Source organism: Capnocytophaga granulosa ATCC 51502 (assembly GCF_000411115.1).
GTDB classification, from domain to species: Bacteria; Bacteroidota; Bacteroidia; order Flavobacteriales; family Flavobacteriaceae; genus Capnocytophaga; species Capnocytophaga granulosa.
The window spans coordinates 472,903-530,186 of sequence record NZ_KE150242.1 but is presented as its reverse complement, the minus strand read 5'-3'; the positions used below and the strand labels follow the sequence as shown (position 1 = coordinate 530,186).

At 40.0% G+C, this 57,284-nt stretch carries 59 protein-coding genes and 1 tRNA gene (2 of these 60 only partly in view); 19 read left to right on the top strand and 41 right to left on the bottom strand.

Going from position 1 to position 57,284, the window contains the following annotated elements; all coding sequences use genetic code 11:
• The 7 genes from lepA to HMPREF9331_RS02315 form a co-directional block, all read left to right on the top strand.
• A protein-coding gene (gene lepA / locus HMPREF9331_RS02345; protein ID WP_016419560.1) for a translation elongation factor 4 crosses the window boundary here: on the top strand, positions 1-662 show its final stretch. 1,135 nt of this gene lie to the left of the window's left edge; 662 of the gene's 1,797 nt are visible here — the last part of the coding sequence; its start codon lies beyond the left edge, outside the window; its stop codon occupies positions 660-662.
• Between the two features lie 70 nt (positions 663-732).
• On the top strand, positions 733-1,734 hold the full coding sequence (locus tag HMPREF9331_RS02340; RefSeq protein ID WP_016419559.1) for an NHL repeat-containing protein: 1,002 nt from the start codon (positions 733-735) through the stop codon (positions 1,732-1,734).
• Between the two features lie 241 nt (positions 1,735-1,975).
• Positions 1,976-2,344 carry a DUF6331 family protein gene (locus HMPREF9331_RS02335; RefSeq protein ID WP_016419558.1) on the top strand — a complete coding sequence of 123 codons (369 nt, stop codon included), beginning with the start codon at positions 1,976-1,978 and terminating at the stop codon, positions 2,342-2,344.
• The gene (locus HMPREF9331_RS02330) at positions 2,341-2,724 is read left to right on the top strand and encodes a hypothetical protein (protein WP_016419557.1); all 384 of its coding nucleotides are present in this window, start codon (positions 2,341-2,343) and stop codon (positions 2,722-2,724) included. The genes HMPREF9331_RS02335 and HMPREF9331_RS02330 overlap by 4 nt, the downstream gene beginning before the upstream one ends.
• Before the next feature lie 2 nt (positions 2,725-2,726).
• The gene (locus HMPREF9331_RS02325; RefSeq protein ID WP_016419556.1) at positions 2,727-3,251 is read left to right on the top strand and encodes a hypothetical protein; all 525 of its coding nucleotides are present in this window, start codon (positions 2,727-2,729) and stop codon (positions 3,249-3,251) included.
• A 5-nt stretch (positions 3,252-3,256) separates the two neighbouring features.
• Positions 3,257-4,387: a DUF8184 family protein gene (locus tag HMPREF9331_RS02320; protein WP_016419555.1), complete on the top strand. Its 1,131-nt coding sequence runs from the start codon at positions 3,257-3,259 to the stop codon at positions 4,385-4,387.
• A 2-nt stretch (positions 4,388-4,389) separates the two neighbouring features.
• Positions 4,390-5,157 carry an NYN domain-containing protein gene (locus HMPREF9331_RS02315; protein WP_016419554.1) on the top strand — a complete coding sequence of 256 codons (768 nt, stop codon included), beginning with the start codon at positions 4,390-4,392 and terminating at the stop codon, positions 5,155-5,157.
• A gap of 9 nt (positions 5,158-5,166) precedes the next feature.
• On the opposite strand, the gene HMPREF9331_RS02310 is transcribed toward HMPREF9331_RS02315, so the two are convergent.
• The 3 genes from HMPREF9331_RS02310 to HMPREF9331_RS02300 all read right to left on the bottom strand — a co-directional run bounded on the left by HMPREF9331_RS02310 (position 5,167) and on the right by HMPREF9331_RS02300 (position 8,786).
• On the bottom strand, positions 5,167-6,834 hold the full coding sequence (locus tag HMPREF9331_RS02310) for a DUF6909 family protein (protein WP_016419553.1): 1,668 nt from the start codon (positions 6,832-6,834) through the stop codon (positions 5,167-5,169).
• A 17-nt stretch (positions 6,835-6,851) separates the two neighbouring features.
• Complete coding sequence (mgtE, locus tag HMPREF9331_RS02305; protein WP_016419552.1) at positions 6,852-8,207, bottom strand: magnesium transporter; 1,356 nt, start codon at positions 8,205-8,207, stop codon at positions 6,852-6,854.
• Between the two features lie 186 nt (positions 8,208-8,393).
• A complete protein-coding gene (locus tag HMPREF9331_RS02300; RefSeq protein ID WP_016419551.1) occupies positions 8,394-8,786 on the bottom strand; it encodes a hypothetical protein in 393 nt (130 codons plus the stop codon).
• A 189-nt stretch (positions 8,787-8,975) separates the two neighbouring features.
• Between HMPREF9331_RS02300 and HMPREF9331_RS02295 the strand changes: the two genes are divergently transcribed.
• On the top strand, positions 8,976-9,335 hold the full coding sequence (locus tag HMPREF9331_RS02295; RefSeq protein WP_009641487.1) for a copper resistance protein NlpE: 360 nt from the start codon (positions 8,976-8,978) through the stop codon (positions 9,333-9,335).
• A gap of 82 nt (positions 9,336-9,417) precedes the next feature.
• Here HMPREF9331_RS02295 and odhB read toward each other — a convergent pair whose 3' ends face one another.
• The 8 genes from odhB to HMPREF9331_RS02255 all read right to left on the bottom strand — a co-directional run bounded on the left by odhB (position 9,418) and on the right by HMPREF9331_RS02255 (position 17,196).
• Positions 9,418-10,662, bottom strand: coding sequence for a 2-oxoglutarate dehydrogenase complex dihydrolipoyllysine-residue succinyltransferase (gene odhB, locus HMPREF9331_RS02290; protein WP_016419550.1), 1,245 nt, complete (start codon positions 10,660-10,662; stop codon positions 9,418-9,420).
• 131 nt (positions 10,663-10,793) lie between these two features.
• Positions 10,794-11,501 (bottom strand): RluA family pseudouridine synthase, encoded by a 708-nt coding sequence (locus tag HMPREF9331_RS02285; protein ID WP_016419549.1) that lies wholly within the window; start codon positions 11,499-11,501, stop codon positions 10,794-10,796.
• A 4-nt stretch (positions 11,502-11,505) separates the two neighbouring features.
• The gene (gene panB / locus HMPREF9331_RS02280; RefSeq protein ID WP_016419548.1) at positions 11,506-12,324 is read right to left on the bottom strand and encodes a 3-methyl-2-oxobutanoate hydroxymethyltransferase; all 819 of its coding nucleotides are present in this window, start codon (positions 12,322-12,324) and stop codon (positions 11,506-11,508) included.
• A 137-nt stretch (positions 12,325-12,461) separates the two neighbouring features.
• A tRNA-Thr gene (locus tag HMPREF9331_RS02275) sits at positions 12,462-12,535 on the bottom strand.
• Positions 12,536-12,593: 58 nt separating this feature from the next.
• On the bottom strand, positions 12,594-13,556 hold the full coding sequence (locus HMPREF9331_RS02270) for a homoserine kinase (protein ID WP_016419547.1): 963 nt from the start codon (positions 13,554-13,556) through the stop codon (positions 12,594-12,596).
• Between the two features lie 11 nt (positions 13,557-13,567).
• On the bottom strand, positions 13,568-16,003 hold the full coding sequence (thrA, locus tag HMPREF9331_RS02265) for a bifunctional aspartate kinase/homoserine dehydrogenase I (protein WP_016419546.1): 2,436 nt from the start codon (positions 16,001-16,003) through the stop codon (positions 13,568-13,570).
• Between the two features lie 264 nt (positions 16,004-16,267).
• Positions 16,268-16,645: a GxxExxY protein gene (locus HMPREF9331_RS02260; protein ID WP_016419545.1), complete on the bottom strand. Its 378-nt coding sequence runs from the start codon at positions 16,643-16,645 to the stop codon at positions 16,268-16,270.
• 335 nt (positions 16,646-16,980) lie between these two features.
• Positions 16,981-17,196 carry a hypothetical protein gene (locus tag HMPREF9331_RS02255; protein ID WP_040356858.1) on the bottom strand — a complete coding sequence of 72 codons (216 nt, stop codon included), beginning with the start codon at positions 17,194-17,196 and terminating at the stop codon, positions 16,981-16,983.
• A 184-nt stretch (positions 17,197-17,380) separates the two neighbouring features.
• Here HMPREF9331_RS02255 and HMPREF9331_RS02250 point away from each other — a divergent pair, with 184 nt between their 5' ends.
• A complete protein-coding gene (locus HMPREF9331_RS02250) occupies positions 17,381-18,142 on the top strand; it encodes an endonuclease/exonuclease/phosphatase family protein (RefSeq protein ID WP_016419543.1) in 762 nt (253 codons plus the stop codon).
• A 322-nt stretch (positions 18,143-18,464) separates the two neighbouring features.
• On the opposite strand, the gene HMPREF9331_RS02245 is transcribed toward HMPREF9331_RS02250, so the two are convergent.
• The 12 genes from HMPREF9331_RS02245 to HMPREF9331_RS02195 all read right to left on the bottom strand — a co-directional run bounded on the left by HMPREF9331_RS02245 (position 18,465) and on the right by HMPREF9331_RS02195 (position 29,437).
• Complete coding sequence (locus HMPREF9331_RS02245) at positions 18,465-18,692, bottom strand: PspC domain-containing protein (RefSeq protein WP_009641445.1); 228 nt, start codon at positions 18,690-18,692, stop codon at positions 18,465-18,467.
• Positions 18,693-18,695: 3 nt separating this feature from the next.
• The gene (locus HMPREF9331_RS02240) at positions 18,696-19,973 is read right to left on the bottom strand and encodes a DUF2851 family protein (protein ID WP_016419542.1); all 1,278 of its coding nucleotides are present in this window, start codon (positions 19,971-19,973) and stop codon (positions 18,696-18,698) included.
• Positions 19,970-20,755: a diadenylate cyclase gene (locus HMPREF9331_RS02235; protein ID WP_016419541.1), complete on the bottom strand. Its 786-nt coding sequence runs from the start codon at positions 20,753-20,755 to the stop codon at positions 19,970-19,972. The genes HMPREF9331_RS02240 and HMPREF9331_RS02235 overlap by 4 nt, the downstream gene beginning before the upstream one ends.
• A gap of 325 nt (positions 20,756-21,080) precedes the next feature.
• Positions 21,081-21,701: a hypothetical protein gene (locus HMPREF9331_RS02230; protein WP_016419540.1), complete on the bottom strand. Its 621-nt coding sequence runs from the start codon at positions 21,699-21,701 to the stop codon at positions 21,081-21,083.
• A gap of 5 nt (positions 21,702-21,706) precedes the next feature.
• The gene (locus HMPREF9331_RS02225) at positions 21,707-23,881 is read right to left on the bottom strand and encodes an endonuclease MutS2 (protein WP_009641347.1); all 2,175 of its coding nucleotides are present in this window, start codon (positions 23,879-23,881) and stop codon (positions 21,707-21,709) included.
• A 158-nt stretch (positions 23,882-24,039) separates the two neighbouring features.
• Positions 24,040-24,291 (bottom strand): hypothetical protein, encoded by a 252-nt coding sequence (locus HMPREF9331_RS02220; protein WP_016419539.1) that lies wholly within the window; start codon positions 24,289-24,291, stop codon positions 24,040-24,042.
• A gap of 52 nt (positions 24,292-24,343) precedes the next feature.
• A complete protein-coding gene (locus HMPREF9331_RS13265; RefSeq protein ID WP_016419537.1) occupies positions 24,344-24,628 on the bottom strand; it encodes a hypothetical protein in 285 nt (94 codons plus the stop codon).
• A 28-nt stretch (positions 24,629-24,656) separates the two neighbouring features.
• Entirely contained in the window at positions 24,657-24,980 is a 324-nt protein-coding gene (locus HMPREF9331_RS13260; protein WP_016419536.1) for a hypothetical protein, read from the bottom strand.
• A 56-nt stretch (positions 24,981-25,036) separates the two neighbouring features.
• Positions 25,037-26,515: a cysteine--tRNA ligase gene (cysS, locus tag HMPREF9331_RS02210; RefSeq protein WP_009641463.1), complete on the bottom strand. Its 1,479-nt coding sequence runs from the start codon at positions 26,513-26,515 to the stop codon at positions 25,037-25,039.
• Positions 26,516-26,526: 11 nt separating this feature from the next.
• The gene (locus HMPREF9331_RS02205; protein WP_016419535.1) at positions 26,527-28,155 is read right to left on the bottom strand and encodes an AMP-binding protein; all 1,629 of its coding nucleotides are present in this window, start codon (positions 28,153-28,155) and stop codon (positions 26,527-26,529) included.
• A 28-nt stretch (positions 28,156-28,183) separates the two neighbouring features.
• Positions 28,184-28,963: a TerC family protein gene (locus tag HMPREF9331_RS02200; RefSeq protein ID WP_172539828.1), complete on the bottom strand. Its 780-nt coding sequence runs from the start codon at positions 28,961-28,963 to the stop codon at positions 28,184-28,186.
• 60 nt (positions 28,964-29,023) lie between these two features.
• On the bottom strand, positions 29,024-29,437 hold the full coding sequence (locus tag HMPREF9331_RS02195; RefSeq protein ID WP_016419533.1) for a helix-turn-helix domain-containing protein: 414 nt from the start codon (positions 29,435-29,437) through the stop codon (positions 29,024-29,026).
• A 132-nt stretch (positions 29,438-29,569) separates the two neighbouring features.
• On the opposite strand from HMPREF9331_RS02195, the gene HMPREF9331_RS02190 reads away from it, so the two are divergent.
• The 3 genes from HMPREF9331_RS02190 to HMPREF9331_RS13055 all read left to right on the top strand — a co-directional run bounded on the left by HMPREF9331_RS02190 (position 29,570) and on the right by HMPREF9331_RS13055 (position 31,351).
• Positions 29,570-30,649 (top strand): M14 family zinc carboxypeptidase, encoded by a 1,080-nt coding sequence (locus tag HMPREF9331_RS02190; RefSeq protein ID WP_016419532.1) that lies wholly within the window; start codon positions 29,570-29,572, stop codon positions 30,647-30,649.
• Between the two features lie 65 nt (positions 30,650-30,714).
• Positions 30,715-31,197: an Lrp/AsnC family transcriptional regulator gene (locus tag HMPREF9331_RS02185; RefSeq protein WP_009641505.1), complete on the top strand. Its 483-nt coding sequence runs from the start codon at positions 30,715-30,717 to the stop codon at positions 31,195-31,197.
• Positions 31,198-31,210: 13 nt separating this feature from the next.
• Positions 31,211-31,351 carry a hypothetical protein gene (locus HMPREF9331_RS13055; protein WP_009641377.1) on the top strand — a complete coding sequence of 47 codons (141 nt, stop codon included), beginning with the start codon at positions 31,211-31,213 and terminating at the stop codon, positions 31,349-31,351.
• A 52-nt stretch (positions 31,352-31,403) separates the two neighbouring features.
• Here the strand turns inward: HMPREF9331_RS13055 and hemA are convergent, their stop codons facing one another.
• The gene (gene hemA, locus HMPREF9331_RS02180; RefSeq protein WP_016419531.1) at positions 31,404-32,642 is read right to left on the bottom strand and encodes a glutamyl-tRNA reductase; all 1,239 of its coding nucleotides are present in this window, start codon (positions 32,640-32,642) and stop codon (positions 31,404-31,406) included.
• Positions 32,643-32,839: 197 nt separating this feature from the next.
• On the opposite strand from hemA, the gene HMPREF9331_RS02175 reads away from it, so the two are divergent.
• The 4 genes from HMPREF9331_RS02175 (at position 32,840) to sucD (ending at position 36,064) form a co-directional block, all read left to right on the top strand.
• A complete protein-coding gene (locus tag HMPREF9331_RS02175) occupies positions 32,840-33,730 on the top strand; it encodes a helix-turn-helix transcriptional regulator (protein WP_016419530.1) in 891 nt (296 codons plus the stop codon).
• On the top strand, positions 33,727-34,569 hold the full coding sequence (ybiA, locus tag HMPREF9331_RS02170; RefSeq protein ID WP_016419529.1) for a riboflavin biosynthesis intermediates N-glycosidase: 843 nt from the start codon (positions 33,727-33,729) through the stop codon (positions 34,567-34,569). Before HMPREF9331_RS02175 ends, ybiA begins: the two co-directional genes overlap by 4 nt.
• Positions 34,570-34,608: 39 nt before the next feature.
• The gene (locus HMPREF9331_RS02165) at positions 34,609-35,076 is read left to right on the top strand and encodes a DinB family protein (protein WP_016419528.1); all 468 of its coding nucleotides are present in this window, start codon (positions 34,609-34,611) and stop codon (positions 35,074-35,076) included.
• A gap of 115 nt (positions 35,077-35,191) precedes the next feature.
• Positions 35,192-36,064, top strand: coding sequence for a succinate--CoA ligase subunit alpha (gene sucD, locus HMPREF9331_RS02160; protein ID WP_016419527.1), 873 nt, complete (start codon positions 35,192-35,194; stop codon positions 36,062-36,064).
• A gap of 222 nt (positions 36,065-36,286) precedes the next feature.
• Here the strand turns inward: sucD and HMPREF9331_RS02155 are convergent, their stop codons facing one another.
• The 9 genes from HMPREF9331_RS02155 to HMPREF9331_RS02115 form a co-directional block, all read right to left on the bottom strand.
• A complete protein-coding gene (locus HMPREF9331_RS02155) occupies positions 36,287-36,802 on the bottom strand; it encodes a glutathione peroxidase (RefSeq protein ID WP_232211975.1) in 516 nt (171 codons plus the stop codon).
• A gap of 75 nt (positions 36,803-36,877) precedes the next feature.
• Positions 36,878-38,500, bottom strand: a complete 1,623-nt coding sequence (locus HMPREF9331_RS02150) for a DUF6138 family protein (RefSeq protein WP_016419526.1) — start codon at positions 38,498-38,500, stop codon at positions 36,878-36,880.
• Positions 38,501-38,561: 61 nt separating this feature from the next.
• On the bottom strand, positions 38,562-39,056 hold the full coding sequence (locus tag HMPREF9331_RS02145) for a YqiA/YcfP family alpha/beta fold hydrolase (RefSeq protein WP_040356854.1): 495 nt from the start codon (positions 39,054-39,056) through the stop codon (positions 38,562-38,564).
• Positions 39,057-39,059: 3 nt separating this feature from the next.
• Entirely contained in the window at positions 39,060-39,731 is a 672-nt protein-coding gene (locus HMPREF9331_RS02140) for a response regulator transcription factor (RefSeq protein WP_009641458.1), read from the bottom strand.
• A complete protein-coding gene (locus HMPREF9331_RS02135; protein WP_016419524.1) occupies positions 39,728-40,687 on the bottom strand; it encodes a hypothetical protein in 960 nt (319 codons plus the stop codon). The genes HMPREF9331_RS02140 and HMPREF9331_RS02135 overlap by 4 nt, the downstream gene beginning before the upstream one ends.
• A 96-nt stretch (positions 40,688-40,783) precedes the next feature.
• Positions 40,784-42,166 (bottom strand): M14 family metallopeptidase, encoded by a 1,383-nt coding sequence (locus HMPREF9331_RS02130; protein WP_016419523.1) that lies wholly within the window; start codon positions 42,164-42,166, stop codon positions 40,784-40,786.
• A complete protein-coding gene (locus tag HMPREF9331_RS02125) occupies positions 42,163-44,574 on the bottom strand; it encodes a glycosyltransferase family protein (RefSeq protein ID WP_016419522.1) in 2,412 nt (803 codons plus the stop codon). The genes HMPREF9331_RS02130 and HMPREF9331_RS02125 overlap by 4 nt, the downstream gene beginning before the upstream one ends.
• Before the next feature lie 3 nt (positions 44,575-44,577).
• On the bottom strand, positions 44,578-44,886 hold the full coding sequence (locus HMPREF9331_RS02120; RefSeq protein ID WP_016419521.1) for a DUF4834 family protein: 309 nt from the start codon (positions 44,884-44,886) through the stop codon (positions 44,578-44,580).
• 133 nt (positions 44,887-45,019) lie between these two features.
• Entirely contained in the window at positions 45,020-45,562 is a 543-nt protein-coding gene (locus HMPREF9331_RS02115; RefSeq protein ID WP_016419520.1) for a thioredoxin family protein, read from the bottom strand.
• Between the two features lie 432 nt (positions 45,563-45,994).
• Here HMPREF9331_RS02115 and HMPREF9331_RS02110 point away from each other — a divergent pair, with 432 nt between their 5' ends.
• Positions 45,995-46,888, top strand: coding sequence for a cation diffusion facilitator family transporter (locus HMPREF9331_RS02110; RefSeq protein WP_016419519.1), 894 nt, complete (start codon positions 45,995-45,997; stop codon positions 46,886-46,888).
• Here HMPREF9331_RS02110 and HMPREF9331_RS02105 read toward each other — a convergent pair.
• On the bottom strand, positions 46,877-47,956 hold the full coding sequence (locus HMPREF9331_RS02105; RefSeq protein ID WP_016419518.1) for an AMP-binding protein: 1,080 nt from the start codon (positions 47,954-47,956) through the stop codon (positions 46,877-46,879). The two genes, HMPREF9331_RS02110 and HMPREF9331_RS02105, sit on opposite strands and share 12 nt — an antisense overlap.
• A 7-nt stretch (positions 47,957-47,963) precedes the next feature.
• On the bottom strand, positions 47,964-48,830 hold the full coding sequence (locus HMPREF9331_RS02100; protein WP_016419517.1) for a CPBP family intramembrane glutamic endopeptidase: 867 nt from the start codon (positions 48,828-48,830) through the stop codon (positions 47,964-47,966).
• Positions 48,831-48,895: 65 nt separating this feature from the next.
• Between HMPREF9331_RS02100 and miaA the strand changes: the two genes are divergently transcribed.
• Positions 48,896-49,801 carry a tRNA (adenosine(37)-N6)-dimethylallyltransferase MiaA gene (gene miaA, locus HMPREF9331_RS02095; protein ID WP_016419516.1) on the top strand — a complete coding sequence of 302 codons (906 nt, stop codon included), beginning with the start codon at positions 48,896-48,898 and terminating at the stop codon, positions 49,799-49,801.
• Between the two features lie 232 nt (positions 49,802-50,033).
• Positions 50,034-50,201: a hypothetical protein gene (locus HMPREF9331_RS12900; RefSeq protein ID WP_155848670.1), complete on the top strand. Its 168-nt coding sequence runs from the start codon at positions 50,034-50,036 to the stop codon at positions 50,199-50,201.
• A 163-nt stretch (positions 50,202-50,364) separates the two neighbouring features.
• On the opposite strand, the gene HMPREF9331_RS02090 is transcribed toward HMPREF9331_RS12900, so the two are convergent.
• From HMPREF9331_RS02090 to prfB, 6 genes are all read right to left on the bottom strand, one after another.
• Positions 50,365-50,904 (bottom strand): DUF1643 domain-containing protein, encoded by a 540-nt coding sequence (locus HMPREF9331_RS02090; protein WP_081638599.1) that lies wholly within the window; start codon positions 50,902-50,904, stop codon positions 50,365-50,367.
• Positions 50,905-50,911: 7 nt separating this feature from the next.
• Positions 50,912-52,027, bottom strand: a complete 1,116-nt coding sequence (locus HMPREF9331_RS02085; RefSeq protein WP_016419513.1) for a hypothetical protein — start codon at positions 52,025-52,027, stop codon at positions 50,912-50,914.
• 54 nt (positions 52,028-52,081) lie between these two features.
• Positions 52,082-52,432, bottom strand: coding sequence for a WD40/YVTN/BNR-like repeat-containing protein (locus HMPREF9331_RS02080; protein ID WP_016419512.1), 351 nt, complete (start codon positions 52,430-52,432; stop codon positions 52,082-52,084).
• A 74-nt stretch (positions 52,433-52,506) separates the two neighbouring features.
• A complete protein-coding gene (locus HMPREF9331_RS02075; RefSeq protein WP_016419511.1) occupies positions 52,507-53,196 on the bottom strand; it encodes a leucine-rich repeat domain-containing protein in 690 nt (229 codons plus the stop codon).
• Between the two features lie 386 nt (positions 53,197-53,582).
• Positions 53,583-56,123: a type I DNA topoisomerase gene (topA, locus tag HMPREF9331_RS02070; protein ID WP_016419510.1), complete on the bottom strand. Its 2,541-nt coding sequence runs from the start codon at positions 56,121-56,123 to the stop codon at positions 53,583-53,585.
• 216 nt (positions 56,124-56,339) lie between these two features.
• A protein-coding gene (gene prfB / locus HMPREF9331_RS02065; RefSeq protein ID WP_016419509.1) for a peptide chain release factor 2 crosses the window boundary here: on the bottom strand, positions 56,340-57,284 show its 3' portion. The gene runs 153 nt beyond the window's last position; only the last 945 of its 1,098 coding nucleotides appear in the window; the start codon falls outside the window, past its right edge; it ends in the stop codon at positions 56,340-56,342.

Sequence of the window (57,284 nt, the reverse complement as noted above, 5' to 3'; positions counted from 1 at the left end):
CTGAAAAGCCTATCATTGTCAATAACCCTTCCGACCTTCCAGAGCCTTCCAAATTAGACCGCGTGGAAGAGCCTTATATCAAGGCGAGTATCATCACCAAGTCGGATTTTATAGGTCAGGTCATGTCCCTTTGTATAGAAAAGCGAGGGATCATCACCCATCAGCACTACCTTACTCCAGAGCGTGTAGAGCTGAACTTTGATATGCCCTTGGCCGAAATCGTGTTTGACTTCTACGACCGCCTGAAGACCGTCAGCAAGGGGTATGCCTCCTTTGACTATTCACCTATAGGTATGCGCGCTTCTAACCTTGTGAAAGTGGATATTCTTATCAACTCCCAATCGGTAGATGCACTTTCGGCTCTTATCCATGCCGATAATGCCTACAACATTGGCAAAAAGATGTGTGAGAAGTTGCGTGAGCTAATCCCACGCCAGCAGTTTGATATCCCTATCCAAGCCGCGATAGGCGCTAAAATCATCTCCCGTGAGACTATCAAAGCCCTCCGCAAGGACGTAACGGCCAAGTGTTACGGAGGTGATATCTCCCGTAAACGCAAGCTCTTAGAGAAACAAAAAGCTGGTAAGAAACGTATGCGTCAAGTGGGGAATGTAGAGATCCCACAAAGTGCGTTTATGGCGGTGCTCAAACTGAATGATTAGAAAACACAATACTGTAGGCATTTTTTATGTACTTTAGGCAAATAACATTTTTAATATATACAATATACAAATGAAAAAATTAGGATTATTATTTTTATTGATTGGAACATTTTTTTCTTGCCAAAAGAAAGAAGATAGTTACTTAGAAGACCCTTACAAAGGTAAATTAAAAGTTACATATATAGAAGAAGCAAAGGGTTGGGTAAAGAATATAGCACTGCATAATGAAGACCTTTATTTCATAAGGCAAGACCCTTTTATTGGAAAAATAGTTTCAAAAGGAAATACTTCTTCTGTAACAGTTACAAAATCTGAAAATTTTAATATTAACGATGATGGTTCAAGCGTTGCTTTCTCTGACAGTGGAGATATTTATTATACAAAAGGTCGTTTAGGTCCTCATAAGATTTTTAAATACACACCAAGCACTCAACAAACTACAGAAATTGAAGTAAATTACACTCCCTCATATTTTGGAGGACGTGAAGGTATCCTTGCGCTAACTCGTTACAATAGCAATGAATTTATGTTTTTTGATTTCTATTCAAAAACAATCAAAAGATATTTTCATAATTTAGGAACTATTGTTGATGTAATGGGGTCAGGAAGAGATGAAATTTCTGATGGGACTGGCATAAACGCAAGCTTTCGAGGTATTTTCCAAATGGCTGTGTTTGGAAAAGATATATATGTTATTGATGGAAAAAATAGCATTCGTAAAATAGAACCAGAAGGCACATCTTTTAAAGTTACTACTTTACTCAAAAACTACCCTGAAACCATAAACGATTTAGCTATTGATGATGATGGAGTAATTTATGTAGTAGCTCATAACCAAGGCATTTTGAAATTTAACCCAACAACTAACAAATTAGAAGACTACTTATCAGGAAAATACATTGAATTGAAAACTCCTAAAAGCGGACTGGGGTATAATGATGTAGATTTTGATGTAGATGTTATATCTATTAAAGGGAAAGATATGTATTTAGCTTTTTCTACAACTCTGATAAAAATAGCCAACTTCAAAGAGGAAATCGCTAAATATCTTTTAGAACGAGAAAGAAAGTAATCTTTATGGCTTGAATCTGCCAATAAACCAATAATTATCAAAAAGCTGTAAATTTATTTAAAAATTTATTTAGTAAAGGTAAGAAATCAAAAAAAGATTAATAATTAAAAGTTCAGATAAGGAAAATATTAAAAAGGAATTAAGAAAGTTAGGAGTAAACGAAAGCACTTTATTTCCAGAAATAGATAAAGTAGCTGATTATATTAAAGAAAAGTATACTGCTAAAAATTAAACACCCTCTATGCCCATCCTTATTGGCAATAACCTATTTATCGAAGAGCTCTCAATAGATTGCAGTGGGAAGCTGTTAGATCTCTACCCCTATATTGCACCGCTAAATGCCTTTTTTGATAAGTTGGAGGTAGAATGTGTTAGGGAGTGTTGCGGTATCGAGGCGTTTTCGTTTATGCCAGAAGATATCCAAAAGGCGCTTGTAGGACTCTCTGCTGAAACTGTGATAATACAACTCAAAGCTATGCAAACAGCTATTGAGGAACAATGGTGGAACAAGACAGTGAGTAGCACTATTCTAAACAATAATTTTGATAGGAAAGTCTTTTTACAACTATTGAGTCATATCATAAAAACAATTACAATCCTCTCACTATGAAACAGAAACTCCGAAAGTTAGTACATAAAGACAAGGAATATTTGTATCGGGTAGATACCGCTTATAATAGGAAAGGGGATTGTAACTCGCTACTTTCAGTACGTATTTTCTTGAGTGGTGAGAAGAATACGCCCTTGTGTGTTGATTTTATCACCATTGAAGATGAGTTTATGGGGCAACCTCTTAATGGGAATATCAAATTACTTAATAAAACGACACAGACCGAGGATCTCATCAACCTCAATGAACCTAAATATATCCCCAAACTTATAGATTGGGCAGAAATAAAAGGGTGGACAGGTACTCAAAAAATAGCTACCTTAAATGGCTTACTTTTCCTACAATCATTAGGATATGATATCACTCCCTTGCAAAAATAAGAATGATACAAAATGCTTTCCCCTCTCATTTGCACAAAGATGCTACTAAAATAGCAGATTTTCTACAGCAAAATGACCCTAAGGACTTTAGGACTGTAGGGAGAGAGGATGTTAGCCTCAATGGGGAAGCTTTGGAGTTGCCTCAGAGAGCCTATTTTGGGGAATACAATACCCAAAGTCTGACTTTAGTTCAGGAGCAAATGCTTAATTGCTTGTATTTGTGTAATTGCAATGGTCACTTAAGAGAACATTATCTAAGGGAATTGTTGATTGTAAAAGAGGATTTTACATTGCTCTTTATCGCCAAACTTTTGGGTGATTATGTCATAGAAATAGTAAAGGTACTCCAGAGCGAACTTCCTAATGATACTCGTGATAAATTAAGATACTTCTTTCGTGCAAATTCTCTCTACCAAAAGCGTATAGAGAGCCGTATTGCCAGTTATTGGGATCTTTTCTATAGAAATACAAACCCCAATTTTAAGAAATATATAGGCTACCAATTATTTCAAACCATTGTAAAATAAGAAACATGACCCCATTTGTTATTCAAAAAGACCAAATCATCGCGCAAATGCGTGCAGAACTCTCCAAAACTAAAGTAACTGACCGTTATTATACAGAAGCAAATATTACCGACTGTAACGCACATTTGGAGGCTTTCTTGGCACAATTGGAAAAAGCAGACCAAGCCCTTGATAAGCAAGCCTATCTCGCAGCAGCTATACAGACTCTCTGTGAGCAACTCTCTACCTTCAACAACCCTGAAGAGGAAGAAATGCCTGAGTTCCTTTGGGGTTTTCTCTACAATGGTTATACGGTAGAGCTATCTAACTTTATCCGTGAAACAGCCTTGGCATATGGGTTGGAAGTACCTGCTGCTAAGGTAATTGCACTCCATAATTGTACTTTGAAAGTAGGGGAGTACGATTGTTTCTCAGTAATTTTGGGAGCTGAAGAAAAAGAAGAACCAACTTTTGTATCTTTGGAATATGACCCTCACGCATATCAGTTCTTCTTAGATGAAAACCCTTACGGCGACCCTTACCTCATTCCTATCTATAATTTGCAAATCAATACTGATGAGACCCAGCTCTCTTTTGAAGTTCTTTTAGAGGGAAGATACCAGCATATTCAGCTAATTGCCCAATATCCACAAGATAAGCTATGGTTCAAAACAGTATACGATCTTCATACCCAGCGTGTGCTATTAGGTGAATATAAAAAGCCTTGGTCTCGTATCATCACCTTACATATAGAAGAGGGGCAGCTTAAAGAACTGCGCCCCATACAATACGATGAAAGTGGAGAGGTGATTGATATTTTCCAAGAAAACGGCGGTTTTGATGTTTTCCCAATGGGAATCAATGAAAATGGCGAACTACAAGGCAAATACGTGATTGCCGATACCAAGATTATTGAGGAAAAAGTATTCTTTGCCGACCATCGTACAGAGTGGCAACTTTATGAGTTAGGAGCTATCAGTATGCAAAAAGGTAAAATAACCCTTACCTCTACTGACAAACGCTATACTCGAGACAAAGAAGGCAAGTTACTCATTAAAGCTATCTCTCCTATATCTTTGAGTTATGAACTGAAAAACAGTGAGTTTGTATTGAACTTTGTTCAAGAGATACTTAACAAACAAGAAAAATCTATATAGTTATGGAAACAAAAAATATTGCGATTCTGTTGGATACGGATAATACGCAATTGGAGTACCTTCCTTATATCATAGAGGAAGTAAAGCAATATGGAAATCCGATTATCAAATGGGCTTTTGGCAACTGGACAAACTCACAATTCAGCTCATGGAATATCCCCTTGTCCAATCTTACCTTTAGGCTTATACAAAGCCCTACTCATGTGAAAGGTAAGAATACAACAGATATATCCTTGGTTATCAGTGCAATGGAGCTACTCTATACCCAACCCCATATTACAGGTTTTTGTATCGTCTCCAGTGATAGTGATTTTATGCAATTGGCTATGAAACTTATAGAGAGCAACAAGTTTGTCATGGGAATAGGTAGAAAACAAACGCCTACGCCCTTTGTCAATGCTTGCCATGTATTCAAATACATAGACGATTTTGCCTATCTAATTCCTGAACAATCTTCAGTTGTGGCGGAACCTCAAAAAACAGTTGTTGAAACACCTTTAAAAACGGGAGAAATTAAACTTACAGAGTATCCTAATCAGAAAATTATTACTAAGATAAAAAAAATTAAACAAATCATAACTAATATTTTAAATTCTAATAAGACACCTATATTGGCAAGGGTAGCTCAAGAAATAAAACGTATGGATCCTGCATTTACTCCTAATGACTATGGTTATACTAATTTTCTGAAGATGTTTGAATCATTATCGGATTATTTCCAAGTAGTTCCAGAAGGGACATCATCACATATCATCAAAATAAAGCAATAACCTTACAACTTATTCTTCTTTTCCTATTTGCTCTAATATTCTATGAGTAATCAAATAAGTAGGCTTGACTCCGATAAGGCCTAAGCCTCCTGAGGCTAAGGTGCTGCCTGTCTCCAAAGGATTGTCGGAGGCGTAGTAGGCGTAGCGTACTTTGACATCACGGCGGATACTCTTGCGAATCTTAGAGGCTGATTGTATGGCTTTCTGATAGTGGGCACCCTCCATTTCCAAGCCTATGACATTCCAAGTGGATTTGTGGAAGTAGGTTAGTACGTCCTTGTTCTGCAGGGAGGTACCCAATACGGTTACCATAGTCCCTTCAAAGACTCTGAGCCCGTTGCCCTCAAAATCAGAAGTAGATAGCTCATTCTCAAAAGGATAGTTGTCCGCAGTTCCCTCAAAAATATGCGCATTGGGAATCATAATATCTCCCTTTTCACCTTCTAAAATCCCTGCCTTGCCCATGATAGAAACGGATACCACGTTGAGGAAGGTACTTTTTTTCTCTGTTTTGTAAGGCTTGAGAAGCTCATCTATGGTTTCATAAGCCTGCTCTCCGAAAGCATAGTCCATCACCAAGAGTACAGGAGCCTCTCCGGTAGTGGATTTCTTGAAAAATTCATTCTCAGGAATGAGTGCCGTATCTACGATTTGCACGTCTATATTGGTGCCTGATTTGTCCTTGATAAAGAGCATACCATGAGCAAGGGCATATTGGGTAACCTGCTCGCGGAGAGCGTGGTTTTTCTCCTCACTTAGGGCAATATAAGTATCCCATGGTGTATCTTCCTTTCTTTTGATATTCAAAGCCTTAGAAGCAAACAAAGCATTCATCACACTGTGCATATTGGCACTGATGATATGTAAGGGACGCTGTAGCAGGTTATATTGGCTTAGGGTTTCTTTGAGTGTGTTTGCCCAAATCTCCCCGTAGATATGATGTCCCAAGCGTTCCCTTAGGATAGGGGAGAAGGTAATCACCCGCTTGTTGTCGGTGAGGATTTCTTCCAAAGCGATTTTGCCCAACCAGTAAATTACCTGTATAAAGCGCTCAGGATTTTTCTCAGAGGATAGTTGGTGGTAGGCAGGGAGAATTTCCTCAAAGGTACGTCCCAATACCTTACCTATATGAATCAGCGCTAATTCACGTTCGGTTTGGGAGAGTTTTTTCTTTTGGGCAAGGAGTTCTATCTTTTCCCAATCGCGGCTGATCTTGTCGCTTTCCTCATCCAAGACACTATGCGCTATCTTATGAGATTCTATAAAAAGGAAAGTCAGGTGCGTGAGTATGTCATAGATATCGGAACGGCCACGAGTAATCTCGATATTCATCTGTTCATCGTCGATACGATAGCAATTTCTACGACGCTTGGGGGGGATAATAGGGTCAAAATGAGACTGACGATACCCCTCATCAGAAATCATATTGATAAATCGGCATTGTTCTATACCGATAGGCAGGCGATCCAAGACGTAAAGCAGGCCATTGAGTTCTGTTTGTCGCTGGGCAATGCTTCCGTATATCTCAGGTCTGAGGAGCAAAAGAGACTCTCGGAGGCTTTCGCCAGAGACCCCCATAGGCTTATAGAATCCTCGGTTGAATAGGTGGCGCATGGTTGTGTAGAGCTTTTCAATGGCATCGGTAGACTCCTGTGCGCGGCTTCGTTGTGTTTGCATGGGTAATATTGTTTAGTTTAGAAACCTAAGATAATTTTAGCAATCATAAAATAGATAAGAATCCCCAAGATATCGTTGCTCGTGGTAATAAAGGGGCCTGTGGCCACTGCTGGGTCTATTCCACGGCTATGTAGGAAAATGGGGATAAAAGTACCTATAACGGCAGCATTGATAATTACTGTTACTAGGGCGGCACATACGGTAGCCGATTCCAAGTAAGAGCTACCAAAGACAAAATGGCTCATCATAAGTACTAAGGTAGCCAGTGCTAGTCCGTTGATAAGACCCAAGAGGAACTCCTTGAACAATCGTCCTAAAAGCGCCCCATCGATACTATTATTGGCCAAGCCTTGTACCACGATAGCGGAAGATTGTACCCCTACATTCCCCGCCGTGGATTGTATCAGAGGGATAAAGAGCAAAAGAGTAGGGAAGGACGTTAGTCCATCCTGAAACCCATTGATAATACTGGCTGCTCCTATCCCGCCAGCCATTCCTATTAGTAGCCAAGGCAGACGCGCACGGGTGAGCTTCCAGATAGTATCGTCGGCTTCCACATCCTCGGTAATCCCCGCCGCCATTTGGTAATCATGTTCGGCTTCTTCCTTGATGACATCTACGATATCGTCAATGGTGATACGTCCCACGAGGCGATGCATTTTATCCACTACAGGAATGGCTTCCAAGTTATATTTTTGCATCACACGGGCAACCTCCTCGGGAGTATCATGTACAAAGACAAAATCTACCTTAGGAATGTAAATATCCCTAATATGAGCCCCTTGGGGCGAGGCAATTAAGTCCTTTAGCGAGAGACGCCCCTTGAGTACCTCGTTATCATCTACTACATAGATAGAGTGTACACGAGTTACATGTTGGCCTTGATTGCGTATTTCTTTCATGCAAGTATCCACATCCCAGTTTTCATTGACTTTGATAAGCTCCTTGGCCATGAGTCCCCCTGCAGTATCATCATCATAGCGGAGTAGGTCTACAATGTCCTGTGCATGTTCCTTGTCCTCTATGTGAGAGAGAATTTGCGTTTGCCGCTCTTCGGGTAGATCAGCGATGAGGTAAGCAGCATCATCGGTGTCCAGCTCCTGCAAGTCTCGGGCAATTTCCTCATTGGAGAGGTTTTCCAAGATGTGTTCCAAGACCTCTTCATCTACCTCAGTGAGGGTTTCAGAGGCTTTTTCGCGGTTGAGGATACTCACCAAGTAAGCGGCTTCCTCCAATTCCAGTTCACTGGTAATCTCCGCAATATCGGCAAAGTGGAGCGATTCAAGGTAATCCTTGAGTTGCTGTTTCTGATCGGAGGCTATCAGTTCACGAATATGTTCAATAATCTCTTCGGTGAGTTTGAATACTTGCATCTCTTTTTTAGTGAATAGTGAATAGTGAATAGTGAAGAACTTTTTTACTCTACACTTTTCGTTATTCACTTATTGGGCGCGCAAAGATACAACATTTGAAGAGGAAAGTCAAGAAAAATAAAAGAGAGAAGTAATAAAAATACAATAAAAAAAAACTGCTCGGTAAGGAGCAGTTCTTTAAGGAGGTTATTTTTGTTTGATATAGACATCATTTAGAATACCTCTATTGGTAGTTTTCACTTTTCCTCCCTCTAATTGTTCAAATACATAAGAAAATTCAGTGGAAGCTATTTTAAAAGTAAAAGAGAAACTTTTATTAGTTGCTTTACTCTCTGTGACAGTTACATAAGGCCCCTCTAAAAAGCAATTAGAAGCTCCTCCTGCTATTTGACAAAAATTATTTGAAGTAAATTTAAATCCTGTACTATTGCTTTCATCCATCCAAGTACCAATAATCCAAGAGGGAGGATTATATCCCGCAATACTTGAGTTTCCTCCATTCTCAGAAGAACCACTATCACCTTTGCTACAAGCCACAATACCTACAAGGGCTACAAGGAATAAAAAGATTTTTTTCATATCAGTAATTTTAATTATTGGGGCAAAGGTAGTCTATTTTCGTAAAACAATTGTCTTTTTAAAAAGAATTTAACTATAAAAATAAAGCTAAGTAAGAAAAGAGCAATTAGATTTATAAATTTTCAAAGGTCCCAATAGTTTTGGCATGAAAATTGTTGTGCTTCATCTCATATAGAAATACATTATACAATGAAAAAAATTTTATTAGCCAGTGTAGCTATAGTGTTGGCTTCATGTGGCGGCAAGACTGCTTATGAAGGCACTTATGAAGGAACATTCCCTTGTGCAGATTGTAGTGGGATCAATGTAAGCCTTTCCATAGGTAAAGATACTTATACTTCTGAGGAAGTTATGGAGGATCGCAAAGAAGAAGATAATGGAAAGGTGAGCTATGATGCTCAAAATAAGGTACTTACTCTTACCAGTGAGAAAGAAAATGGAAAAATACAGCAGTACCAAGTAAAAGAAGATGGTTCTATTGCTTTTCTAGATGAAGGTAAGGAAATCACAGGAGAACTTGCTTCTTACTACATTCTCAAGAAGAAATAGGATAATAGAGCGTTTTGTCATAAGAAAAGTAAAGAGGCTGCCCCAATAGGACAGCCTCTTGCTATGATGTAGAAAACAATTATTAAAGTTCCAGAGCGTTCTTTAGGTCATTGTTCATTAAGAGTTCTACTGGGTTTTCAAGGGCTTTTTTCACCTCTACGAGGAAGCCTACAGACTCACGTCCGTCGATGAGACGATGGTCGTAAGAGAGGGCAATATACATCACAGGAGCTACCACGATTTGCCCATTGCGAACAATGGCACGATCCACTACATTGTGCATACCCAAGATAGCAGATTGAGGAGGGTTAATGATAGGAGTGGAGAGCATACTTCCGAATACACCTCCGTTGGTAATAGTGAATGTACCGCCAGTCATCTCATCTACAGTGATTTGTCCTTCACGAGCACGGATAGCAAGGCGTTTTACTTCGGCTTCTACGCCGCGGAAAGAAAGGTTTTCTGCATTGCGGATCACAGGCACCATAAGTCCCTTAGGCCCTGAAACAGCAATGGAGATATCGCAATAGTCATAAGTGATTTTCTCCTTATCATCAATCATGGAGTTGACATCGGGGAAGAGCTTAAGGGCACGTACTACAGCTAAGGTGAAGAAAGACATAAATCCTAAACTTACATTATGACGTTCCTTGAAGGCATCTTTGTATTCGTTACGGATTTCGTATATAGCCGACATATCCACTTCGTTGAAAGTGGTAAGCATAGCTGTTTCATTCTTAGCCGATACCAAACGTTCGGCTACCTTGCGGCGTAGCATAGAGAGTTTAGTGCGTTTTTCACTTCTTCTTCCAGAGGTAGGAGTACCCATGCTATGGCGAGCAGGCTGTGCTTTAAGGGCATCATCCTTAGTGATGCGTCCGCCCTTACCTGTACCACTTACTTGACTTGCAGGGATTTGTTTTTCCTCTAAAATCTTCTTAGCCGCAGGAGAAGGTGTGCCAGAGGCATAGCTTGTAGGTGCTGGAGCTTCTACTTTAGGTGCTGGAGCAGAAGCCGGTGCTGCTACGGGCGCAGGTGCTGGAGTTTCAGCCTTAGCAGCAGGAGTTGCTGCTGTTTCTGAAGGTGCGGGAGCATCGGTATCGATAAGGCATACTACTTGTCCCACTGCTACAGAGTCACCCTCTTGAGCCTTGAGCGTAATCACCCCACTGACTTCAGCAGGTAGTTCAAGGGTGGCTTTATCAGAATCCACTTCAGCGATGGCTTGGTCTTTTTTTACATAATCGCCATCCTTCACAAGCCAAGTGGCGATTTCTACTTCGGTAATTGATTCCCCTGGAGAAGGGACTTTCATTTCTAAAACCATAAATTTTTTATTTTAATCCAAAATCAATGTTTAAACTTAATGATTGATACTCAATGACTAATGACCACTGAAACACATGCACAAAGATAGGAAAAAAAAATGGAACTGACAATAAAAAACTCCTTTTTTTATTAGGAGCTTATTAAGGGAATATTTTCTATAAGTTTGGCAAAGGCTTCAGGTAGGGGAGCTGTAAGGCTAAGAGGCTCTTTTTTCACTGGGTGAAGTAGTGTAAGAGCACGTGCATGTAGGCTGATACTTCCATCAGGATTACTTCGCTTTGCTCCATACTTGAGATCCCCTTTGAGAGGACAGCCTAAAGCGGCAAACTGGGCGCGTATCTGGTGATGACGACCTGTAAGCAGATTAATTTCCACTAACAGATAATGGGTAAGAGTAGCTAAAATCTTATAAGTAAGCACCGCTTTCTGGGACTGTGGCTTTTCTGTTTGATAAGCATAGGACTTATTCTGAGAGGTATTGCGCACCAAAAAGTGCATAAGAGTACCCTCGGCAGGGATAGGCTTTTTCTCTATCAAAGCCCAATACTGCTTGCAAACTTCCTCTTTGGTAGCGAAAGCCGCATTGAGACGAGGAAGCGCTTTGGAGGTCTTGGCAAATAGCACTAGGCCAGTGGTAGGTCTGTCCAATCGATGAACGACGCCAAGATAAGCCTCTCCTGCTTTGTGGTATTTCTCCACTAGATAAGCCTTGACAATCTCACTTAAGGGGATATCGCCCGTTTTATCTCCTTGGACGATATCCCCTGCTCTTTTGTTAATGGCTATCAAGTGGTTATCTTCGTAAAGCACTTGTAGGTTCTGGGTGGTTGTCTTCATTCCCTTAGTACTGTTCGCTCTCGTTAGGGAACATTTGTGCCTTTACATCGGTAATATATTGGCTTACCGCTCCTGTCATTAGCTCATGTAGGTTGAGGTATTGGCGTACAAACTTAGGCTTGTAATCCACAAACATACCGAAAAAGTCTTGAGATACAAGCACTTGCCCATCTACCTCATGGCCTGCTCCAATTCCGATAGTAGGCACTGAAAGGCTTTGGGTAACCTCTTTAGCTAAAGCAGCAGGGATTTTTTCCAAGACGATGGCAGAGCAGCCCAATTCTTGTAGGTAATGGGCATCTTCCTTGAGTTTTTGAGCTTCTGCCTGTTCTTTAGCACGGAGTCCATACCCTCCAAACTTATTTATAGACTGAGGTGTAAGTCCTAAGTGACCTATCACAGGGATACCAGCATCCAAGATACGGCGAATACCTTCACCAATTTCTCGTCCGCCCTCCAATTTTACGGCTTGTGCACCACTTTCTTTCATCATACGGATGGCAGAGTCCAAAGCACGCTGTGGGTCGGACTGGTAGGTACCAAAAGGTAAATCGGCCACTACCAAGGCACGAGCGCAAGCACGTACCACTGCTGAAGCGTGGTAGATCATAGCATCCAGCGTCATAGGAAGGGTAGTCTCGTACCCTGCCATTACATTGGCCGCAGAATCACCTACTAAGATGATATCAATTCCAGCTCCGTCAATAATCTTGGCCATGGTATAATCATAGGCGGTAAGCATGGTGATTTTTTCACCTTTGGCTTTCATAGCATGTAGTGTTTGTACAGTTACACGCTTGGTTTCTTTTTTTGAAACAGACATTATTTTTAATTGTTAATTGTCAATTGTCAATTATTAATTCTTATGCCGCTGCTCATTTTTCATTCTTTAGCGGTGTGCAAAGATACGATATCTTAGCCATAAAAGCAAAAAAAGCTGTCAATTATTGACAGCTTTAGAGCCGGTAGAGGGATTCGAACCCACGACCCCGAGATTACAAATCACGTGCTCTGGCCAACTGAGCTATACCGGCGATTTTGCGGGTGCAAAGTTACAACTTTTTTCTGAACCAACAAAAGGATTTTTTGTTTTTATTCATCAAATTGTGCTATTCTACATCCTTTACCATTGGCTAAGTCTTCTATAAAGGAAAGGGTTTCAATGCCTTGTCCTGCATATATCTTATGCAATTCAGCGAGAATATGCTCGGCTACAGTGTGAGACTCAGCAAGTGCAAAGACAGATGGACCAGACCCTGAAATACCAAAAGTAATCCCGCCTGCAGCAAGAGTGGCCTCTTTCATCTCGTCAAAATAAGGAATGAGTATTTTGCGGGAAGGTTCTACCAAGAAGTCTTTGGTAGCTTTTCTAAGCAGGTCGTAATTCTCTTGGTATAAACCACTTACAAAAGCACCCATGGCAGATACCTGCTTGGAAACAATATCCAAGGATACATGTCGGGAGACGATGCTACGAGCCGAAGCGGTATTGACCTCTATATTAGGAAAGAAGGATACGGCATGCAGCCCCTTAGGTAGCGGCAAGCGTATGGGTTTGTTTTGATACAAGAGCACAATACCTCCAAGAATAGCAGGAGAGACATTGTCATAATGAGCTGACCCACAAGCTGCGCGTTCGCCTTCAGCAGCAAAGGGCAAGAGTTCCTCCAAAGAAAAAGGATTGCCCATAAGGGTATTGTAAGCGAAAGCAGCTGCTGCACTGCTGGCACTACTAGAACCCAAGCCACTACCAGAGGCAAAACCTTTGCGGATACGAACATCTACATATAAAGGGTTTTCCAATTGTGCTTGCATGGCCGCAATGACCACAGTACAAGAATTCTTCTCCACAGCATAGGGCAGGGGAGTAGCACTTTCAATAAAGGTGATTTTGTTCTGCTGGGTGCCATTGGGAGTAACCTCAACCCTGTCTCCAACTGTGGAGAGGGAGATACCTAAAACATCAAAGCCTACATTGACATTGGCAATGGTTGCAGGGGCGAAACCACAAACGGTTTCTTGTATAGGGTTTGCTTTTCTAAGCGACTGATTCATATTAATTTGAATTATTTTTGTTTGTTAGCCACATACATTACATCGGAGAGGACGCCACTGGCCGTTACCTTAGCCCCTGCTCCAGCCCCCTTAATAACAAGGGGTTCAGTTGGGTACATATCGGTATAAAAGGCTACGATATTATCCTTTCCGTCCAATTGGTAGAAAGGAGAAGTAGCGGGGATCTGTTGTAGGGAGACTTTGATATCCCCCTCTAAGAGTTGTGCCACTACATTGAGCTTAGCTCCTTTGCTTTGTGCGCTGTGGTATAGGTCTTGGAAGAAAGCCTCATTCTTTTCCAATACCTCATAGAAAGCTTCTACAGAAGGGGTTTCCAAGGATTTTTCAGGGAGGAAGCTCTCGAAGACCACTTCGCTCATTTCCTTGCGATAACCCGCCTCGCGGGAGAGGATTAGAATCTTTCGGATCACGTCCAAACCACTGAGGTCTATACGAGGATCAGGTTCGGTATAACCTTCTCTTTGTGCCTGCTTTACAATCTCCACAAAAGGCGTAGTGGCATTGTAGTGATTGAAGATAAAGTTCAGACTTCCAGAGACTACGGCATCGATACGGCGAACGGTGTCCCCACTAAGCAAGAGATTCTGTAAGGTCTTGATGATAGGCAAGGCTGCCCCAACAGAGGTTTCGTATTGGAAATCACAGTTTTGGTTCTTGACCAATTCCATAAGGGCTGTGTATTGTTCCAAGGGAGCACTTCCTGCAATTTTGTTGCAGGTAACCACTGAGATAGACTTACGAATGAGTTGGGGGTAAAGAGCTGCTACCTCAGCCGAAGCGGTATTATCTACCACAATACTGTTACGCCTATTGGTTGCGATAATCAGTTCGGCCAGAGCGGTAGGCGTGTCATAGGAGATAGCTTTTCCAGCGGAAAGTGCCCCCAATGCTTCTTGGGGTAATCCCTCGTCGGAAAATACATATTGGCGCGAGTTGGCGACCATCACCACGCGAAGATCCACTTTTTGGTGCTTGCGGAAATATTCCTGTTGCTTATAGACAATATCAATAAACTGACCGCCTACATTGCCTGCCCCAATAATAAAGAGGTGTACTCGCTTAATCACCTCTTGGAAGAGGCGCTCGTGTACCACATTGACCGCCTTGTGTTCGTCACGGGCATCAATCACTACAGAGATATTGCGTTCGGAAGCCCCCTGAGCAATAGCCTGAATATTAACCCCATTGGCACCCAAGGCACTGAATACCTTACCACTAAGGCCTGTTTGGTGATTCATATTGTCCCCGATAAGGGCTAAGATTACGTGGTTATCAGTACGTTCTATAGGATTGATGAGGGAGCCTATTTCTTGGGCAAATTCATGCTCCAAGGCCTCTTTGGCACTCTTGGCGTCACTGGTTTTGATTCCGAAACAGATACTCTGTTCGGAGCAACTCTGGGTGATGAGAATCACATTCACATCGGCCTGTTCGAGGGCTTGGAAGACACGGCGGGCACTTCCCTTGGTACCTGCTAGCCCGATTCCTGAAATGGTAATCATACTGATGTCACTCAGGGTAGAAACGCCTAACACTTTATCGGTATGTCCTTGGGTAGCCACATGGATACGAGTACCCTTTTCTTCGGGAGCTAAAGTATTGAGCAAAAGCACAGGAATCTTCTTTTCCATAGCAGGACGAATAGCAGGAGGGTAGATCACCTTGGCTCCGAAATAGGCCATCTCAAAAGCCTCTTCGTAGCTCATTTGGGAGATCACTTTGGTATTCTTAACCAACTTAGGGTTAGCATTTTGCATACCATTGACATCGCTCCATAGTTCCACCTGCTTAGCCCCTAAGCAATAGCCATAGATAGAGGCTGTATAGTCCGAACCACCCCGACCGAGTACCACCAATTCCCCCGTAGGGTTAGCAGCGATATAGCCAGGGGCGATATAAGAGGCAGTAGTATCAATCTCACGCATACGCTGCTCTGTTTGAGCGAAATCCACTACTGCATTGAGAGGGTCACCATCGGCTACAATATATTTTTCTGAAGGCAAGTAGCCAACATGTACGCCCTCTTGGTTGAGGTATTCGCAGATAATAAAAGCAGAGAGTAGTTCGCCCTGAGCCATAATACGCGCCTTGGTACGCTCGGAGAGTTCTCCTAAGGTACAGATGCTATTACACAGATTTTCAAGTCCGAGCACCGTTTTTCCAATATGTACTAATGCGTTGGTTTGTTTGTTGATATGCAAGAGAGATTTAGCCATAGAGATATGCCTTTCCTTAAGTGCTTCAAGGATAGGTTGGTGTGTATTTTTTAAGGCATTTTCCCCTAAGGATTGTAGGGTATTGGTAACTCCAGAAAAGGCAGAGACGACCATGATAAAGGGTTCTGTTTGCTTTTTTACAATCTGCACCACACGTTGCAAATTCTCTACTGAGCCCACTGAGGAGCCTCCAAACTTAATTAGTAACATATTATATTGTGTAAATTTTTTATTGATTTGTTGCTTTAAAATTTTAACAGACTATATAAGGTCAAGACCTTATTAGGATTTTTCTCCCACGGATTTTACGGATAACACGGATTTTTCTTATAGTTGTGTAATATAGTTCGTTGTGATTTTCACGGATTATATAAGGTCAAGACCTTATTAGGATTTTTCTCCCACGGATTTTATAGAAGGAATAAAGATAGAAAAACTATAACTTATTTATATTAAACTCACGTTATATCAAATTCATGTTAAATTAATCTTTCTAAATATTCCGTTATTTATATTTTCTTCGTTAAAATTTACTAATATACCTAATTTTAATTGGGTTATCTTTAGATAATTCAAAAGTTGTTTATGATGAATAGGTTTTAGTTCTTCTACAGATTTCACCTCTATAATAGCTTTATCTTCAACCAATAAATCAAGTCTAAAAGCAACATCTAAGGTTATTTCTTTATAAAGAACAGGAAGAGCTACCTCTTTGCAAACTTTCAAACCTCTCCTCTCAAGCTCATACTTCAAAGCATTGGTATATACACTCTCTAATAAGCCAATGCCTAAATAGTTATAGACTTCGTAAATAGCTCCTCTAATCTTATAAGAAAGGTCTTCCTCTATCATTTTCCTAAATATTATGTTTGATTAGACATCCTTCTAAATTATATAAAAATCTCTTACAGATTTTACGGATGACACAGATTTTTTCTATAGCTGTGTAATAGTTTTTTGTGATTTACACGGATTATAAGACCTCGGTCTTATTAGATTTTCTCCCACGGATTTTACGGATGACACAGATTCTTTCTATAGTTGTGTAATAGTTTTTTGTGACTTACACAGATAAATAAGGCCAAAGGCCTTATAATGATCCGTGTAAATTAAAATAATTATCCTTAATTCTCTATTATCATTCTCTCCGTGAAAATCCGTGAAATCTGTGGGAAAAAATAGTTTTATTAAGAAATAATAGTTCTATTAATTCTAAAATAGTCTTTGATTCCAAAGAAAATGCGACCTTGGTCATCTTTGATAGCTATTTCATCTCCGATAAATGGGTTTTTAAAGATTTTAATTACTATTCCTGAAATCCATTCTTTTAATAAAGTAAGTTCAGGTGACACTTCCACAATGTCTCCTACCTTAAAAGTTTCTTTGGTATTTTCTTTTTTCATAAGAAACAATAATTGAGGGCAAAGATACAACTTTTTACTGACAAAAGTCAAGTGATTACTGACAAATTTTTAAAGTGAAGAATAATAACTTAGTAATTGAACTTACATTTACTACTAATATCAGTTTGGAAGAATAACAATTAATTTTGTATATTTGTAGCTAATAAGAACAATTCTTTTTGTTATGTATAAAATAGCTACTTGGAATGTAGAACGCCCTAAAAAAGGAACTGAGAAAACAGCTCTTGTTATGGAGAAAATCGAAGAGATTAATGCAGATATTTTAGTTCTTACTGAAAGTGCTGTTAGTATGTCATTGGCTGAACTATATCCTTTTTCTGTACATTCATTAGCCTATGAAAGGACTCCAGAAGAACTCTGGGTTTCTATTTTTTCTAAATGGAAAATTACGAAACAAATAGAAACTTTTGATAATTTTCGGACAGCATGTGCTGTTGTAGAAACTCCTTTTGGAAAAGTAATAGTATTTGGAACTATTATTCCCTATCATCAAGCAGGAGTATCGGGGGTAAGATATGGGTGCTTGGGCTACAAACAATGGGAATATCATGAAAAAGATTTGCATCAACAAGCTAAAGAATGGGGGCGTATTCTTGAGCAAGAGGGCTTGCCTATACTTGTAATGGGAGATTTCAATCAAAGTAGATATAATAATCAAGGATATGGTACTGAAAAAGTAAGACAGATACTTTCTGACTACCTTAGCCAATTGGATTTGACTTGTATAACAGAGTGTGATCTTTCTTCTTTCTTACATATTGACCCTATCAAACATAAGGTAAGAAACAATATTGAACATATTTGCATTTCCAATACTTTTATAAGGAAGGTAAAAGGATATCAGGTAGGTGCTTGGGATCACTTCACTGAACAAGGTAAGTATATGTCCGATCATAATGGAGTCTTTGTCAGTTTTGAAATGTGAGATAAGAATTATAAATATTCTGATAACTAAGTTGTTATAAAAGAAAAAACAGGAGGGATTGCTTCCTGTTTTTTTTAGTTAAGAGTATAGCTTATAATGCGAATCAATTGTTAAAAATATCTGTATAATATAATTCTTTAAGACGCAATAAATTGCGTCTCTACGGATGACTATACTCATCAGGAGTTGTCTTGGCCAGCGCTTGTGTAGAGACGCAATTTATTGCTTCTTAGAAAGTTAGCAAAAATATTTTAACTATATAGGAGGGCATTTTATTAGTGCCTAAAAATAAAGTATCCATTTTTGAATTCTCCCTAAAAAGTTACAAATCAAATACGGAGCTACGCTTTCTTCTGATCAGGTCTTTGATCTTGAGGGCAAAAGCGAAGGCGAAGTAAAGCCCAAAGCCTGCTCCAAAGATAAAACTGATATAGATAAAGAACAAGCGCACATACTTGACCCGTAACCCTAAGCGTTCGGCCAAGCGGGTGGAGACATTGAAACCATTGCGTTCGAAGAAGATGCGTATAGAGGTAAAGGTTGTGTTCATAGGTTACTTTTTTAGGAGGGCTTGGCCTACTTGACAGGCCATACAAGCGTGTTTGTTGCAATATTTCTTATATAGCTGGAGAATGGCTTGGCTTTCCAAGGCATTGGTGTTGGGCAAAAGGAGCTTTTCCCAACGCTCCAATATGCTATTGTGTTCAGGGGGCGTGGCACGCATCTTGGCTTTGCAGTCGGCTAAGGTGTCTTTGCTGTGGGAGCGAGCAAAAGCATATTGTATAGGCACGATGGTGTTGATCCACAAGTTGGCTATCTGTGCGGGGGTGATGCGCTTGCTGCTTTCCTTACTCTCTTTGCCAAAAGAAAAATGATTTTTCCAATAGGAGGAAGGGGTAATCTTGGCAAACAGGTCAAGGGCTTGTTCATAGGAATCCAACGACATACATCGGTCAAAGAGAGAAAATTCTTCATGATATAGAGCGGCTATCTGAGCTAGGCGAATGGTAGGGAAGTTGGGTGGCCGTAGTTTGGCAAACTGTACCTTGAACAAGGCAGGAGGCAATGTATACTTATGCACTAAATACTGGTATTCCTGTTGCAAGGAGCGGTAGTAAGGGCAACCGATGTCAGTTGCTTCCAAAAGGCGTAACTGCCCCATAAGGAGCGCTTCCAGCTGGGGGAGGTCATGCATCTGCTTGCGAATCACCGAAAAGGGGAGTTGCTTGCCCGCTTCCCAAAAGGCCTCTCCGTTGATATTGCCCCCGAAGCTACTGAGTAGCCGTAGGAAAAAGACCGCTTCCCAATCCTGCTGTGTCTGCTGTAAGAGTTCTAAAATAGGAGAGGCTTTCTCCTTGAGTCGTTCTGTATAGAGGCGATCTAACCAATTGGTAATAAGATGATTAGATAACGTATTTATTTGTTTTTCGCAAGGGATAAAGGAGGCTTGCGACTGTTGTAAGTGTGTATATTTCTCTACCAAATCGGGGGAGATAATCGTTTTGAGTTCTAAAGTAGGAATTATATTTTGCTGAAAATCAAACACTTCTATATCGTGCTCCCAGACCACATGGAGAATTACATTGCCATAGGCAGGATCCTGTTCGTGGTGATGGGCGTACCACTGAGAAGAAGCCGTATGTAGTTCCACATTGCCCGCCCACTGGAGCGTACCGATACGCAGGCGTGCATTGAAAAAGTCAGGACCTCCATAGGGGTTGGTCTCTCCATAGGAGAGAATATCCAGCCGTTCCCCATTGGAAAGAGAGAGGGGAGCGGTAGGCAGCAGGTGCTGGCCCCAAAGGTATTGTAGGAAATCCTCACGTATCATTTGGAAAGGGCTTCGGTTAGGATAGCAACCAGCTCACTATCGGAGCTATAGGGAACAAACTCACTATTGTTGATATAAGATATTTTTCCTGTCTCTTCGGAAACTACCAAGGCTAGGGCATCGGTTTTTTCGGTGATAGAGACTGCCGCACGGTGTCTGAGGCCATATTCCTTAGGAATCACACTCTGTCCTACCACAGGTAGAATCACACGAGTAGCCACGATAAAGCCGTTTTGTACCACAATAGCCCCATCATGCAAGGGACTGTTTTTATAGAAAATACTCTCTAAAATAGGTTGGTTTAGCTCAATATTCATCTTGTCGCCCGTGGCACGAACAAACTCTAAAGACTGGTTGCGCTCCAAGATAATGAGTGCTCCTGTACGTTCGTCTCCCATCTTGCGACAGGCAGAAACAAGCGTCTCGCACATGTGAGCTATGACCGTATCCTCTGAAGTTTTCTTTAGAGAAAGCTTCTTGAGGAGGTTTTTGCTGTTGAGTACATTGGTAGAGCCGAGTACCAAGAGGAACTTGCGAATCTCCTGTTGAAAGACAACAATCAGGGCAAAGAAGCCTACATTGATAAACTGGCCTAAGATACTGCTGACCAGCTCCATCTTGACAATCACGGTGAGTTTCCAAATGACAAAGATGATCACAATACCCAAAAAGATACTAATGGCTACCGTACCCTTGAGCAGGCGATAGATGTAGTACAATATCAAGCCTACTAAGACGATGTCCAAGAAATCTACGAATTTGAAGTTTAGAAAGTCAAACACTTTTATAATTGTTAATTGTTAATTGTCAATTGTAAGGTATTTAAGTTTCGCAAGTCGTTTTTAGGTTGCTATTGAAATTGTAAGTAACTGATAAACAATTATTTGTAAAAACCTCCCCCCAACCCCCCTCCAAAGGGGGAGCTTTAAGAGCGTTGAAATGGTCTAATTTGTTTATTAAATTAGAAAATTTCCCTTTTATAACTTATTGAACCTCTACTACTTACTAACTCCCCCCTTGAGGGGGGGTAGGGGGGATATTTTGAGAATCAGTTGATTACAGAGCTTGCGAAACTTAAGTAAGGCATTGGTCACCGACCTTTAGTCACTAGTCATTGATCATTATTCTTGTGATAGGGCCATCGGTTTGTTGATGCAACATTGTATAATAAATATCTACAAACTGCTGGAAGGTCATATCACCACTGAAAATCCAAATATAAAAAACATTCTTATACACGCCAAACTCATTCCATGGTGTTTTTTCTCCTTTGTTTTCTTTCAGACGAAAGCCGTCAGGATATACAAATATGGGTGTATTTCCATATTCAGACATTTTCTGAGGATCGTAGGGAAGGAGTGTAAGGTTGGTTACGTCCATAAAGCCTAAACACTTATGAGGTATATCGGCTAAAGAAATATAAAGATGTGCATCGGGGTTGCTATGAGGGTTGCGAGGGTTTGTTCGCTTCTCTTGGAGCTTGATAAAAAGCGGAGCTACCTTATGGAGCTTATTCCGTTTGTCAATATGAAGCACCCAGTTGGTGGAGCTAATCAGGCCATTGGCATTGAGCTTAGCCTCTCCTGTTGATTCCTCATAGGAGATATACACCTGAGAGTAATCCTCCACAGAGGTAATCTTAGTATCCTGTACCTGTGGAAGTTGCATTTGTTTTTTCTGACACCCTAAGAGTAATAGGGTAGCTAAGATAATGATAAACCGATTCATAGGTGTTATTTTTTCTTTACTTTTTCTACCAATTCCAACTGAGAGAGGGCAGTGAGGGTCGTAAAGATTCCATAATTAATCAGTGCTTTGTCTTTCTCAATCTTATCAATCACCCCAACGGATTTGCTATCTTTAATACGTACGCGATCGCCCTCTTTTAAGGCCTGTAATTGAGCTATTTTTTCCTGTTTTTGAGAGTGTTCGCGTGCTTTCTTCTCTATTTTCTTCTGTTGGCGAACGGCTTCTATTTCCTTGTGTAACTGCTCTTGGGCAAGTTTCTTTTGAGCTTCTTCGGCTTCTTTTTCCTTTTTGCTCTTGGCTTTTCGCTTGCTGTTTTCCGTCTCTACAATCTTGAGAAATTCGGAGATAAGAGGGCGGCGCTTCTTATCCTCAAAATAGCGTTCGGCAATTTCATTGATCTTGCTGCCGAGATAGATAAACTTCTGATTTTGGTCGTAGAGTTCCTGATAGGAAGAGAGTTTGCTTTGTATCTTGTTATTAAGCGTCTCCAAGCGCTTGGCTTCCTCGCGAGTTCTGACCTCCTCTTCCTTAAGAGAAGAAGTTGTTTTTTCCATTTGCGAACGCTCCTTTTGTAGCTTGGCGATAGTAGCATCGAATCGGACTTTGCCTTTTTCTATACGCTTTTTAGCCCTATTAATCAGGCTATAAGGAATGCCGTTTTTCTGAGCTACCTCAAAGGTAAAGGAACTACCTGCTTCCCCCACAATAAGTTTGTAGATAGGCTCTAGGGTCTTATCATTGAAAAGCATATTGGCATTGGTAGCGTAAGGGAGTTCGTTGGCCAATATTTTCAGATTGGCATAATGGGTTGTAATCACCCCGAAAGCCTTTCGGTGGTAGAACTCTTCCAAGAATATTTCCGCCAAAGCCCCTCCTAGTTCTGGGTCACTTCCTGTTCCAAACTCATCAATAAGGAAAAGGGTGGTCTCATTGCATTTCCTCAAGAAATAATTCATATTTTTGAGCCGATAACTGTAGGTACTTAGGTGATTTTCAATAGATTGGTTATCCCCAATATCGGTTAAGATATGGGAGAAAATAGGCAATTTGCTCAAGCGGTGGACAGGTAGGAGTAAGCCTGTTTGGAACATTAGTTGTAGCAGCCCAATGGTCTTGAGCGTAATACTCTTTCCGCCTGCATTAGGGCCTGAAATAACAATAATACGTTGCTGGTCATCTAAGCGAATGGTTTGCGGGAAAGTTTGTTTGCCTTTCTTAGCATTGCTTAGCAAAAGTAAAGGATGATAAGCCTCCCGAAGCTCCAGCACTCGCTCTTGGGTTAGTTCAGGCAAGAGAGAATGGGTCTCTTTGGCAAAGTAAGCCTTGGCCGCAATCACATCTATCCCGACTAAGTAATCCTGCTCCTGGGAGAGTAACTCGGCAAAAGGGCGTAAAGTATTGGTAAGTCTCAGCAAGATACGCCTTATCTCCTCCCTTTCCTCATGCAGCAGGTGAGAGAGTTCGCGCGAATACTGTTCGGTAACCAAAGGCTCTATATAGATGATGCTTCCTGTCTTGGAACTTCCCAGAACAGTACCGCGTACCTTGCGCTTATAGGCCGCTTTGACAGCCAGCACACGCCTATTTTCCACTACCGTCTCACGGATATCGTCCAAGTAGTCCAAGGCATTGTACTCGGAGAGGGCACGGGAGAAACTTTGGTTGATTTTCCCCTTGAGCGTTCCTATCTCGGCACGTACTTGGTAGAGCTTTTCAGAGGCATCGGACTTGATTTCGGCAAACTTATCCAAGACACTATCAATAGCCCCGATGATCTCTTCCGTATAGGGAATATCTTTAGAAAGTGTAGCCAAAGTAGGGTAGTAGTCCAAGAACTTCTTGAAAAACAACAAATGTGCATTGACCGTCAGGCTCAACGCACGTATTTTGGCAAACGAATGAGGTTCTAACAAACTGTTTTCTATTCCTAAGAAGCGAATTTCATGGTCAATCTCCTCAAAGTTATGAGAAGGAATATAGTTTTGTGTCTCCAAGGAGGTTAGGTACTCATTGGTTTGGTGTAGGAGTGTAGTGATTACTTCCCTATTAATCAAAGGCTTTAGCGCAAGCACCCTTTCTTTTCCTTTGGGAGTGAGGGTGTGCGCAGCAACTAAAGCTAAAAGGGCAGGAAATTCTAAGTCCTCCAGAGTCTTTTTCATAATGACAAATGACAAGTGACAAGTGACTAATCTTTATAATATATAAGTCATTCTCACTTTGTTTAATATATTTTTAAATTCTAAATTTACAAATATTTTATAAATAAAATTCCTGTAAAATATTCTTTTCTTTGTTTTGTTGTATTGATAATGATAGATTAGTAGACAAGTTCGCTTACTTTTCTACCTTTATAGACCCCTTTTTCAATCTGCCAACAAACCTTATAAGGGCGCTCCGCATAATTATTATTTGCTACTATATAGAGAATATCGCTTTCCTTGTCATAATAGACGGAATTATGGTCTGTAAGGAAAGTAGGTTCATACAAATCGCTATAAGCATCTTTAGGTAGGGACACTCGTTTTCCGTGAATGTTTACCTCAATACTTCTATATTCTGTAGTTGGCATTTTACCATCAGTACCATATCACTTATGAGTAAAAGTAGGACAACAAAGAATTTCATTTTTCTTTAAATTTGATAGTTATTAAAAAATAATGTGGAATTTTGAAATGCAATCCGAATTCCTCAGGAATTATTTCTGATTGAACTACTTTACAATAAGATTTTGTCCCATCTGCATTCATGCTTGGGGTAATAATAGCCAAAATGGGTATATCTCTATCTAAATTACCTGAAATAAACCATTCTTTTTCTGATCCAAAAAAATCTTTTAACACATACCAATCAGCATTGTCTTTCAATTCATTATATACTTTAGCACTGCTAAAATGCGTTCCTTTCACAACAGATTTTAGTTTTCCCTCAGAGATTTTAAAAAAAGAACTTTAAGGATAATTCTTTTGAATTATTCCTGAAAAATTCCATCTCTGAGGAATCAAAAAGGAGCTTTGTATTTGTCTTTTCTCCATGGGTAAACTCCTGTATATTAATTTCATAATGTTTTCCTTCAAGAGGAGTTCCTTCAAAAATTAACTGTTCAGAGTAGATGTTTTCGAAATCCATTAATTCTTGAATTTCTTTATCCTTACTCCCATAAGCATAGGTTACTTTTATATTTTGTGATAATGCAATATTAGATATAAAAGTAATCAGACAAAAAACTAATATCTGTACTTGTTTATAATATAAATTCATTATGTGTCCATATTTTATAAACCTAGTCCTTAATAATTAGTTCCTTATATTTTTATCTAAATTACACTGTAGGTAGTTCCTTCTTTGCCATCCTTGAGCTGGATACCGAGTGCTAAGAGTTCATCTCGAATCTTGTCAGAGAGCGCGAAGTCCTTATTGGCACGGGCTTCCATACGCATATTGATCAGCAGCTGGAGCACTCCATCGAGCTTGTCGTTATTTCCTGCAGATTGCTCTTCACTTCTTAGCCCCAGTACATCAAAAACAAAAGCATTCATGAGGGTTTGTAGCTCTTTGAGTTCGCTGATAGCGATTTTTTCTTCCCCGCTTTTCACTTGGAAGATCCACTTGACTGCCTCAAAGAGGTGAGCAATGAGGATAGGGGAGTTGAAATCGTCCAAAAGGGCATCATAACACTTTTGTTTCCACTCAGCTATAGGTAGGGAAGTGGGCTGTTCAAGGTCAGTGGTAAGCTCATTGACTGTCTTTACTGCTTCCATAAGTCGGGCAAAGCCCTTTTCGGCAGCGAGCATCGCCTCATTGGAGATGTCCAATACGCTACGATAGTGCGCTTGCATAAAACAGAAACGAATCACTGCAGGAGCGAAAGGCTTCTCAAAGAAAGTATTATCGCCAGAGACCAGTTGCATAGGCAGAATGTAATTGCCTGTGGATTTGCTCATACGCTGTCCGTTCATGGTGAGCATATTGGCATGCATCCAGTAGCGTACAGGACTTTCTCCATGTCCTGCCTTGCCTTGGGCAATTTCACACTCATGGTGTGGAAACTTCAGATCCATACCCCCTCCGTGTATATCAAACTGATTGCCAAGATACTTGGTGCTCATCACGGTACACTCCAAGTGCCAGCCAGGGAAGCCATCCCCCCATGGGGAAGCCCAGCGCATGATATGTGCAGGGGAGGCCTTTTTCCATAGGGCAAAGTCCTGAGGGTTACGCTTTTCCCCTTGTCCGTCCAAATCACGGGTATTGGCAAAAAGCTCTTCTATGTTTCTTCGAGAGAGCTCGCCATAGTTGAGTCCGCGCTTGTTATACTCTATGACATCAAAGTACACCGAACCGTTGCTCTCATAGGCAAAACCATCCTTTAGGAGCTTTTCGGTCAGTTGTATTTGTTCCAAGATATGTCCTGTAGCGGTAGGCTCAATAGTGGGGGGGAGGAGGTTAAATAGCTCCAATACCTTATGGAAATCCACGGTGTATTTCTGTACAATCTCCATAGGTTCGAGTTTTTCAAGACGGGATTGCTTTACGAAGCGGTCGTTATTCACGTCGCCATCGTCGGTAAGGTGCCCCGCATCGGTGATGTTGCGCACGTAGCGTACCTTGTACCCTAGGAACTTGAGGGAACGATAGATAAAGTCAAATGACATAAAGGTACGTACATTGCCCAAGTGTACATTGCTATACACTGTAGGGCCACATACATACATACCTACATTATTATCATGTAGGGGAGTGAATAGTTCTTTTTCTCCTGTGAGAGAATTAAATATTTTTAGTTGATGTGTCATGATTGTATTTTTTAATCTTCAGTTGCCAGTCCTAATTCACGAGCGGCAATCTCACGCATTTCCACTTTGCGGATTTTTCCGGAGATAGTCATAGGGAACTCGCTGACAAATTTCCAGTATTTAGGTATTTTATAATGAGCAATTCTTTCCTTACAGAAGTCACGAAGTTCTTCTTCGGTGAGGGTAACACCTTCATTGGGCTTGATCCACGCCATGATTTCCTCGCCATATTTCTCACTGGGCACCCCTATTACTTGAGCATCCATTACTCCCTTATAGGTATAGAGGAAGTCCTCAATTTCCTTAGGAGAGATATTTTCTCCTCCGCGGATGATGAGGTCTTTGATACGGCCAGAGATGTGCAAATAACCATCTTCATCCATCATGGCCAAGTCGCCAGAGTGCATCCAACGTTGCTCATCAATCACTTGGCGGGTAGCCTCAGGGCTATTCCAATACTTAAGCATTACCGAATAGCCACGGGTGCAAAGCTCTCCACTTTCGCCACGCTTGAGAATGGCTTGGGTTTTAGGATCTATAATCTTGATTTCCAAGTGATCATGTATGGTACCTACTGAGTAGATTTGCTTTTCGAAAGGAACACCTATTCTTGTCTGGGTAGAAACAGGCGAAGTCTCGGTCATACCATAGCAGATGGTAATCTCGTGCATGTTCATCTGTTCTTTGACCTTCTTCATGATTTCAGGCGGACACAAAGAACCAGCCATAACGCCTGTACGCAAAGAGGAGAGGTCGTAGGTCTTTTGTTCCATCTCGTGCAATTCTGCAATAAACATGGTAGGCACCCCATAGAGAGATGTACAGCGTTCCTTCTCTATAGTCTCCAAGGTCTTGACAGGGTCAAAGCTATCGTTAGGCACTACCATAGTAGCCCCATGAACAGTACAAGCCAAGTTACCGATGACCATACCAAAACAGTGGTAGAAAGGTACTGGTATACATACCCTATCCAAGTGGGTATAGTTCATTCTCAGACCAATGAAGTAGGCATTGTTCAATATATTATGGTGTGAGAGCGTGACTCCCTTGGGGTTTCCTGTGGTACCAGAGGTATATTGGATATTGACAGGGTCGTCGAACTGTACTTTTTCCTCATATTTGCGCAAGGTCTCATCGGAGATCTGCTTGCCCTCTTTGAGGAAATGTTCCCAACTTTCGTCCCAAAAGATTGCCTTACGGATGGTATCGGTGAACTCACGAGCATCGTCCATCATCTTCTTATAGTTACTACTCTTGAACTGGAGAGCGGAAAACATCACCGATAAGCCTGATTGGTTGATCACGTAGATCAATTCACTGGTACGATAGGCAGGGTTGATATTGACCAAAATAACTCCTATTTTAGCCGTAGCATATTGTAAGAGTGTCCATTGGTAGCAGTTAGGTGACCACACCCCTACACGTTCGCCACGCTTTACGCCCAAGGCGATAAGCCCTTTAGCTACTTCTACGACTTGGTCGTAAAACTCCTTATAGGTAGCCCTATAGTTCTGATGGCTACAAATAAGCGCTTCTTGGTCAGCATATTTGGCAACCGTTTTTTTCAAATTTTCATCAATGGTTTCACCCAATAGTGCCACAGAGGAAGCACCATGGGTATAAGCATACATGGAATCCATATTATAATAGGTTTTAAGTTTCTAAAGTTTAAGATGATTTTTTTCGCATACGCATATTGAGGAACTCTATTCCCAAAGAAAAAGCGATAGCAAAATATAGATACCCCTTAGGAATAGCCCCGACTTCCTTACCGAAGACAACGGCATGGGAGAGGTGCATGCTTTCGGTCAGTAGCATGAACCCAATCAATATAAGGAAAGAGAGAGCCAATATCTGGATAGAAGGGTTACGATTGACAAAGTTTCCTACAGGAACAGCAAAGAGCATCATGATACCTACGGAAAGAATTACCGCAATAATCATAACCAATAAGGCTCCTTCCAATCCACTAGTCATTCCCACAGCTGTAAGAATACTATCCAAGGAGAAAATAACATCAATCATGAGAATCTGAACGATTGTAGGCCAGAAAGAGCTCTTTTGTGATTTTTCAGCTTCTGCGGAATCGGTGATATGTTCTATATGGTTCACCTTGGAGTGAATCTCATGAGTGGATTTGTACAAGAGGAAGATTCCCCCTACCAGTAGTATGAGCGCCTGTCCGTTGAAATCAGCCTTGCACCAACCATAGTCAAAGCTAAACCAAGGTTCTTTGAGCTGTACTAGCCAAGAGATACAGAAGAGCAGCCCTATACGTATGAACATAGCTAAGAAGAGTCCCAAGCGAGTAGCACGCTTACGCTGATCATCAGGGAGCTTGCCCGTCACGATAGAGATAAAGATAACATTGTCAATCCCTAAAACAATCTCCAAGAAAGTAAGGGTCAAGAGAGCGATGAGGGCATCGGCAGAAAAAAGATGTTCTATCATCATAGAAAACAGTTTTTACAAATGTGAATTATTGTATTTTTAGATAAAGCAAATATACTACAAATTTTCAAATATTTCAAAAGAATTATCCTCATAAAAGAAAATAATTTTTTGGATTTGCCTTTTCTGTTTTTTTACAGGAATTTCAGGCACTACTTTTCTTTCTTTTTCACTGTCTTCCAAAACATTATCTTCTGGGAAAAGAATTTCGGTTGGCAGTGGGGTAGGGGCAGGCTTTTTTTCTTCCTTTGGAAAAGAACCCTTCCCGTAAAGCAACCAATAGAGGTCTACTTCGGGATATTTGTCAATTATTTTGAGTACAAAATCTAGACTAGGCTTATTTCTTTCGGATAATAGATGTGAAATACTAGAGCGCAACACCCCAAGGCTATCGGCTAAGGCTGAAGCATTGAGGTCATAATAATCCATAATTCGCTGTAAACGAGCGATAAAGTCTTGTTGAGAGAACATAATATAAGGCTTTAGAATCAGGTTACAAAAGTAATATATTATTTTTCAAAAAGCAAAATTATTTCACAAGAATAAAATATGTGCATTTCACAATAGTAAATATTATTATTTTTACTTTTGTAAAAAAATATTATGGAGTTTTGTTATCACAAAGAAGAACGTATCATAGGCAAGTATGTTCCTTATATGCGTTTGAAAACTGTACTTCAGGATTATGAACAGTGGAAAATAGCAGAGGGTACCTCCGAAAAAGGCCTGCCTATTCCCCTATATTGTATAGGAGAGGGAGAGAAACACATACTGTTATGGTCACAGATGCATGGCAATGAGAGCACTACTACACGTGCCTTGTTGGACTTGTTTAAGCTATTTGATAGAGAGGGTTATTGCTTTTACAATTGTAAATTATATATAATTCCAATGCTCAATCCAGATGGAGCTACCCTGTATACACGTGTAAACGGCAATGGGGTAGACCTGAACCGAGATGCAATAGTTCTTTCACAGAAAGAAAGCCAGTTTCTTAGAAGTACTTATGAACGTGTAAAGCCTGATTTCTGTTTTAATCTACATGATCAACGTACCATCTTTGGAGTAGGAGACAAACCTGCTACAGTATCATTCTTAGCTCCCGCAATAGATGAAGAAAGAAATATAACAGCGGTAAGAGCGCGTGCTGCTCGTGTGATTGTAGAAATGAACAACTGTTTACAAATGTCAATTCCTAAATTTATAGGTCGGTTTGACGACAGTTTTAATCCCAATTGTACAGGTGATCAGTATTCTCTTTTAGGTACTCCGACGATACTTGTAGAGTCGGGTTTTTATCCAGGAGATTATCAGAGAGAACAGACCCGCAATTATGTAGCACAAGCGCTTTGGGCAGGGCTTGCTTATATCGATAAACATGAAGTAGATGCAGGAGCATGGGAGCGCTATTTGAAAATTCCTGAAAATAAGAAGTGTTTTCGCGACTATTGTATCATAGATGATAGAAATCCTCAAGAAAAAATTTTCGTACAATTAGAAGAGGTTTTAGAAGGCGATCGGATTGTCTTTGTCCCTAAGCTCGTTCCCGATAGCGAAGGAAAAGATTTTCAGGCACATAAGACCTATCTGTTATCAGAGATTTGTCCTTTGGAACATTGTGATATTCACAGCAAAATCCCTTATATCTTGGACTATATCCGAAAAGAAGTAGAGAATATATAATTTTTTTACGTTTTCCTTGTGGTTATATCAAAAAAATTCCTACCTTTGCGCAAAAATTAAAAAGTATGGCAGCACGATTTAAGTTAGACGAGATTGACCACAAGATTCTTGATATGCTTATTGAGAATACACGTATGCCTTTTACGGATATTGCCAAGGCCTTGGAGGTATCGGCAGGTACGGTACATATTCGTGTAAGGAAAATGGAAGAATCAGGTATTATCAAGAGTTCTACCCTGACAGTAGATTACGATAAAATAGGGTATACCTTTGTGGCATATGTGGGTATTTTCTTAGAGAAAAACCATCAAACCCAGTTTGTGATAGAGCGACTCACAGAGATTCCTTATATCACACAAGCGAGCATCATCAGTGGAAAGTACAATATATTGTGTAAGATTCGCGCTCGTGATACCAAGCATGCGAAAGAAATTATCTTTATGATAGATGACATACAAGGGGTATACAGAACCGAAAGTATGATCTCTATGGAAGAGAGTATCAGCGATAAAAAACGCTTGTTACATACCGTTTTTAAAGAATTATAAAAAATAATTGATTATGAATATTTTATCCTTTCTCCCCTTGTACAGCTATACAGGAGGGACTATGATGATTCTTCTCTTTGCCTTGGTATGCCTTATGCTTACTTACATAGTAGTTTCTATTATCAGTAAGAACCAAAAGAGAAAAGGTCGTTAGCAGTTAGTGGTTAGTAGTTAGTCCCTAAGACTAATTACTAACCACTAATCAATTATAACTCAAATACCTCTTTCATAAAGGTCAGGCTTTCTTCAGGAGTAGAAGTTTCTTTTAGATGATTGATAAAGCGAGTGGTGATTTTTTGGATAATTCGCTCACCAATGATATCGGCTTGCGCCTGATTAAAATCAGCTATTTTCTTACGTTGGAAGTCTATTTCTCCCTCTTTGAGTGCCTCCAAAGATTGTTTTAGCGCTTGGATAGTAGGGGCAAAGCGGCGGTTTTGTAGCCATTGGTCAAACTCCGTCTTAATTTCCTCTATGATTTGCTGTGCCTGAGGTACGAAAGTCTTTCTACGCTCCAGTGTATCATCAGTCATTTGAGAGAGGTAATCCATATGAATGAGGGTTACCTTGTCCAATTCTTGTACATCAGGGGCAACATTCTTAGGAATAGAAAGGTCAAGTACGAGCATTTCTCTATCTTGAGGAAGCATCTCCTTGGTAATGGTAGGAGTTTTGCTACCTGTGGCCACTACCAATACATCTGTTTGATAGAGTTCACGCACTAAAGTATTAAAATCTTTGACTAAAACATGAAACTTACCGGCAATTTCTTCCGCTTTTTCCTTGGTGCGGTTGATTAGTGTAATATGTTCGTTTTGGGTATGCTTAATCAGGTTTTCACAAGTATTGCGACCAATCTTTCCAGTACCAAAAAGTAGTATATTTTTCTTGGAAATATCCGCTACATTTTGCATGATATACTGTACAGAAGCAAAAGAAACGGAAGTGGCACCGCTGGAGAGTTCGGTTTCGTTTTTGATACGCTTGCTGGCTTGGATTACACAATTGAGCAAACGTTCCATAAAAGCATTGATAAGGTTGAATTTTTTAGCCAAAGCGAAGGACTTTTTCAGTTGGCTAATCACTTCGAAATCGCCCAAAATTTGGCTATCTAATCCTGTTCCTACACTGAATAGGTGATTGATGGCCTCCTTATTTTTGTAGATGTATCCTACCTTTTCAAAATCCTCAAGGGTAGCTTTGGAGTGGGCACATAGTTTTTGGATAAGTTGGAAAGGGTGTTGAGCAAAGCCATAGAGTTCTGTCCGGTTACAAGTAGAGATGATAGCGAGTCCCTCCATGCCTTCCTCTTGGGCTAGTGATAGAATACGTTCTTGGTGTTCTTGATCAAGGCTAAAAAGCCCACGCATATCTGCATCTGCCTTCTTATAGCTAATTCCAATGGTATAAAAATGAGTTTCCTTTTGAGTTGTATTTTGAGTCATTAGATCTATCCATAAAAACGAATGCAAAAATAAGGTTATATTCTGAAAAAAAATAGCGCTAAAAGTTCTTTTTTTTACTCTAAAAGTACTATCTTTGCACCTTGATTTATGACTAATTGTAAATCAGTATTTTACTACTAATCACCCACTAAAATATAGAAAAAGTCTAAATAAGAAAATGTAAAAAACACTCTATTATGTACTCAAAAAATAGCGCCCAAAGTACCTCTCTTTTTCAGGAAGTAGAAGAAGGAATTTTTGTTTTCCAAAAAGAAAATGAAAGTGATGATTATGAGGATGTTAGGCAAGATATCAAACAAAATTTCATTCAATTTCATTTCTGTGATAGGGGAGCGGTTACTTTTGTTTTCCATGATGGAAATTACACCTTCCCTCTGAAGGAGATGGAGAGTCTCTTGTTGTACAATCCTAAGGAAATATTACCTTTACAAGTACAATTATCACCAGGGTCAGCCCTTTTTTCGCTTTTTATTGCTATAGGAAAGTTTCATTCACTGTTCTTGGAAGAATCAGGAGTAATTGATTTTCTTTCTCCTTCTGGCCAGCATGAGAAATATTATACTATTGGGGCTATTTCTCCTCAGTTATCAGTCATCTTGCACCAGCTTCGCACTATGCATCTACATACGAGTGTATATCCATTATACCTTAAAGCAAAAGTGTATGAGCTATTGAGCCTGTATTTTAACAAGGGACAGGAGAATGAGAGTGAGGCTTGTCCGTTTCTTTCCAATGAAGACAATGTACAGAAGATCCGTAAGGCCAAAGAAATAATTCTAAAGCGTATGACTTCGCCACCTTCGTTGCAGGAGCTTGCCGAAGAGGTAGGACTTCCCTTAAAAAAGCTCAAAAGTGGCTTTAAGCAAATCTATGGGGAGTCCGTCTATAGCTTTCTTTTTGATTACAAAATGGAGCTAGCGCGCAAGTGGCTCACCACCGAGCAGTACAATGTCAATGAACTCTCCCTCAAGCTCGGCTATAGTATGCCTAGCCACTTTATAGCCGCTTTTAAAAAGAAATTTGGCACTACCCCTAAGAAATATATACTTACAAAAAATACTTTATGATGAAACCAACATTTGAACTTATGACACCTCCTTGGATTAAATTTCCAGCTTATACTGAATTTACTATAGGCTGGCGTATGGGCGCTGGCGAAGGTTATAAATGGGAGTTTTGGGACTGGTATGAGACCCTTACCCCAGCGCAACAACAGGAATATCAAGCACTTTTTCCATATCCTTGTTTTTGGCATTACAACAGATGGGAAGAAGATGAGCAAGATATAGATGACGAAACCGATTACTACTACGAAGGAATTCCTGTTTGGCAACCTAAAGGCGCTTATAAATACTCTATAGCAACCTTTATCCATTCGGCAAAGAAGCTCAAGTTTGTTTTCTTTTGGAAGCCCAATGCAGAGGTAGTAGATGAATCTTGTTTTTCACAATGGCAACCCTCACCTTTTTCTGTAGATGCTGATGAGTATTATTGTGCTGAGCAGTATATGATGGCTGAGAAAGCACGTTTGTTTGGCGATGAAGAGGTAGAGGAAGAAATCATGAACACTTCTGATCCTAAACTGATGAAAGCCTTGGGAAGAAAAGTGCGCAACTTTGACCCTCAGGTGTGGGACAAAGCCAAATACAGTATTGTACTGAATGGAAATTACTACAAATTCACTCAGAATAAGGAAATGATGGACTTCTTGCTCTCTACAGATGATAAAATATTGGTAGAAGCCAGTCCGATGGATACCATTTGGGGGATAGGCTTGAGCAAGGACAACGAGAAAGCACATAACATCGCCTCGTGGCGTGGCAAGAACTTGTTGGGATTTGCCCTAATGGAAGTAAGAGACGAGATAAGAAAACTTTATCAGAATGTACACTTGCTAAAAGAATAGAAAATACTACCTTTGCACCAAATTTTAAATATAACAACAATGAAAGAATTACTTACACCAGAGGCACTACTGACCAATTTCAAAGATGTACGTGCCTTGACCCGCAAGGTTATTGAGGCTTTTCCAGAGAAAGACCTTTTTGAGTTTAGCATCGCTAATCTACGTCCTTTTTCAGGGATGGTAGAGGAGTTTCTAAGAGTTATGGACTATCTTTTTAAAGAAAGATTTCAAGAGAAACATACACTTTTCTTAGAAGGAAATTTTCCTACCACCAAAGCTGAAGTATTAGCTTTATGGGATAGAGCCACAGAAATTCTTGATCGTGAATGGAAAGAAGTAGGAGATTTTACCCAACCCCTGACTATCTATCAAATGACCTTTAGCTTTGCTCAATGGATATTGTACTTTATTGAAAATGAAAGTCATCATAGGGGACAAGGTTATACTTACCTGAGAGCCTTACAGATAGAGCCACCTTTCTTCTGGGGAAGAGAAAGCTTTCGATAGTGACAAGTGACTAATGACAAGTGATTAATGTCACAAATCATTGAACATTATTTCGTTTTTTCTTGGAAATTTGAAAAAAAATGAGTAACTTTGTGCTCTAAAAAAATTCAAACCAATGAGTGTATTAGTAAATAAGAATTCAAAAATCCTTGTACAAGGTTTTACAGGGAGTGAAGGAACTTTCCATGCGGAGCAAATGATTCAATATGGAACCAATGTAGTGGGAGGGGTAACTCCTAACAAAGGAGGACAAACACACTTAGGAAAGCCTGTTTTCAACTCTGTAAAGGAGGCGGTAGAGAAAGTAGGGGCGGATACTTCTATTATCTTTGTACCACCTGCATTTGCGGCTGATGCCATTATGGAAGCTGCCGAAGCAGGGATTAAAGTAATAATCACCATTACAGAGGGGATTCCTGTAGCTGACATGGTAAAGGTTGCTGCCTATATCAAGGACAAAGATTGTCGCCTTATAGGACCTAACTGTCCTGGGGTAATTACTCCAGAAGAAGCGAAAGTAGGTATTATGCCAGGATTCGTATTCAAGAAAGGAAAGGTAGGTATTGTCTCTAAATCAGGTACTTTGACTTATGAGGCTGCTGACCAAGTAGTACGCCAAGGCTTGGGTATTTCCACTGCTATAGGTATCGGGGGAGACCCTATCATAGGTACTACCACCAAGGAAGCTGTGGAACTCTTCATGAATGATCCTGAAACAGAAATTATAGTCATGATAGGTGAAATCGGAGGTCAGTTGGAAGTGGAAGCTGCTCGCTGGATCAAAGAGACTGGCAACAAGAAACCTGTAGTAGGCTTTATTGCTGGGGAAACAGCTCCTAAGGGACGTACTATGGGGCATGCTGGTGCTATTGTAGGAGGTAGCGAAGATACCGCTGAAGCCAAAAAGCGTATCATGCGCGAATGTGGTATCCATGTGGTAGATTCACCTGCAAAAATAGGTGAAAAAGTAAAAGAAGTATTGAAATAATTTCCACATAATACTTAGAATTAAAGCGTTGAGAGGCTAAGGTCAGCAATGACTATTAGCCTCTCTTTTTGAGTATATCAGAAATTCCTATAATTTATATTATGTAAAATAGAATAATAGTGATTAATGCCAATAATGATCAATGATTCATTAAGGCTACATAAATTGTACCTCTACACTAAGGAAATCTTATCAATCATTATTGGCACTGAACATTAATCATTACTCACTGATCCACTGAATAACTTCTGGGTCATTAGGAAGGGTTTTCGGATCTATAACTTTCTCTAAGTGTCCGTCCTTTCCGATAAGATATTTTTGGAAGTTCCAGCTTACTTTGGAGTCCATGACGCCATTCTTGGATTTCTGGGTAAGAAACTGATAGAGAGGGTGCATATCCTTACCCTTGACAGAGATTTTGCTCATCATAGGAAAACTTACCCCATAATTCACCTGACAGAATGTGGCAATCTCTTCATTGGTTCCTGGTTCTTGTTTGAGGAAATTATTGGCGGGAAAGCCTATGATGACAAAATCTTTGTCCTTATACTGCTGGTAGAGTGCCTCTAACTCCTTATACTGAGGGGTCAGTCCGCACTTGGAGGCAGTATTGACAATCATCACTTTCTTGCCTTGTAGACTTGACAGTGGAAATGCTTTCCCTGTAATGTCCTCTACTTCAAATTGGTAAATCGTTTGGTCGTTCATTTGTTTTTTGGTTTGTGCTTTTCCTATCATAATTCCTATGAGGAAAAGGAGGATTAATTTACTTACTTTCATTTTTAATTATTAATTTATTAATGGTTGTTAGAGTTAATTTTTTATCTTTTTCTTCCATTGCTTGCCGTAGATGGCGTAATAAATATCTTCTTCGTAATATTTGTAGAAGCCTTGCTCTTTGTTAGCCGTAAAAAAGGCTTCTTTTTCTTTGAGAAATTTTGCAAGTAACTCCTTGTTCTCTGGCTTTTCCATTTCTTTTTCTAAATTCTTGAATACCATATCAAACTGTGCTGAGGTGATTCCTTGGCAGATAAGCGGTAAGGATTTCTCATTCACTCCGTAACGGTCTATAAGGGCACTAACGAAATACTTATGTACCATTTGGTGTTCGTCGTCCAATAGCGCAAAGTATTGGCTCACCAAGGGAAAGTACTCCTCCCCTATCAGTCCTAAGCCAAAAACGGCATAACTGCCCGGCATACAGCTTTTCTCGCCTTCTTCTACATCACTATACCACTGAAATTCTTTCATAGCTACCTCGGCATAAGCTACCAATTTAGGACGCAAATCTTCGTATTGCAGTGCTTTAGCAAAGAAGCGATGAGTAGGTGATTTGGCAATGCCTTTGATAGGTAAAAACTGTTTAGGGGCTTTACTACTGAACTTGATATGGTAGCTGGCAGGAAAATCAGACTTGAGCAGGGCGATGATAAAATTCAACGCTTTGTCGTAAGCTGTAGCCGATTCTTGTTTGATTTTCACACTGATTTCAGCAAAAACATCATTGGCATCGCATTCCACTTCGCTATCCTTGTAATGAATAAGGTCGTTAGGCAAGATACCAGTTCCCTCTTTGAGGTACATAACCGCTTTTTTAGAACCTAATTCCTTAGCTGCACGCTCTAAATCCTCACAAGCAAACTTTACATCCCAACTATATTTTTTGTATTGGATACGCCAAAGGGCTTGTGCTACAAATAGGTTTAGTTTGGCATTATCTATATCTTTTGCTTGCAAACCTTCCTTGAGTGTATATTTCTTTGACCAATCACTTCCTTCTACTTTGTAATATAGTTTCATAAAAACCTTTTCTTTCCATACTCTAGTATAGTAAAGCAAGCACCATTGATACTCTTCTAAAGTCTTTTTCCACTTAGGATCTATGAGAGTAATTCCTTTGCTGAGGATTTCAACCACCTTGTCCTCGCTGTAGCCAGTGAGTTCAAAATCGAAAAGTTTATCAAAGAAAGTATGCACTTCCTTCTCTTTCATTTTCTCGGTAGCCTCATAGATTACCTTTTGCACATAGGTATCCAAGCGCTCTTTGAGTTCTGCCTTGCGCTCAGGATGTTCCAATCGCAGTTGCTTACGGGCATGATGCCCTGAGGCAGAAAGAAAATCAAGTACTAAGGTAAGTTTGTACTCAAAGCAATAATAAAACTCAGGATTGAAGAACATTTGAGTAAATTGTTCTTCCAAAGCAGGAAGTAACTCATTGTCTATGAAATTATCAGGAAGCTGCTCAAAGTCTTTAATGGTAATAGAAGGATTACCCGAATTAAACGTTATTTTGTCTTTTCGTTGTTTTATTTTGAAATAATTGGTGATGCCTTCCCAAAGTTTATTTCTACCATAAGGTTGTTTAGGGAGGTCTAATCGGTCAAAGGTAGCACTTACCCTTGATAGTATTTCTTGGATGATGGTTTCTTTATTCATTATTTTTGAGTTTAAGCTTTTTATAAATAAAGAGCTACAAGCTCGCGCCAGCTTAGGCTGCCTACTGACCACTGATTTTGCCAAAGAAAAATTTCAATTCTCTTGAGAAAATCTCAATGGGATAGAGGTGTCCCAGATTTTGTATAAGATGTATATCTATCTGTTGTTTAGGAGTTTTGTCGGCTAAGGCTATGGGTAGGCTTTCCTTATAAGGAATTACCTCGTCCTGCATACCCATGACAAGGAGCATATATTGGCTATACTCCTTATCCCAAAAGGGCGCAAAGGGCAGCTCGTACTGGTAGTTCAGCGCAGGATTGAAAAGAGCGCAGGGCTTTTGTAGCTTTTGTGCTAAGAAATAGCCGATAAGCCCCCCTGCACTGGAGCCAATAATCACATCAATACTTTGGTATTCCTCGCATAAGTGAGTGAATAGCTCAGGGTTATTTTTGTAATCAAAGACAGGGGCAAAAATTTCCCCATAACGGACAAGTACCTCTTCCCTATCGGCGTGCAAGTGGCTGTCTAAGCCATGCAAATATAGAATTTTTCTCATAATCTAAACCAATTTGTACCCAATACCATAGACCGCTTGAAAGTCAATTTCTGCCCCTAAAGATTTGAGTTTTTTGCGTAGGTTTTTCACTTGGGAGTAGATAAAGTCTAAGCTATCTACTTGGTCTATATCATCACCCCAAATGGCTTCGGCCAAAGTGGTACGCTCCACTAATTTCTCTGGACGAATCATGAAGTAATAGAGCATCTCATATTCCTTTCTATTGGTAGTCATAGGTTTGCCTGCTACTACCACGCGCCTATCTTCTGGGTATAGTGTAACATTTTTGTAAGCGATAAAGTCCTCCCCTTGCTGGTGCTTGCGGCGAATGATAGATTTGATTCTGGCCAGTAGTTCTGCCAAGTGGAAAGGCTTGGCTAAATAATCATCAGCTCCCTTTTCTAGCCCTAAGACCTTATCCTCCACTGAATCCTTAGCCGAGAGGATCAGCACAGCGGTATTCCTTTTCAGTGTCCGAAGTTCGTCCAATAGCTCCATACCACTCCCCTTGGGCAGCATGATATCTAAAAGAATACAATCATAATCATAATCGGCTATTTTCTTGAGTCCAGAAGGATAATCATGGGCAGTCTCTACCAAGAAATTTTCTTTTTCCAAGAAAGTTTGCAAGGTAGAGAGCAGGTCTTTTTCGTCTTCTATAATGAGTATTTTCATAAATGATAGGAATACTTCACTTGGGTTAGGTATCTTATTTTACCCTGTACATAGGTAACTTTTTGGGTGAGTTGTCCTTTGGTATCATACTGGTAGATGGTTCTTTGCTCTTCCTTATCTCCCTTATAAACAATCTCTTCTAGGCGCTTATCATAGGGGGTATATAGGAAATACTGGCGTTGCTGCTCTACTCCATTGGTATCATAGGTAGTATATTTGGAAAGTGCACCTCGGTGGTCATACAGATAGGACTCTATGGCGGTAATACTATCTTTTTCGTTGATATAAGTAAGTTGTTGCTCCTCCCCTATATAGCTATAACGTATGCGGCGAGGGGCATTGCTTTGCTTATAGTTATAGGCAAATTTTTCCTCTATAAGACTGTCCTTTTGGTATTTGAAATTTTCCTTTTCTTTTAGTAGCCATAGGGACATATAGTGATAATAGGTTTCTTTCTCTTGTTCCTGTCCCTTGGCGTTGTACTTATAGGTTTCCTTAGTAAAGGGACGCCATTTTTCTTTCTGATACTGATATTCTATAACATTGGAGAGATTTCCATGCTTATCATAGTCGAGTTCATATTTGCTAAAGAGGGAAAGAGTATCCAAGAACTCATAAGAAAAGCGCTTGATTTCATAGCCCAAAGTATCATAGGTATGATTGATTACTCTTCGATTGATACAGTTGTCTTTGAGTGTTTTACAGATGTAATTCTCAGCAATTACTCTATGCTCTGGATCATAATACCAAAAGGATTGTTCTTGTAGAGAGTCATTTTTGTACAAACGCTCTATTTGAAATCCTTCTGCATCATAAGTGAGGGTGAGTTCATCAAATTTCAATTGGGAGGTTTTCCCCGAAAGGGAGTCCTCTACAAAGGAATAGTTGATGAAAGTTTGTGTATGAATAGGGGCATCCATCTCCTTTTTCAAGTTTGGATGGGGCTTTTTAGCCACAGGTTTTTTTAGGAGGGGTTGGTGTACAAGCGATTAAAGATAGGGATAAAAGAATATAAAATAATCTCATTAAACAAACTCAATTAGTGTTGTTATTTACTTTTCTATACTAAATATGGGGTATACCCATAGGCTGTCCTTAGGAGTAGGGAGAAAAGGCAACTTGCCTGTATGCATAAAGCTATTATTGGCATGAGGTTCTAAGGTTTCTAATAGATATTTGCGTCCTTTCTGCTGAGTGGAGACCAATAGATCGCCTTTTCTGATAGCTACTTTCTGATTCTTTTGGATCAGTTGTGTCCTTACTGTTTTGTAATCAATCAAAGGCAAACTGTCTCTTGTGGTTTTTAGCATATAAGAATGTACCTGCATAAGTGAATCCTTCTCTATTGGAGTCATTTCTATAGCATTGTCCTTGAAATGGTCTATGACATCGGTGAAGAGTTGCGGCACAATGTAGGCTTGAGGGATACGAATGGTATCCTTGGGAGCAGAAAGAATATAAGTTTGTTGTTGCAATCCTTCTTGAGCATCCAAGTCCTGCAGATTCTTAATCAGTTCTCTATGTGAATTGGCTATCAAGATGATACTCTTGAGTGCATTGTGAAGTGTCTCCACTCGCTTTTTGTAAGTAATCCCCTTGTGAGTGGCGATATAAAGCCCTAAGGTATTCCATAAGGAGGTATATCCTACGGAAGTATCGGGTATGAGAGGGGCTATAGACTTAGGTTGTAATTTCTTTTGAACAAGGCTATCCACATCCCTATAAGTACCCCCTAAGGAGTCATTGAGCTGGGGAATCAGATTATCCTTGAGGTAGTACTTCATCTTGCCCATATTTTCTTCCATAGCACTCTGATAATAAAGCACATCCCCATTGCTCTTGCTCCTTAGTGTACGAGTATCTACGAATATATGTGGAGAGAGCTGTTGGAATAGTGCTACAAAGGACTGAGTATTAAGACTTTTATTCTCTATAAAGTCCTTAGACAAGTCTCTGTTTACAAAAGTATTAATCTCATTTTTGAAAAATGAATCTTGCTCCATCTGCCCCAAATAGTTCATCATCGGAATGACAGCCACTACGGTATTTTCAGGAACAGTGATCTGCTTCTGAGCCAAGTTTCGCATCAGTTGCATGCTGGCATCAATTCCTTCTCGGTCATTGGGTGAACTCCCATTGGCAATGAGAATGATGAGTTTGTCCTTCTTGATACGATTAAAGTCAAAAATACCATCATTGTTATACACTACCAAGTACAAGGGAATACCACTATCGGTCTTTCCCATAGTTTTAAGAGAAATAGAGCCATAGTTGGTAGCCAATTTCTTATAGAAATCAATGGTTTCTTGGTAAGATGAGCCATGACTCCCATCAGAAAGCTCGAAAGGTGTTACAAAATCTTCTGCGGGTGTAAAGATAGGCGTATTACAAGCCGAAAATAAGGTTATTAGGACAAATATAGATAGCGTTCTCATTCGTTGGTACGTGGTTTTTTACTTATCAAAACAATACCTAAAGCAATAAGTACAAAGGCAATCGTTGAAGCTAAGGAAATATACCCTCCCGTTTGTACAATCTTAGGGGCAAAGGTAAAGGTAAGGGTATGCTTGCCTGCAGGAATAACGACCCCTCTGAGTATATAATCCACCTGGTGAATAGGTAGTGGTGTGGTATCATCTAAAACAGCTGTCCAGCCATGAGGGTAGTAAATCTCGGAGAAGACAGCTAGCCCTTCGGCCTTATTCTCACTAGTATAGACCAGCCTATCAGGCTCATAGGTTTTTAGCTTAATTAAGGCCAAGCTATCCACTGGGTAGCGTGTATCTTTAAGCGACTTGTCCAAGGTTACAGCCTGTGTCTTAGGAGAAAGGGTATCCAAAGACTGCATAAGCTTATCGGCATTCTCAAGAACAGAAAGCTGTTCTACAAACCATGCATTGCCGAGGGCATTAGGATTTTGCATCACTTGTGTAGCGCCTGATCTATCGGTTTGTAATATGTATTTTACATTGAGCAAATTAAGGACTTGCTCATTTTTATTTTTGTAAAGTTGGTAGTCAAAAAGTTCCTGTATCCTTCTAGGCTTGGCGGCATGATACCCCCCTACAGAGTGGAATGTATAGGAGGTTCTGGCACCATTAAGCGCTTCATTGACGGAGAAAACACGGTAATAACTCTTGTCCTCCAATATTTTCTGTTCTTCCTTGGAAAGCGTAAAATAATTTTCCTTTTCTGAAGGGAAAGCATAGTTATCCTCACTCAAATAGCGAGTGGTTACCATGGCTATATCGGCTATAAGCAGGACAGAGACAAGAACAAAAGCTATTTTTTCCTTGATTTTCTCTATAGAGAACAGATATAAGACTCCAAAGGCAAGGATTACATAAGTGAAACTCCTAAGAATATCGGCCGTGTACATAGCCCTTCTGTCTTCCTTAATCAGCTGCATGAGTTCCTCCCCATAGGCTTGGGCATAATAAGCATCACTTGCTCCCTCAAAAGAAAGACTTCCCTTGATAAGCCAAAGTAGTAATAAGAGTCCCCCTACGATACCACCCGTATAGTACAAATATTGCTTGTTATGCGCTCTTTTCTCGTCTGTTAGGTAGGTATAAAGCCCCAATATAGCCAAGGCTGGCATGCAGAACTCCAAGATGGTCTGCACTGAAGAAACCGCACGGAACTTGTTATAGAGCGGGAAATAGTCAATCATCAGGTCGGTTAGCGTGCTGAAATTCTTTCCCCAAGAGAGCAACAAGGAGAGGATCACTCCTGCTAAAAGCCACCATTTGGTTTTGCTTTTTACTACAAAAAGTGCCAATACAAAGAAGAAGAAAACAAGCACGCCTACATAAGCCGGTGCTGCCACTATGGGTTGATCTCCCCAATAAGTGGGTAGGTGCCGGGTAAAATCCAACACCTGTTCCTGAGGATATTGTTGTATAAGTCGCTCATAAACAGCCGATTTCTCACCCAAATTCTCATGGTTAGACCCTCCTAAAAGGCGGGGAACAATCAGGTTCAAGCTCTCATACACCCCATAACTATACTCGGTAATATAGTCCTTATTCAGTCCGCTTGTATGTCCTTTAGGTGTACCATCAGCATTGAGTAACAAGTCCGACTTGCCACGGGTACTAAAGGCCTCATACTCCTTGGTAGTCAGTAGCAAAGTAGCATTCATAAGTACAGCTAATAGGGCGGCTGCCACAAGTGTAAAGAGAGACTTTACAAAAGGCTTCCACTCCTTGCTACGTATCGTTTGGTAAAGCTCATAGGCCCCAAAAACCAAGACTAATAGCAGTAAGTAATAAGTCATTTGGAAGTGGTTGGCACTGATTTCCAAGGCTAAAGCTAAGGTTGTAAGCAAAAATGCCCATAGGTATTTCCGCTGAAAAGCCAGCAGTATTCCCGCCAGTACAAAACCGAAATAGCCTATAGCATGCGCCTTGGCATTGTGCCCCACAGTGAGAATAATGATAAGATAAGTAGAAAGTCCAAAGAGCAACGCTCCCAAGAAGACATATCTATAGCGTACCTTCATCACTAATAGGAAGACGTAAAAGCTTAAGAAATAAAGAAATAAATAGTCGGCAGGGCGCGGAAGGAAACGAATGACCCTATCCAATTGTTTGATGTAGTTGTATGGATATTCTGCCCCCAGCTGGTAGGTAGGCATTCCTCCAAAGGCACTATTTGTCCAATAGCTTTCACGTACCTGGCGGAAGTCATTGCGCTCCTTGGACATGCCTATATATTGTACTATATCACTCTGTTGCATCTCCTTGCCTTGTAGTACAGGATAGAAGAATGCCAAGGCTATCCCCATAAAGAGCAATATACAAGCTATATGAGGAAGTAATTTTTGAAATTTTTCTTTCATTTGCTATTCTATTTCTTCAAAATCAATATATTCGCCAACTATTTTTTTGTCTTTTTTCTGCTGCGTACCTGCTGAGGTATTCCTATTTTGGTGATTTGTGTAGGAGCCCTGATAATATTGCTGTTGGGCACCTTGTCCCTGGAAAGACTCTTCTTGAAACAGCTGCTTTTCCACTGTATTCATATGCCTTCTGATTAGAAAACGCAAAGCAAAGGGAACCAGTAAAATACCTACCCAAAACAAGCAAGCAAGTACAAGAAAGACGGTAAATAACATACCTAAAAAATCTATGAAAGAGGCTTGTTGTACCATAATTTAATTTTTTGCCAAAAGTACATTTTTTCTCATTACTAACCAAATTTTATTGGAGAAAGTTTTGTTTTAAAAAAAATCATCCCAGAGCTGGCTCTGAGATGATAAAATTAAAAATGTAATAAATATGAAATCAATTCTTGAAAGTTCCTTTGAAAGTCTTCAGATACTTATCATAAGCCTCTTGAGTAGTTACAGAAAGGTAAGTGTTATTCCCAGCAAACTTGATAAGGGGTTCGAGCTGTGTGGCGGTCATATAACCTACAATAGGAAATATAGGTGCTGCTTTTTCATCAAAAATAAGCATAGTAGGATAAGAATTTACACCCAATGCACCTGCAAAATCATGCATCCCATTGCGGGTATTAGCCTTGGCAGGATCATAGTTGTTGTTCTTATAAGTAGTACCCTTGTAGGTTACCTCCTCATTGCCTTCGGCATTGAACTTCACTGCATAGAAATTGTCATTGATATACTTTACAAAGTCCTTGTTCTTAAATGTTCTTTCAGACAACATTCTACAAGGGCCACACCATGTAGTATATACATCTACAAATATTTTCTTAGGTGTTTTCTGTTGTGCGGATAAAGCATCGTTCATGCTCATCCAGTTAATTTCCTGAGCGGAGCTTACCATGGCTACCAATAGGAACAATAGTGAAAAAATCTGTTTCATTTAGGATTCTTATTTAATTGGTCATAATACATCAAAAATAATGCCAAACTTTTTTATTGCCAAACAAAAGCTATTCTACGTCCTTTTCAAATCCACTATACTATTTCTCTTCTCACTTGTTATTTTTATATTATTTAAAAAGTAATTAGCTGGCTATCAATTTATTAAGTTCGTTATATAAATAAAAAATTTAACTTTAAGTAAAATAATAATTATAATCTATTGAAAATAAAATACTTAAATGGATTATAAGCAGTTTATAATATGTAAATTATAAGTAAAATATATAGAAGCTATAGTTTATATAATGATATATAATATATTTGTAACCAGTATTTTAAAAATTCTAATTACAGAAATATATAGCAAGCGAATTTTTTTCGCTACCTTTGTGTGCTTATTAGCTGTCATTTTAACTATAAAAAATGTGTCATGGAAAAACATGTCCCCCACCGAACTGCCTTTTTTAGTATCTTTGCCAACTTAGCCTTGGCAGGGGTAAAGATCAGTGCAGGGGTACTAGGGAATTCTTATGCGCTTGTAGCCGATGGGATAGAGTCGGTTTCGGATGTGTTTTCGTCCTTCTTAGTTTTTCTCGGTCTGAAATATGCAGAAAAGCCAGCCGATGCGAACCACCCTTACGGACATGGGAAGATAGAGCCTTTGGTTACCTTTATCATCGTAGCTCTACTTGTGGCCTCCGCCTTACTGATTGCTTATCAGAGTTATCAAAATATATTGATCCCCCACTCTAGTCCAAAGGCCTGGACACTGCTACTCTTAGGAGGCATTATTCTATGGAAAGAAATAAGTTTTCGTATTGTCCTGAGAGACAGCAAACAGACAGGCAGTACCTCCCTGAAGGCCGATGCTTGGCACCATAGGGCCGATGCGATTACTTCCGTAGCTGCTTTTATTGGTATTAGTATCGCTCTGCTCTGTGGAGAAGGATATGAGACGGCTGACGACTGGGCAGCATTAGTTGCTTCGGGGATTATATTGGTCAATGCTTATTTGATCTTCCGCCCTGCCCTTGCGGAGATCTTAGATGAAGATATGTATGATGATTTATCGCAGAGAATCAGAGAGTTATCCAAAGATGTACCAGGCGTATTGGCCGTAGAAAAGTGCCATATTAGAAAAACAGGTATGTCCTATTGTGTAGATATCCATATTATTGTCAATGGAAATATTAGTGTAAAGGAAGGCCATGACATTGCGCATGCCTTTAAGGATAGCCTACAACAACAAATCCCCTCTATTGCCTCGGTACTCATTCACGTAGAACCTGATTATAAGGATATTCATTTTAAGTTACAAAAGTAACTTTGCTGTAGCTTCTCTTTGGATTTTGTCTGATGCAGTAAGCTGAAAATGAGGGAGAAAATATATTTTTTTAGGAAGTTCGTACTTAGAAAATACGGTTTCTTTTTGTAAATTCTCCAACAGATGAGGATAGTCCGCTTCCCTACCTTCTACCAAAAGAATCACCCGCTCTCCCAATAGTTCATCTGGCTCTTTCCAAATAAAAAACCTATCGGAGATAAACGATGAGAGCTTGCGCTCAACCCCTTCAGGATAGATTTTCACCCCTGCTGAATTGATGATATTATCCAAACGTCCCAGCCACTCAAAAGCATGTGCTCCATGTAAGCGTACCACATCATGGGTGTGGATTTCCCCTTCGGCCACTTCAGGGCAATAAATCACAAGACAACCCTGCTCATCCTGCCAGACCCTACTCTCCCCTATCGTGGTATATACCATGCTATGCCGCTCTTTGGGAGCTATGGGGCGCAAGGCTATATGAGAAACTGTTTCAGTCATACCATAAGTGGCATAAATCTCGGTAGGAATCTCCTGTAACTGGGCTTCCATAGCTGCCGAGATAGGCGCACCGCCTAAGATAATCTTCTTTGTCCTATGGAGTTCGCTTAGAGATTTCATCGCCTGCATGGGCGTCAGCGCGACAAAGTCAAAATTGTGGGGAGTAGCCGCAAAGGGCGTACTACTGGGAGGAAGTAGTTCCAAAGAAAGCCCCAATACCAAGGCTCTGACAATCATCATTTTACCCGCAATATAGTCGGTAGGCAACACGCAAAGGGAGCTATCTCCCGCATGCAGCTGTAGGAAAGCTCCTGTAAGCATCGCTGAACGAATCATATAAGCCTTCTTGACGGTAATCAGCTTAGGAGTACCCGTAGTGCCAGAGGTATGTAATGTTATGGTCTCTTGAGGAGACAACCACTCCGAGAGGAATTGAGCTGTTTTCTGTAGGTAGACTTCCTTACTCTTTGTCCATGAGGTTATTAACTGTTCCAATCCTTGTGTATCACAAGAAACTCCAGCTATTTTCGCTTGGTTATGTAAGTGTTTTTTTACAAGTGTATCCATGACCACGTTAGTTAATCTTACCGAAAAGTCTTGTCCTCCAATCGTTCCAACGGTATTTCTTAGCAAAGATAAAGAGCAGTATGAGTAAAGGCAAAAAGAAGTCAATTGCATAGAGCGGTGTAACCTCAGGCGTACTTACCTCCTTAAGCAAAGAGGGGGTTTGGAATACACTCCAAGAGGAGGTAGTCAGTATGGAGATAAAGAAGTTATTGGCGATATGAAAACCCAAAGCAAGTTCCAAACCATTGTCCATAAGGGTAATAATTCCTAAGAAAAGACCTGAACTGATATAGAAAACCAAAAGGCCATAGCCCATTTGGGAAACCTCTGGGTTGGCTATATGTACCAAACCAAAGAACAACGAACTGAGCACAAGGGGGACCCAACGCCTTTTAGACAAAATAGAGACTCCTTGTAAGAAATAACCTCTGAAAAAATATTCCTCAAAGCCTGCCTGAAAGGGAATAAACAGCAGAGAGAGCAGTAGCAAGGTAAAAAAAGGCGCTGGCTGAAAGTTCCACTGATAATCCTCAGGGAAAAGTAGGTAGCTAAGCCCTGTTTGTAGTACCAAATAGCCTCCCCATAGGGAAAAACTAAAGAATATACGCCCCCAGTCTATCCTTTTTCGCCCAGTGGTGAATTTGACTATAGGTTGCTGGTGTATAAACTTGACTATAAAGAACAATCCCAAAAAGAAAATAAGAAAGATCCCTACATTCATCACAAAAAAAGGTAGCTCCCCCATTTGCGCGATGAGCGGCTTAAGATCCACTTCAGGTGCAAAGAAAGCATTGACATTGATCAAGAAAAATAATCCAATAGGTAATATATAAAACCATTGGTTCTTGACAAAAAATCCATTTTTTAGATACATATGTCCTAGAAAAATTATACTTTTGCAAAAATACAAAAAATACTTGACTTACCAAAGAGACCCCCATGAATTTCTTGATTAATATAGTAGGTACAACAGCCATAGGAAAAACAGCTTTGGCCATAGCCTTAGCCCAACACTTTGACACAGAAATCCTCTCTTGTGATTCCCGCCAGTTCTACAAAGAGATGTGTATAGGCACCGCCGTGCCTTCCTCAGAGGAATTGGCTGCTGCCCCTCATCACTTTATCCAACACAAGAGTATCTTTGACACCTATTCAGTTGGTGATTTTGAGCGAGAAGCAACCGCTTTCCTATCCGATTTCTTCCTTAGAAAACCTATTATCATAATGGTAGGAGGCAGCGGCCTCTATAACGATGCTATACTCAAGGGCTTAGACGATTTTCCTCCTGTAAAAGAAGGCGTACGTGAGCAGCTGAACCAATTGCACAAAGAAAATGGTATCACCGCCCTACAACAGCAACTCAAGGCGTTAGACCCCGCCTATTATGACAAAGTAGATTTGCAAAACCCCCAGCGTATCATACGCGCCTTGGAGGTATGCCTTAGTGGCGGTCAGCCTTATTCCTATTACTTACAACAGAAAACCACTCAGCGGGATTTTACCCCTATTACCATAGGCCTAAGTGCCGATCGGGAGGTGATCTACGAGCGTATCAACCAACGTATGGAAGTGATGCTTCGCTCAGGACTGCTCCAAGAGATAGAGCAGCTGCTCCCCTATCGTGATCTTAACGCCTTACAGACGGTAGGTTGCCGAGAGTTCTTTGACTTCTGGGACGGTAAAGCTACTCTTACCGAAGCTATAGAAAACGCCAAGATGAACACCCGTCGCTTTGCCAAGCGCCAACTCACCTGGTTTAAGAAATCTACCGACGTGCAATGGTTTGACTACAAAGCAGATAGAGGAAAAATCATAGCCTACATTGAAAAGAGTTTTGAGTTATAAGTTTTTAATTTTGAGTTGTTTATAGAAATAGAATTTAGGAATGTATTCATTTCATTGTGGGCTTCTGGCTATCGTTTTATTATATTAGATTTTGGCAATAAATTTGTTTTATTGCCGAAATCTAACTCCTTTAATACACAACAGATTAAATTTTATCCATTATTATATTTTTTATTTTGGTATAATTTTTGTGCATTTGCAATTGAAAAAAAACTATTTAAATTGTTCTATCATGCCAGCAGTATTAACCAGACCCAAGAAAAAAGTAGTTATAGAAAAAATTTTCATAGAGAAGGATGAAACTACTAAAGTATCTGCTGTCCAAAAAGAGGAAGAACACAGAACAAGGGAAGAAAGAAAGAGAAAAGAGGAACTAGAAAAATTAGGAGCTGAATTATAGGAAATAACCGTAAAATTAATAGCTGAAGGAAAGCTAAAACCCTTTAATAGAAAAGATATTTATGGTAATTGAATGTATCACTTTTCATAATAAAAGCACCCCTACAAAGGCTATAATACAAAATTCGTTAGTACTTTGTAGGGGTGGTGGTTATTTATAGAATCTATTTTTTGAATTTCTCAATATTGCAAGATACTAAAGAACAATTATTTACAGCATATAAGGGGTGTCTCGGATATCCTTTTGCGGTAAGAGTTCCTATTTGTAAGTACTTTCTCTCTCCTAATACTTCTATAATATCACCTAAATTCTTCTTTAAATAACTTCTTAAAGTAATGCCATTACCAAAAGCCAAAAGAATATCTGCTGTGGGATATTTTTCTCCTAATTCTCTGATATATTGTAAAGATTTTTGATGGATAGCTTCGTCCTGTTCCTTTGGGAGAGCATACTTGTCTGTTTGTCGTTGAGGATAAAGATTTAGCATTACAAAGCCATTATATCCTGTATTTTGTACAAAACTTAATACTCTTCCCATAGTTCGGTCACAAGTATCTTCATTTGCAGTACTGGGATTAAGGCCTATGATGAAAAGCATTTTATCACCTATTTGTTCTAGATAATAACGATATTCTCCTTGGGCTTTTCCTGTACTTTCACAATGAGTAGGAGCATACTTTATATTTTCCATATCTCTTATCATCTGTTTGTTACAAATTATTTTCTTTAGCTACTCGTATAAAGTTCTGAATATAAGTATCCATCTCACGAGCTATATTTTCTATAAGTAGTTTTCTTCGCTGAGGGTGTTTCAATGATTCAAAACTTGGGCTATTTAGATTCCAGAAATCTAAATTGTATCTTGTGGAATAAGTCCAACCATACCAACTGTTACTTTCCTTGAAACCTGCATAGGCTTCTTTTATACATTTTTGGAGTAACTCACTTTTTGGATTTCTATCTTTATGAAAACCATAATAGTAATCATTCTCAAGTTCAATATCAAAATTGACTATTTCATTATTTTGAGTGGTATAAATAGGGATTGTAAACCCAAACCATTTGTGTCTGCTTCTACCCCCTTTGTAATATTTGTTCACATCTTGCTCAAAATCAATCTTTTTAAATTGATATCCTTTGGCCAAGAATTCCTCTTGGAGTTCTCTCCAAAAATAGTTTTGCATTTCATACTTGTCCATTTCTCCTCCTTCAACAAATAAATTACATTTTTCCAATATGCTCTTAATATTTTCGGATGGAATAGGCTTAGAGTTTATATTATACAAATCACTCTTTAGTACAGTGATAATACCAAATAATTCCTTTGAGAAATTAGCATAGAACTCAGCCATTAATTTTTGTTTGTCACTGCCTGCTGCCTCAAAATCATTCATTTGTTGAATGATATTAGCAATATGCTTAAATATCTTATCTGTATTATCCTCGTGGGTATGCATCTGAATATATGAGAGCTGAAAGAGAAGTTCTTTTAGTTCATCTATATTTTCCCCTTCTTGGGCATTATCTCGCATAGAAATAGTAATCTTTCCATCTTGTACGATCTCTTTGAGTTTTTCTAAGAAATTATGGAATACTTCTTGCTTTTTTTCAAATACTGATAGATTTTTATCTCGTTCCTCTTCTGTTGCAGTTTGTCCCTGTAGAAGAAAGACCGTAATAATAGCTGTAAAAATAGCTCCTATGGCTGAATTATTGATGTTTTCTACAATTTTAGGAAGCTCATTTTGATAGATAAGATTAAACACAAAGAGGCTAAGTGAAATAACCAATAAGGCTCCTAAGGCTATAAGTATTTTTCTTGACATGTTTTTTGATTTTTAAAAGAATGCCTACCTCCTTATTGATAGGCATTCTGAATATTAGTTTCTTTTTGTCCAACTACGACCTTCATTTTTAGACACATAAACACCTTTAGAAGTATAAGCTACGAGCTCTGTTCCACTTACCTGAATCGTCTCAAAGTCTCCATAGGAAGAACCTATATAGCGAGAATACCAACTACGCCCATCTGTTTTAGAGGTATAGATTCCTTTAGAAGTAACAGCAAAAATTTCATCACCAAAAACTGCTAAATCATAAAAGTCTCCTGCAGAAGAACCTTTGTAACGAGAGTACCAACTTTTGCCATTAGTAGTGGAGTACTCAATTTTGTTGTTGTCTGTGGGGCAAATTCTTAGTAATTCTTTCCCCAAATTAATTTCTTGTGCCATTTTTTAAAAATTTAAAAATAAAAATATTCCCTACTCTGTTATAGGCTTTTCGGGTTTCGCCTTAGATATATTGATTATAGTTTTGCTTTTATTTTGTCTGCATATTCTTTAAACCCTTCTGCATTTTTATAACGGTCTATACTACCTGCAGGAACATAGATAGTCTCAATATAATGAGAATCAAATAGCCGCCTATTTATTGTTGGAGGTACTTCTCCTTCAAAAATAATTGTTTTCAAAAGGTCAGCAAGATAGAAAACACCTTCACCAATATTGGTTACATTTTTAGGAATTGTAAGGGAAGTAAGCTTTGTTCTACTAAATGCTTCATTTCCAATAGTAGTTAAAGAGTTAGGTAAAACAATAGAAGTAAGAGCAGAACATTCATTAAATGCATCCTCTTCTATAGTAGTCAAAGAATTAGGTAAAGTGATAGAACTAAGAGATGAGCAACCTGTAAATGCACCTCCTCCAATAGTAATCAAAGAACTTGGTAAAACAACAGAAGTTAATTTTTCACAGTCACCAAATTCAGCTGTAATCTTAGTAATCTTACTCAACACCTTATCCGATTGCATATCAATACTCGTTACCTCGGTGTTAAACCATTTCATTAGAGTAGTTCCGTCAGGACTTACTACATAATAATTAGAAGGAATGGTTTGTTCTTTTCCCCCTTTGTCAGAAGAATTATTGTCTTCTTTTCCACAACTGCTGATAGTAAGCAGTCCTATCATAGCCATTGCTATTACAATTTTTTTCATCTTTTAAAAAATTTAATCTTCTTCCCTACTCTATTACAGGCTTTTCGGGATACGCCTTATATAAACACAACTCTTCGGATAGCTGTTTTATCTCTGAGGGCAAAATTACAGTGCGTACTAGACAAACTGTGACCGTTTTGATTAATTTAACAAACAAAAAAAGCAAACCTACTCACGAAAAAATTTCGTAAGCAGGCTTGCTTTTCTCAAATATTTTTATATACGAATTGCTTAAGCTAAGACATGATAAGGGCTGGCGTTGCGTTGCGTTGCGTTCCTAAAGTATTCATAATTCTTAGCCTTATTATTATCTTATTGACTGGGCAAAGATAGTAATAATTTCTGAAATAGGAATATTTTTATATGTTAATTTTTAAAACTATTTTCTATTTCTTAGCAGTCTTTTTAGCTGCGCCCTTAGTGGCTGTCTTAGCAGGGGCTTTTTTGGTGGTCGTTTTCTTGGTAGCGGTGGCCTTCTTAGGCTTTTCCTTGGGGGCTAAAAGAGCTTGGGCATCGGCTAAGGTAAAGGCTTCTATATCCGTTTCCTTGCTGAGCTCTACTTTGGTTTTTCCTTTGATAAGGTGATAGCGTCCCCAGCGGGCTTTCTCTATATGGATACCTTCTTCTGGCCATTCCTTGACTACTTTCTCAGATTCTTTCTTGAGTTTTTCCTCTATAAGAGCAGCTATATCTTGCTGAGAAAGGCTGTCAAAGTTGTATTTCTTGCTGACACTGATAAAGATATTGTCCCACTTGATAAAAGGACCAAAACGACCTACCCCTTTGGTTACTTCCTTGCCATCATATACCGAGATAGGGGCATCGGCTTTTTGCTTTTGTGCTATGACCTCCTTGGCCTCTTCAAAGGTTACAGAAAAGACATCCAAGGACTTATCCAAAGATATAAAACTGTCCCCAAAGCGGATATAAGGACCAAAGCGCCCTATGTTGGCTTCTACTTCCTTACCTTGGAATACACCTAACTTGCGGGGGAGCTCAAAGAGCTTCATGGCTTCTTCAAAGGTAATCGTGTCTATAGACTGGTGAGGCAAAAGGCTGGCAAAGCGGGGTTTCTCCTCGTCCTCTACCGAGCCTATCTGTACCATAGCGCCATAGCGACCTAAGCGCACACTTACAGGCTTGCCTGTGGCGGGGTCGGTACCTAAAAGGCGTTCGCCTGTCTCTCGTACCGCATTTTGCTCTACATCAGTTACAGTAGGGTGAAAAGTATCGTAAAAGCGTCCTACCATCTTTGACCAATCTTCTTTGCCTGTGGCTATGTCGTCAAACTCCTCCTCTACCTTAGCCGTAAAATTGTAATCTACAATATTGTCAAAGTGGGTGATAAGGAAGTCATTGACAATCATACCTATATCAGTAGGAATGAGTTTGCCCTTATCAGCTCCTACATTCTCAGAAAGTTTCTTTTCTTTGATTTCTCCTTTGACCAAGGAGAGTTGTAGGTAAGGACGGCTCTCTCCTTCTATATTACTACGCTCTACATAACCACGGTTCTGTATAGTGGAGATAGTAGCGGCATAGGTGGAAGGGCGACCAATACCGAGCTCTTCTAACTTCTTAACCAAGGAGGCTTCTGTATAGCGGAAAGGAGGACGAGTAAAGCGCTGAGTAGCTGTAATATGTTTGCTAGTGAGTATCTCCCCTACCTTCATGGCTGGGAGCATACCTTCGTTTTCCTCCTCTTCGTCATCCCGACCTTCAAGATAGACCTTAAGAAAGCCATCAAAGGTGATCACCTCGCCACTGGCTAAGAATGGTTCGGGGTGGGTACTGGCATTGACTTTTACTTGTGTACGTTCCAGTTGTGCATCGCTCATTTGGGAAGCAATGGTACGCTTCCAGATAAGTTCGTATAGGCGTACTTGGTCTGCTTCTGCTCTTACCGTATGAGCTGCCATATCGGTAGGGCGAATGGCCTCGTGTGCTTCTTGAGCACCCTTGGAGTGGGAGGTATATTGTCGGGTCTTGCTATATTTGGCTCCATAGGCATGGGTGATCTCCTGCTGGGCAGCGGCGAGTGCCTCTGGGGATAGGTTTACACTATCGGTACGCATATAGGTGATAAGCCCTGATTCATACAATCGCTGAGCGAGTTGCATAGTCTTGGATACGGAGAAATGGAGCTTGCGGGAAGCCTCCTGCTGAAGGGTAGAGGTGGTAAAGGGAGGTGCAGGAGATTTTTTGGTGGGTTTAGTTTCCAAACTACCCACAGTGAAGGTAGCTCCTATATTCTGCTGTAGGAATGCGCTGGCTGCTTCTTGGGTTGGGAAAGATTTATTGGTTTGGGTCTTGATAAGTTTACCCTCAGCAGTGAGAAACTCGGCGGTAATCTTGTAAGAGGCTTCGCTCTTAAAGTCCTGTATTTCACGTTCGCGCTCCACAATTAGGCGTACCGATACCGATTGTACGCGCCCAGCCGAGAGACCTTTGCGTATCTTCTTCCACAATACAGGAGAGAGTTCATACCCCACTAGGCGGTCAAGCACACGTCGCGCTTGCTGGGCATTGACTAAGTTATAGTCTATTCCACGTGGATTCTTTATGGCGTGTTCTATGGCAGATTTAGTAATGGAGTTAAACACAATACGCTTGGTTTTCTCCTGTGGCAATTTGAGTTCCTCGGCTAAGTGCCACGCTATGGCCTCTCCCTCACGGTCTTCATCGGAAGCCAACCATACAGTATCCACTTTTTTTACGGCTTCCTTGAGGCTCTTCACAAGAGTTCGCTTATCGGCAGAGACTATATACTGAGGCTTAAAGCCATGCTGTACATCTACCCCTAATTCCTTATCAGGGAGGTCAGCTATATGCCCATAACTAGACATCACCTTATAATCACTGCCCAAAAACTTTTCAATGGTCTTTGCCTTGGCAGGAGACTCTACAATTACTAAATTTTTTGCCATCTCTATTAATTGTTAATTGTCAATTGTTAATTGTTAATTTTCTAAACACCTCAAGTTGTATAAATAACTCTCGGTATTTGGAATCTCTCACGTTTCTAACTAAAAAAGACTTTTCCTCTGTGGATAGGAGCTACTATAGTACTCATCATTCTGTAACGACTAATTTATTAATTATTGACAATTGACCTTTAGCCATTGACAATTAACCATTAACAATTAATCATTGTTTTGCTGTCCCATGAGCATGAGGTATGCTTTTAGGAAATCATCTAATTCACCATTCATAACTGCGTCCACATTCGTAGTTTCGTAGCCTGAGCGAACGTCCTTAACTAGCTTATAGGGGTGCATCACATAGTTGCGAATTTGGCTACCCCATTCTATCTTCATCTTGTTAGCCTCTATCTCGTCGCGCTTGGCTTGGCGTTTTTTGAGTTCTATCTCATAGAGTTGCGATTTAAGCAATTGGAGTGCCTTATTCTTGTTGTCCAACTGGCTACGGGTCTCGGAGTTCTCTATGATAATGCCTGTAGGGTGGTGGCGAAGACGTACGGCCGTTTCTACCTTATTGACATTCTGTCCTCCTGCCCCACTGGAGCGCATGGTCTCAAAGGAAATATCCGCAGGGTTGATCTCTATTTCTATTGTATCATCGGCCAAAGGATATACATATACCGAGGCAAAGGAGGTATGTCGCTTGGCATTGCTATCAAAGGGAGAGATACGCACCAAGCGGTGTACCCCATTTTCGCCTTTGAGGTAGCCAAAGGCAAATTCTCCATCTATCTCTAGGGTCACGGTCTTTACCCCTGCCACATCACCCTCCTGGTAGTTGAGTTCCTTGACAGAAAAGCCCTGTTTGTTCGCCCACATTATATACATACGCATAAGCATAGAAGCCCAGTCACAACTCTCGGTACCTCCTGCTCCTGCGGTGATTTGTAGTACTGCACTCAGGGCATCACCTTCGTCGGAGAGCATGTTGCGGAACTCTATATTCTCTATATGATGCAGTGCTTGTGCATAGAAATCCTCCACTTCCTGAGCTGAAACAGCGTCTTCCTTATAGAACTCCAGCATAATTTGGAGTTCTTCTACCATTTCTACTGCTTTTTCGTAATCGATAACCCATTTTTTTTGGGATTGGATCTTTTGAACTAA

Coding starts and splice junctions, on each gene's coding strand:
- HMPREF9331_RS02255 (WP_040356858.1), bottom strand. CDS start 17,196: ATGAAAAAAGAAAATACCAAAGAAACTTTTAAGGTAGGAGACATTGTG.
- HMPREF9331_RS02185 (WP_009641505.1), top strand. CDS start 30,715: ATGGCAGCACGATTTAAGTTAGACGAGATTGACCACAAGATTCTTGAT.
- HMPREF9331_RS13260 (WP_016419536.1), bottom strand. CDS start 24,980: ATGAATTTATATTATAAACAAGTACAGATATTAGTTTTTTGTCTGATT.
- HMPREF9331_RS02240 (WP_016419542.1), bottom strand. CDS start 19,973: ATGATACGTGAGGATTTCCTACAATACCTTTGGGGCCAGCACCTGCTG.
- HMPREF9331_RS02195 (WP_016419533.1), bottom strand. CDS start 29,437: ATGTTCTCTCAACAAGACTTTATCGCTCGTTTACAGCGAATTATGGAT.
- HMPREF9331_RS02335 (WP_016419558.1), top strand. CDS start 1,976: ATGCCCATCCTTATTGGCAATAACCTATTTATCGAAGAGCTCTCAATA.
- HMPREF9331_RS02250 (WP_016419543.1), top strand. CDS start 17,381: ATGTATAAAATAGCTACTTGGAATGTAGAACGCCCTAAAAAAGGAACT.
- HMPREF9331_RS02315 (WP_016419554.1), top strand. CDS start 4,390: ATGGAAACAAAAAATATTGCGATTCTGTTGGATACGGATAATACGCAA.
- HMPREF9331_RS02120 (WP_016419521.1), bottom strand. CDS start 44,886: ATGGTACAACAAGCCTCTTTCATAGATTTTTTAGGTATGTTATTTACC.
- HMPREF9331_RS02190 (WP_016419532.1), top strand. CDS start 29,570: ATGGAGTTTTGTTATCACAAAGAAGAACGTATCATAGGCAAGTATGTT.
- HMPREF9331_RS02320 (WP_016419555.1), top strand. CDS start 3,257: ATGACCCCATTTGTTATTCAAAAAGACCAAATCATCGCGCAAATGCGT.
- HMPREF9331_RS02125 (WP_016419522.1), bottom strand. CDS start 44,574: ATGAAAGAAAAATTTCAAAAATTACTTCCTCATATAGCTTGTATATTG.
- HMPREF9331_RS02090 (WP_081638599.1), bottom strand. CDS start 50,904: ATGATAAGAGATATGGAAAATATAAAGTATGCTCCTACTCATTGTGAA.
- sucD (WP_016419527.1), top strand. CDS start 35,192: ATGAGTGTATTAGTAAATAAGAATTCAAAAATCCTTGTACAAGGTTTT.
- panB (WP_016419548.1), bottom strand. CDS start 12,324: ATGTCTGTTTCAAAAAAAGAAACCAAGCGTGTAACTGTACAAACACTA.
- HMPREF9331_RS02085 (WP_016419513.1), bottom strand. CDS start 52,027: ATGTCAAGAAAAATACTTATAGCCTTAGGAGCCTTATTGGTTATTTCA.
- HMPREF9331_RS02225 (WP_009641347.1), bottom strand. CDS start 23,881: ATGAAAAAGACTCTGGAGGACTTAGAATTTCCTGCCCTTTTAGCTTTA.
- HMPREF9331_RS02175 (WP_016419530.1), top strand. CDS start 32,840: ATGTACTCAAAAAATAGCGCCCAAAGTACCTCTCTTTTTCAGGAAGTA.
- HMPREF9331_RS02105 (WP_016419518.1), bottom strand. CDS start 47,956: ATGGATACACTTGTAAAAAAACACTTACATAACCAAGCGAAAATAGCT.
- HMPREF9331_RS02245 (WP_009641445.1), bottom strand. CDS start 18,692: ATGAACACAACCTTTACCTCTATACGCATCTTCTTCGAACGCAATGGT.
- HMPREF9331_RS02080 (WP_016419512.1), bottom strand. CDS start 52,432: ATGGCACAAGAAATTAATTTGGGGAAAGAATTACTAAGAATTTGCCCC.
- hemA (WP_016419531.1), bottom strand. CDS start 32,642: ATGACTCAAAATACAACTCAAAAGGAAACTCATTTTTATACCATTGGA.
- HMPREF9331_RS02130 (WP_016419523.1), bottom strand. CDS start 42,166: ATGAGAACGCTATCTATATTTGTCCTAATAACCTTATTTTCGGCTTGT.
- HMPREF9331_RS02270 (WP_016419547.1), bottom strand. CDS start 13,556: ATGAATCAGTCGCTTAGAAAAGCAAACCCTATACAAGAAACCGTTTGT.
- HMPREF9331_RS13055 (WP_009641377.1), top strand. CDS start 31,211: ATGAATATTTTATCCTTTCTCCCCTTGTACAGCTATACAGGAGGGACT.
- HMPREF9331_RS02260 (WP_016419545.1), bottom strand. CDS start 16,645: ATGATAGAGGAAGACCTTTCTTATAAGATTAGAGGAGCTATTTACGAA.
- cysS (WP_009641463.1), bottom strand. CDS start 26,515: ATGACACATCAACTAAAAATATTTAATTCTCTCACAGGAGAAAAAGAA.
- HMPREF9331_RS02330 (WP_016419557.1), top strand. CDS start 2,341: ATGAAACAGAAACTCCGAAAGTTAGTACATAAAGACAAGGAATATTTG.
- thrA (WP_016419546.1), bottom strand. CDS start 16,003: ATGTTACTAATTAAGTTTGGAGGCTCCTCAGTGGGCTCAGTAGAGAAT.
- HMPREF9331_RS02145 (WP_040356854.1), bottom strand. CDS start 39,056: ATGAGAAAAATTCTATATTTGCATGGCTTAGACAGCCACTTGCACGCC.
- HMPREF9331_RS02300 (WP_016419551.1), bottom strand. CDS start 8,786: ATGAAAAAAATCTTTTTATTCCTTGTAGCCCTTGTAGGTATTGTGGCT.
- HMPREF9331_RS02140 (WP_009641458.1), bottom strand. CDS start 39,731: ATGAAAATACTCATTATAGAAGACGAAAAAGACCTGCTCTCTACCTTG.
- HMPREF9331_RS02205 (WP_016419535.1), bottom strand. CDS start 28,155: ATGGATTCCATGTATGCTTATACCCATGGTGCTTCCTCTGTGGCACTA.
- HMPREF9331_RS02150 (WP_016419526.1), bottom strand. CDS start 38,500: ATGAATAAAGAAACCATCATCCAAGAAATACTATCAAGGGTAAGTGCT.
- HMPREF9331_RS02115 (WP_016419520.1), bottom strand. CDS start 45,562: ATGAAACAGATTTTTTCACTATTGTTCCTATTGGTAGCCATGGTAAGC.
- ybiA (WP_016419529.1), top strand. CDS start 33,727: ATGATGAAACCAACATTTGAACTTATGACACCTCCTTGGATTAAATTT.
- HMPREF9331_RS02340 (WP_016419559.1), top strand. CDS start 733: ATGAAAAAATTAGGATTATTATTTTTATTGATTGGAACATTTTTTTCT.
- mgtE (WP_016419552.1), bottom strand. CDS start 8,207: ATGCAAGTATTCAAACTCACCGAAGAGATTATTGAACATATTCGTGAA.
- HMPREF9331_RS02165 (WP_016419528.1), top strand. CDS start 34,609: ATGAAAGAATTACTTACACCAGAGGCACTACTGACCAATTTCAAAGAT.
- topA (WP_016419510.1), bottom strand. CDS start 56,123: ATGGCAAAAAATTTAGTAATTGTAGAGTCTCCTGCCAAGGCAAAGACC.
- HMPREF9331_RS02310 (WP_016419553.1), bottom strand. CDS start 6,834: ATGCAAACACAACGAAGCCGCGCACAGGAGTCTACCGATGCCATTGAA.
- HMPREF9331_RS12900 (WP_155848670.1), top strand. CDS start 50,034: ATGCCAGCAGTATTAACCAGACCCAAGAAAAAAGTAGTTATAGAAAAA.
- HMPREF9331_RS02230 (WP_016419540.1), bottom strand. CDS start 21,701: ATGAATCGGTTTATCATTATCTTAGCTACCCTATTACTCTTAGGGTGT.
- HMPREF9331_RS02075 (WP_016419511.1), bottom strand. CDS start 53,196: ATGAAAAAAATTGTAATAGCAATGGCTATGATAGGACTGCTTACTATC.
- HMPREF9331_RS02325 (WP_016419556.1), top strand. CDS start 2,727: ATGATACAAAATGCTTTCCCCTCTCATTTGCACAAAGATGCTACTAAA.
- HMPREF9331_RS02285 (WP_016419549.1), bottom strand. CDS start 11,501: ATGAAGACAACCACCCAGAACCTACAAGTGCTTTACGAAGATAACCAC.
- HMPREF9331_RS02220 (WP_016419539.1), bottom strand. CDS start 24,291: ATGCCAACTACAGAATATAGAAGTATTGAGGTAAACATTCACGGAAAA.
- HMPREF9331_RS02110 (WP_016419519.1), top strand. CDS start 45,995: ATGGAAAAACATGTCCCCCACCGAACTGCCTTTTTTAGTATCTTTGCC.
- odhB (WP_016419550.1), bottom strand. CDS start 10,662: ATGGTTTTAGAAATGAAAGTCCCTTCTCCAGGGGAATCAATTACCGAA.
- HMPREF9331_RS02155 (WP_232211975.1), bottom strand. CDS start 36,802: ATGATAGGAAAAGCACAAACCAAAAAACAAATGAACGACCAAACGATT.
- HMPREF9331_RS02295 (WP_009641487.1), top strand. CDS start 8,976: ATGAAAAAAATTTTATTAGCCAGTGTAGCTATAGTGTTGGCTTCATGT.
- HMPREF9331_RS02100 (WP_016419517.1), bottom strand. CDS start 48,830: ATGTATCTAAAAAATGGATTTTTTGTCAAGAACCAATGGTTTTATATA.
- miaA (WP_016419516.1), top strand. CDS start 48,896: ATGAATTTCTTGATTAATATAGTAGGTACAACAGCCATAGGAAAAACA.